49 protein-coding genes and 1 tRNA gene (1 of these 50 running past the window's edge) are annotated in these 56,510 nt (G+C 67.5%); 23 read left to right on the forward strand and 27 right to left on the reverse strand.

Translation table 11 applies throughout. The features are described from left to right. Positions 1-78 precede the first annotated feature (78 nt). Positions 79-155 (forward strand) — tRNA-Met (locus ACVJ6E_RS18265). A 510-nt stretch (positions 156-665) separates the two neighbouring features. Here ACVJ6E_RS18265 and ACVJ6E_RS18270 read toward each other — a convergent pair. The 6 genes from ACVJ6E_RS18270 to ACVJ6E_RS18295 form a co-directional block, all read right to left on the reverse strand. Beyond that, positions 666-2,840: a hypothetical protein gene (locus tag ACVJ6E_RS18270; protein ID WP_147421915.1), complete on the reverse strand. Its 2,175-nt coding sequence runs from the start codon at positions 2,838-2,840 to the stop codon at positions 666-668. Between the two features lie 100 nt (positions 2,841-2,940). Continuing rightward, positions 2,941-3,927: a helix-turn-helix domain-containing protein gene (locus ACVJ6E_RS18275; protein WP_120270716.1), complete on the reverse strand. Its 987-nt coding sequence runs from the start codon at positions 3,925-3,927 to the stop codon at positions 2,941-2,943. Between the two features lie 303 nt (positions 3,928-4,230). Continuing rightward, on the reverse strand, positions 4,231-7,287 hold the full coding sequence (locus tag ACVJ6E_RS18280; protein ID WP_158592757.1) for an autotransporter domain-containing protein: 3,057 nt from the start codon (positions 7,285-7,287) through the stop codon (positions 4,231-4,233). Positions 7,288-7,593: 306 nt separating this feature from the next. Next, entirely contained in the window at positions 7,594-8,046 is a 453-nt protein-coding gene (locus ACVJ6E_RS18285) for a GNAT family N-acetyltransferase (RefSeq protein WP_120270714.1), read from the reverse strand. 174 nt (positions 8,047-8,220) lie between these two features. Then, positions 8,221-8,832 (reverse strand): NAD(P)H-dependent oxidoreductase, encoded by a 612-nt coding sequence (locus ACVJ6E_RS18290; protein ID WP_120270713.1) that lies wholly within the window; start codon positions 8,830-8,832, stop codon positions 8,221-8,223. Positions 8,833-8,872: 40 nt separating this feature from the next. Further along, positions 8,873-9,433: a DMT family transporter gene (locus tag ACVJ6E_RS18295; protein WP_491676507.1), complete on the reverse strand. Its 561-nt coding sequence runs from the start codon at positions 9,431-9,433 to the stop codon at positions 8,873-8,875. Here ACVJ6E_RS18295 and ACVJ6E_RS18300 point away from each other — a divergent pair. Next, positions 9,428-10,342 (forward strand): LysR substrate-binding domain-containing protein, encoded by a 915-nt coding sequence (locus ACVJ6E_RS18300; protein ID WP_120270711.1) that lies wholly within the window; start codon positions 9,428-9,430, stop codon positions 10,340-10,342. The genes ACVJ6E_RS18295 and ACVJ6E_RS18300 overlap by 6 nt on opposite strands. A gap of 40 nt (positions 10,343-10,382) precedes the next feature. Here the strand turns inward: ACVJ6E_RS18300 and pdxY are convergent, their stop codons facing one another. Next, positions 10,383-11,231 carry a pyridoxal kinase gene (gene pdxY, locus ACVJ6E_RS18305; RefSeq protein WP_120270710.1) on the reverse strand — a complete coding sequence of 283 codons (849 nt, stop codon included), beginning with the start codon at positions 11,229-11,231 and terminating at the stop codon, positions 10,383-10,385. After that, on the reverse strand, positions 11,228-11,926 hold the full coding sequence (locus tag ACVJ6E_RS18310; protein ID WP_120270709.1) for a glutamine amidotransferase: 699 nt from the start codon (positions 11,924-11,926) through the stop codon (positions 11,228-11,230). Before ACVJ6E_RS18310 ends, pdxY begins: the two co-directional genes overlap by 4 nt. Before the next feature lie 89 nt (positions 11,927-12,015). Between ACVJ6E_RS18310 and pdxR the strand changes: the two genes are divergently transcribed. After that, positions 12,016-13,464 (forward strand): MocR-like pyridoxine biosynthesis transcription factor PdxR, encoded by a 1,449-nt coding sequence (gene pdxR / locus ACVJ6E_RS18315; RefSeq protein WP_120270708.1) that lies wholly within the window; start codon positions 12,016-12,018, stop codon positions 13,462-13,464. Here the strand turns inward: pdxR and bioB are convergent. From bioB to ACVJ6E_RS18335, 4 genes are all read right to left on the reverse strand, one after another. After that, a complete protein-coding gene (bioB, locus tag ACVJ6E_RS18320) occupies positions 13,383-14,420 on the reverse strand; it encodes a biotin synthase BioB (RefSeq protein WP_120270707.1) in 1,038 nt (345 codons plus the stop codon). The two genes, pdxR and bioB, sit on opposite strands and share 82 nt — an antisense overlap. Continuing rightward, positions 14,417-14,974: a biotin transporter BioY gene (locus ACVJ6E_RS18325; RefSeq protein WP_120270706.1), complete on the reverse strand. Its 558-nt coding sequence runs from the start codon at positions 14,972-14,974 to the stop codon at positions 14,417-14,419. Before ACVJ6E_RS18325 ends, bioB begins: the two co-directional genes overlap by 4 nt. Before the next feature lie 82 nt (positions 14,975-15,056). Continuing rightward, positions 15,057-15,725 (reverse strand): GntR family transcriptional regulator, encoded by a 669-nt coding sequence (locus ACVJ6E_RS18330; RefSeq protein WP_067222837.1) that lies wholly within the window; start codon positions 15,723-15,725, stop codon positions 15,057-15,059. A gap of 72 nt (positions 15,726-15,797) precedes the next feature. Continuing rightward, positions 15,798-16,799 carry a LacI family DNA-binding transcriptional regulator gene (locus tag ACVJ6E_RS18335; RefSeq protein ID WP_158592756.1) on the reverse strand — a complete coding sequence of 334 codons (1,002 nt, stop codon included), beginning with the start codon at positions 16,797-16,799 and terminating at the stop codon, positions 15,798-15,800. Positions 16,800-16,953: 154 nt separating this feature from the next. On the opposite strand from ACVJ6E_RS18335, the gene ACVJ6E_RS18340 reads away from it, so the two are divergent. Genes ACVJ6E_RS18340 through ACVJ6E_RS18375 form a run of 8 tightly spaced genes read left to right on the forward strand, consistent with a single transcriptional unit; the run spans position 16,954 to position 25,683 of the window. Continuing rightward, positions 16,954-18,228 (forward strand): M20/M25/M40 family metallo-hydrolase, encoded by a 1,275-nt coding sequence (locus ACVJ6E_RS18340; protein WP_120270704.1) that lies wholly within the window; start codon positions 16,954-16,956, stop codon positions 18,226-18,228. A 20-nt stretch (positions 18,229-18,248) separates the two neighbouring features. Continuing rightward, on the forward strand, positions 18,249-19,826 hold the full coding sequence (locus ACVJ6E_RS18345) for an ABC transporter substrate-binding protein (RefSeq protein ID WP_120270703.1): 1,578 nt from the start codon (positions 18,249-18,251) through the stop codon (positions 19,824-19,826). Next, the gene (locus ACVJ6E_RS18350; RefSeq protein WP_120270702.1) at positions 19,823-21,127 is read left to right on the forward strand and encodes an NAD(P)/FAD-dependent oxidoreductase; all 1,305 of its coding nucleotides are present in this window, start codon (positions 19,823-19,825) and stop codon (positions 21,125-21,127) included. Before ACVJ6E_RS18345 ends, ACVJ6E_RS18350 begins: the two co-directional genes overlap by 4 nt. A gap of 24 nt (positions 21,128-21,151) precedes the next feature. Further along, on the forward strand, positions 21,152-21,829 hold the full coding sequence (locus ACVJ6E_RS18355) for a DUF1028 domain-containing protein (RefSeq protein ID WP_120270701.1): 678 nt from the start codon (positions 21,152-21,154) through the stop codon (positions 21,827-21,829). 38 nt (positions 21,830-21,867) lie between these two features. Beyond that, positions 21,868-22,809, forward strand: coding sequence for an ABC transporter permease (locus tag ACVJ6E_RS18360; protein WP_067222848.1), 942 nt, complete (start codon positions 21,868-21,870; stop codon positions 22,807-22,809). Further along, positions 22,806-23,675 (forward strand): ABC transporter permease, encoded by an 870-nt coding sequence (locus ACVJ6E_RS18365; RefSeq protein WP_067222851.1) that lies wholly within the window; start codon positions 22,806-22,808, stop codon positions 23,673-23,675. The genes ACVJ6E_RS18360 and ACVJ6E_RS18365 overlap by 4 nt, the downstream gene beginning before the upstream one ends. Positions 23,676-23,683: 8 nt before the next feature. Then, complete coding sequence (locus ACVJ6E_RS18370) at positions 23,684-24,697, forward strand: ABC transporter ATP-binding protein (protein WP_067222854.1); 1,014 nt, start codon at positions 23,684-23,686, stop codon at positions 24,695-24,697. After that, positions 24,694-25,683, forward strand: coding sequence for an ABC transporter ATP-binding protein (locus ACVJ6E_RS18375; protein WP_097175424.1), 990 nt, complete (start codon positions 24,694-24,696; stop codon positions 25,681-25,683). Before ACVJ6E_RS18370 ends, ACVJ6E_RS18375 begins: the two co-directional genes overlap by 4 nt. 219 nt (positions 25,684-25,902) lie before the next feature. Here the strand turns inward: ACVJ6E_RS18375 and ACVJ6E_RS18380 are convergent, their stop codons facing one another. The 13 genes from ACVJ6E_RS18380 to ACVJ6E_RS18440 form a co-directional block, all read right to left on the reverse strand. Then, positions 25,903-28,440: a VWA domain-containing protein gene (locus ACVJ6E_RS18380; RefSeq protein WP_158592755.1), complete on the reverse strand. Its 2,538-nt coding sequence runs from the start codon at positions 28,438-28,440 to the stop codon at positions 25,903-25,905. A 23-nt stretch (positions 28,441-28,463) separates the two neighbouring features. Then, positions 28,464-29,150, reverse strand: a complete 687-nt coding sequence (locus ACVJ6E_RS18385; protein ID WP_120270699.1) for a hypothetical protein — start codon at positions 29,148-29,150, stop codon at positions 28,464-28,466. A gap of 141 nt (positions 29,151-29,291) precedes the next feature. Next, positions 29,292-30,290, reverse strand: coding sequence for a hypothetical protein (locus tag ACVJ6E_RS18390; protein ID WP_208996879.1), 999 nt, complete (start codon positions 30,288-30,290; stop codon positions 29,292-29,294). A gap of 150 nt (positions 30,291-30,440) precedes the next feature. Then, the gene (locus ACVJ6E_RS18395; RefSeq protein ID WP_120270698.1) at positions 30,441-31,415 is read right to left on the reverse strand and encodes a helix-turn-helix domain-containing protein; all 975 of its coding nucleotides are present in this window, start codon (positions 31,413-31,415) and stop codon (positions 30,441-30,443) included. A gap of 160 nt (positions 31,416-31,575) precedes the next feature. Further along, on the reverse strand, positions 31,576-32,877 hold the full coding sequence (locus ACVJ6E_RS18400; RefSeq protein ID WP_120270697.1) for a TRAP transporter large permease: 1,302 nt from the start codon (positions 32,875-32,877) through the stop codon (positions 31,576-31,578). 6 nt (positions 32,878-32,883) lie between these two features. After that, a complete protein-coding gene (locus ACVJ6E_RS18405; protein WP_120270696.1) occupies positions 32,884-33,402 on the reverse strand; it encodes a TRAP transporter small permease in 519 nt (172 codons plus the stop codon). A 33-nt stretch (positions 33,403-33,435) separates the two neighbouring features. Further along, the gene (locus ACVJ6E_RS18410; RefSeq protein WP_120270695.1) at positions 33,436-34,425 is read right to left on the reverse strand and encodes a TRAP transporter substrate-binding protein; all 990 of its coding nucleotides are present in this window, start codon (positions 34,423-34,425) and stop codon (positions 33,436-33,438) included. 307 nt (positions 34,426-34,732) lie between these two features. After that, positions 34,733-35,425 (reverse strand): FadR/GntR family transcriptional regulator, encoded by a 693-nt coding sequence (locus tag ACVJ6E_RS18415; RefSeq protein WP_158592754.1) that lies wholly within the window; start codon positions 35,423-35,425, stop codon positions 34,733-34,735. A gap of 96 nt (positions 35,426-35,521) precedes the next feature. Continuing rightward, entirely contained in the window at positions 35,522-35,983 is a 462-nt protein-coding gene (locus tag ACVJ6E_RS18420) for a RidA family protein (RefSeq protein ID WP_120270694.1), read from the reverse strand. Next, positions 35,980-37,191, reverse strand: coding sequence for an aminotransferase class I/II-fold pyridoxal phosphate-dependent enzyme (locus ACVJ6E_RS18425; protein ID WP_120270693.1), 1,212 nt, complete (start codon positions 37,189-37,191; stop codon positions 35,980-35,982). Before ACVJ6E_RS18425 ends, ACVJ6E_RS18420 begins: the two co-directional genes overlap by 4 nt. An 11-nt stretch (positions 37,192-37,202) precedes the next feature. Next, on the reverse strand, positions 37,203-38,840 hold the full coding sequence (locus ACVJ6E_RS18430; protein WP_120270692.1) for a hydantoinase B/oxoprolinase family protein: 1,638 nt from the start codon (positions 38,838-38,840) through the stop codon (positions 37,203-37,205). Between the two features lie 14 nt (positions 38,841-38,854). Further along, positions 38,855-40,939 (reverse strand): hydantoinase/oxoprolinase family protein, encoded by a 2,085-nt coding sequence (locus ACVJ6E_RS18435; RefSeq protein WP_120270691.1) that lies wholly within the window; start codon positions 40,937-40,939, stop codon positions 38,855-38,857. A 116-nt stretch (positions 40,940-41,055) separates the two neighbouring features. Continuing rightward, positions 41,056-42,582 carry an aldehyde dehydrogenase (NADP(+)) gene (locus tag ACVJ6E_RS18440; protein WP_120270690.1) on the reverse strand — a complete coding sequence of 509 codons (1,527 nt, stop codon included), beginning with the start codon at positions 42,580-42,582 and terminating at the stop codon, positions 41,056-41,058. A gap of 138 nt (positions 42,583-42,720) precedes the next feature. Between ACVJ6E_RS18440 and kdgD the strand changes: the two genes are divergently transcribed. Next, on the forward strand, positions 42,721-43,635 hold the full coding sequence (gene kdgD, locus ACVJ6E_RS18445; RefSeq protein WP_120270689.1) for a 5-dehydro-4-deoxyglucarate dehydratase: 915 nt from the start codon (positions 42,721-42,723) through the stop codon (positions 43,633-43,635). Positions 43,636-43,718: 83 nt separating this feature from the next. Here the strand turns inward: kdgD and ACVJ6E_RS18450 are convergent, their stop codons facing one another. Then, positions 43,719-44,402, reverse strand: coding sequence for a GntR family transcriptional regulator (locus tag ACVJ6E_RS18450; protein WP_120270688.1), 684 nt, complete (start codon positions 44,400-44,402; stop codon positions 43,719-43,721). A 170-nt stretch (positions 44,403-44,572) separates the two neighbouring features. Between ACVJ6E_RS18450 and ACVJ6E_RS18455 the strand changes: the two genes are divergently transcribed. The 10 genes from ACVJ6E_RS18455 (at position 44,573) to ACVJ6E_RS18500 (ending at position 54,494) form a co-directional block, all read left to right on the forward strand. Then, a complete protein-coding gene (locus ACVJ6E_RS18455; protein WP_208996877.1) occupies positions 44,573-45,631 on the forward strand; it encodes a glycosylasparaginase in 1,059 nt (352 codons plus the stop codon). Further along, positions 45,628-46,818, forward strand: coding sequence for an aminotransferase class V-fold PLP-dependent enzyme (locus tag ACVJ6E_RS18460; RefSeq protein WP_120270686.1), 1,191 nt, complete (start codon positions 45,628-45,630; stop codon positions 46,816-46,818). Before ACVJ6E_RS18455 ends, ACVJ6E_RS18460 begins: the two co-directional genes overlap by 4 nt. A gap of 42 nt (positions 46,819-46,860) precedes the next feature. Further along, complete coding sequence (locus ACVJ6E_RS18465) at positions 46,861-48,411, forward strand: ABC transporter substrate-binding protein (protein ID WP_120270685.1); 1,551 nt, start codon at positions 46,861-46,863, stop codon at positions 48,409-48,411. Between the two features lie 104 nt (positions 48,412-48,515). Beyond that, positions 48,516-49,469, forward strand: a complete 954-nt coding sequence (locus tag ACVJ6E_RS18470; RefSeq protein ID WP_120270684.1) for an ABC transporter permease — start codon at positions 48,516-48,518, stop codon at positions 49,467-49,469. Continuing rightward, on the forward strand, positions 49,466-50,317 hold the full coding sequence (locus ACVJ6E_RS18475; protein WP_067222899.1) for an ABC transporter permease: 852 nt from the start codon (positions 49,466-49,468) through the stop codon (positions 50,315-50,317). Before ACVJ6E_RS18470 ends, ACVJ6E_RS18475 begins: the two co-directional genes overlap by 4 nt. Next, the gene (locus tag ACVJ6E_RS18480) at positions 50,314-52,068 is read left to right on the forward strand and encodes an ABC transporter ATP-binding protein (RefSeq protein WP_120270683.1); all 1,755 of its coding nucleotides are present in this window, start codon (positions 50,314-50,316) and stop codon (positions 52,066-52,068) included. The genes ACVJ6E_RS18475 and ACVJ6E_RS18480 overlap by 4 nt, the downstream gene beginning before the upstream one ends. 144 nt (positions 52,069-52,212) lie before the next feature. After that, complete coding sequence (locus tag ACVJ6E_RS18485; RefSeq protein ID WP_491676508.1) at positions 52,213-52,812, forward strand: tyrosine-protein phosphatase; 600 nt, start codon at positions 52,213-52,215, stop codon at positions 52,810-52,812. A gap of 132 nt (positions 52,813-52,944) precedes the next feature. Further along, positions 52,945-53,538, forward strand: coding sequence for a LysE family translocator (locus tag ACVJ6E_RS18490; RefSeq protein WP_067222903.1), 594 nt, complete (start codon positions 52,945-52,947; stop codon positions 53,536-53,538). A gap of 12 nt (positions 53,539-53,550) precedes the next feature. After that, positions 53,551-53,985 (forward strand): cupin domain-containing protein, encoded by a 435-nt coding sequence (locus ACVJ6E_RS18495; protein ID WP_120270681.1) that lies wholly within the window; start codon positions 53,551-53,553, stop codon positions 53,983-53,985. Continuing rightward, entirely contained in the window at positions 53,982-54,494 is a 513-nt protein-coding gene (locus ACVJ6E_RS18500) for a cupin domain-containing protein (protein ID WP_120270680.1), read from the forward strand. The genes ACVJ6E_RS18495 and ACVJ6E_RS18500 overlap by 4 nt, the downstream gene beginning before the upstream one ends. Here the strand turns inward: ACVJ6E_RS18500 and ACVJ6E_RS18505 are convergent. Then, positions 54,473-55,432: a LysR substrate-binding domain-containing protein gene (locus tag ACVJ6E_RS18505; RefSeq protein ID WP_491676509.1), complete on the reverse strand. Its 960-nt coding sequence runs from the start codon at positions 55,430-55,432 to the stop codon at positions 54,473-54,475. The two genes, ACVJ6E_RS18500 and ACVJ6E_RS18505, sit on opposite strands and share 22 nt — an antisense overlap. A 107-nt stretch (positions 55,433-55,539) precedes the next feature. On the opposite strand from ACVJ6E_RS18505, the gene ACVJ6E_RS18510 reads away from it, so the two are divergent. Next, positions 55,540-56,510, forward strand: the 5' portion of a protein-coding gene (locus ACVJ6E_RS18510) for an aminotransferase-like domain-containing protein (protein WP_120270678.1). The gene runs 433 nt beyond the window's last position; 971 of the gene's 1,404 nt are visible here — the first part of the coding sequence; its start codon is at positions 55,540-55,542; its stop codon lies off the right edge, out of view.

Here is a 56,510-nt window from a genome sequence, read left to right on the forward strand (position 1 = left end):
GTCTCAAGACGTGGGAGAGTCGGTCGCCGCCAGGCCCGCAAAGCGCAAAAAACAATCCTCTACAAATACAACAAACACCGCGGGGTGGAGCAGCCCGGTAGCTCGTCAGGCTCATAACCTGAAGGTCGCAGGTTCAAATCCTGCCCCCGCAACCAAAATTCCCATATACAGCCTGAACGTTACGAAGCCCGGTCCCAGCCGGGCTTTTTGCGTTTGGGAAATCGATCATCTCTGATGGCCAACGAGACGACGAAACCGTTCGGCCGACTGTCGCAACGGGTCTTCACGTCGCCAAAATCCAGTTCAAGGGACCGGACACGCCTGGCGGCGTTGGGCGCCCAGGTCAGTCGCACCTGCTGGAATGCTGCAACGTCATCCGCCCGGCTTCACGTGTCGGCCGAGCCAGAGCGCCTGTGCCGGCTTCGCCCGGCCTCTCTGTCAGTGCGCACAGGAAGCGATAGTCCCAGTTCAGAAGCATGGGGGCGGATTTTCGGCCGGCCCGGCATCTCGAGCTGATGCCGGACGACCCGATTGCGCGTTGAAACTCCACCAAGGATACCGGCGGCGACGATCCGCCCTTCTGTGAGGTCGCGATCACCACCAGGGTTCGCCCGCAATCCGGTGCCGCGTGGCGGGTCGGAATTGCGGGCGACAGGGACTTTGCCTTAGCCCCGCCGTGCCACACAGGCGAACCTGCGGGCTCCCAGCTTCTTGGCGACCGCTTTCCTGCCGCAGATGCACCTGCCGCCGCGAACCGTGCCGCCCTGGCAGACCACGTTCTGCCTTCTGGGGGCAGGGTTCACCCGGGACGGCGGTCTGGTTTTCGTTTTCGCCCGCGGATCGGTGCGCACGGCCTGCTTCTTCTGACAGGCGAAGGCGGCCTTCCCGATTTTCACAAGGTTGCGGTTGGGCCCGCAGCGGCACTTTCCATTGGCGACCCTGCCGCCCCTGCAGACGATCTCGACCCTTCTGGGGGTGGGGTTGGTCCGGGCAGGCCGCCGCGGTTCGGGCGGCTTGGCGACCGCAATGCACTGATACGACGCGTTTCCGGTCTTCCTGCGGATCTTGTTCTGGCCGCACTGGCAGGTGCCCCTGGCGATCCGGCCACCGACGCAGACGAGCCGTGGTTGCGGCGGCGTTGGGTTGGTGCGGGCCGGCGCCGGCGCCTTGTCGGGAGCCTTAGGGGGCGCGTGCGTGGGATTGGGTTCCGCAGTCAGGACGCCGACACCACCGCCAACGGCGGGGTTCACCCGAGGTTCGGGCTTGGGGAGGTCGTGGCCAGGGTCCCTGCGGCTGCCGGTCAGGTCGCCGATGCCGCTGCTGTGCCCGGCGGCTTTCGCGCATTGGAAGGTACGGGCCGTGAAGGCATGGTCGAGCGGGTCTCCGGGCGACACCGTCCGCAGCGTGCAACCGGCCTCGATCGTGTCGGTAATGTCGAAATTGATCAGCGTTGCGGCGCGATAATGGCTGCTGGCGACCTGCTCGGGCTGGAGAACGCCTGAGAAGTTGCCGAGCGCCCCGCAGTCCAGCGAGTAATGGATGTTGTCCGCCTTGGGCGCGTCGAACCAGACCAGCGCCGTCGCATCGCGCGGGCACGTGTAGCTCTGCGCGAGCGGACCGTTGTCGACAAACTGAAAATTGCCCTGGAACGAGGTTATCTTCGGCGTGTTGTCGTCGTCGTCGGTGCCGCTCGGCGATGCCAGTCCGCCGCCGCCCGCCCCGGTGCAGTGCAGGGTGATGTCTTTCCAGCCGGTCTCCTGGTTGAAGGTCTCGTTGACGAGATCGCGCGCGTTGAACTGGACGCTCGTCGTCCCGTCGACCTCGACCCAGCGCTCATGAACAGCCCTGAAATACCCGCCGTCGTGTTGGGCCTGTGCGTCGATGTCGTCGCTCGCAATGGCGCCGTCGCCGCGCTGTTCCCACAGCCTGAAGGACACCGGGCCTTCCTGGTTTGTCTCCATGGTCACCCGCAGCTTGGCCTTCTTGCAGCGGGTGCCGGGGGTCGGCTCGGTATAGGCGTTGGAGTAGGTGGTCAGCGTCAGGCGGATGTCGTTGACCGTCATCGGGCCCTGGTCGAAGGCGAGATCCTGGTTGTCCGGCGTATTGGGCGTATCGGTGCCGCTCGTCCTTGGAATGCCGCCGGTATCGCTCGGCGGCTTTGAATCGGGGACGGGAGACTTCGAATTCTGGCCGAGGCACTCGATCTTGAGGCCAACGAAGCCGAAGGCGGTGGCCCGGCCGAAGTCGCCATAACCCTCGTATTCGTTCAGATAATAGGGAAAGCGTTTGCGACGCTTTTCCCTGGCATCGGCATGTATGGCCAGCGGCAGCGGGTAGCTGAAGCTGTGCCCTTGCTCGGTTTCGGTCCAATTGGCATTGCAGCGATTGACGATCGCCTGCTCGTCGGTTTGGTTCAGCCTCGTGAATTCGTCGATGAGGATGTTCGCCGGGCCGGAAACCGATGTTCTGGAGTCGATGATGGCTTCTATGGGGTTGGGCTGGTTGCCGTAGGCAGTCTTGATGTAGGTCGAGAAGATATCGCGAACCGCTCCATTGGTCAGATTGCGTCCGACGCGATAGAACTCGATATAGCCGCGTGACATCTCGATGGTGACATGGATGGGGATCGTTCGCGGATGGTCGCTGATCCGGGTCCACATGCCGTTTTCCTGTTCGACGAGGATCGTCTCCACATTGAAACCACCGCTGATCTCGATGTTGTTGAATCGGGGCGGCTCCGCCGCCGCTGGCGTCGCCAGCACGCCTGCCGCGCACACGAACAGTGCCGCGGGCGACATCCTCCGGAGCAAACTTGAGGTCAACGGGCTTTCAGCAGACATAGGCTCGTCCTCGCTATCCAGCGTTGCTGCGCGAGGATATTGCGTTGCGAATGCCCGGGCTTGGGGGATGCGGCAAGGGTGAGAGCCGCACCGCGCACTGTCAGGTGGGTGGAGCCACTGGTCTGGATCTGCGCACATCCGACGGCGTCATCTTGTAGCGACGGCGGAAGGCCTGATTGAACCACGACAGATCGCCGAAGCCGGACTGATAGGCGATGGCGGTGATGCTGTGGTGGTTGAGGCGAGGATCGCAAAGCAGTTCGTGGGCTCGCTCCAGCCTTGCCGCGAGGACGTAGTCCGTGAAATTCGCGCTGGACGCGTAGAACAGGTTGCGAATGGCGCGCGGCGAGAAGCCGTGCCGGGCGGCAATCCACTCCAGCGAGAGATCGGGGTGGGAGAGATTTGCCCAGATGTCGTCCTTGATGCGGGCGAGCCGTGCCGCCCGCGCGCTATCCTTTGTTGCCTCGATGGCATCCCGGGTGGGGTCGACGGCCAGAATGAACAGATCTGTCAGCGTTTTCCTGGCCTGGAGGAGCAGCTCGCCGTCGAGCGGCCCGATATCGCTGGCGAGCGTCCTCGCATAGCCGCACAGGAGGTCGAGCGCGGCAGACTGCGGCACGCCGTGATCGAGCGCATGGTCGAGATCGCCGACGGCCGCGGCAATATGTGCGCGCGAGACGCAAATGACCTGGCTATGGCTCGTCAGCGACCAGGCGCTGTATCTCTCGTCGTTGCCCCTGAGATGCGCCGGCCCTCCCGGCCCCACGGTGACTTCATCGCGTCCATGGCGGCGGTCGTGCAGCCGCATCTGGATCGGGTGTCCCCCGCGATGGACCAGCAGGCACAGGTCGTCGTTTCCGTCGAGTGCGACATGGTTTTTCTGGCGCATGTTCGACATGCCGGACATCGTCTGGAAGCTGGCATAGGCGTTCGGCATGATGCGGAGCGAAAAGTCGAACGCCATTCGCTCGTCTTCATGGCGATCCATGAAAAAGCTGATGCTCGGCTCGAGAGCTTCCAGCAGCTTGGCTATTTCGCACGGGCCAGCTTCCGTGAATGACAGTCGATGAAAGTTGCCTTCGGTCAAATCCGCTCACTCCATTTAGAGTGCTGCCATGCTGACATGGCTGTCACCAGACGAGACGAACCGAGTGAACCGGCGGAGCATGGCCGCTGTCGGCAGAAATGAGGGCGGTTTTGTCGCCTCATGCGTGCCGCGCGGTGCATGCTTCCCCCTTGCGTATCCAGGAGCGTGCACAGGGTAACGCAGGGGCATCCATCGGGGCAATGCTCGCATGAGTTGCCGGGGCGCGCGGTCGCGCGGCCCCGTAACGTCGCTCAGCGGGAGTGGGAAGATCATCGCCTGCCGTCCGGGCAAGGACACCTGCGATCAGAAGCGTATGTTCAGCTTGAGGCTGGCCGTGTGATCCTGAAGCCCGGAGCCGAGGAGCGCCCCGTAGGCAAGGCCCATTGTGGTGTTCTGCGTGAGGTTCACATCCAGGCCCGTGTCGAACACGAACGTGTCCTGCGCCAGCGGAACGCCCGCGATGACGAAGGGAGCGCCGCCCGAAGCGAAGGCGAACTGCGATGTCGGGGTGCTGCCGAACGCATGCCGCCAGCCCACCGTGCCGCGCAAGGTTGCCTGCGTCCCGCCCAGGCTGACATCGGTCTCCGCGCGAAGGCCGACCGTGGTGAAGGTCGCATCGACAGCGCTTGAGGCGGCGGTCAGGGCTGCTGCGCCACCGCTTTCGGTGAACCCGTCGGTAGACAGGTGCACATAGGCGAGATTGGCGAAGGGCTCGAAGCGGGCCGCGCCTGCCTCGAAACGATAGCTCGCCTCGCCCCAGGCTTGCAGGGTTCGCGCGCTGTAGGATGCGCTGAGACTGTCCGTGAATCCGGTGAAGGCTACCGAGCGGGACGTGTCGAGCTGGTGCCAGCTATGGGCAAGACCGCCGGTCAGCGCGAAGGCATTCCATTCGCCGCCGCCATACAGTCCGAGCGTGTAGGTATCGGCCGTTCCGGAGGAGGACCGGTCGTCGACGCTGAAGCTTGATCGCGAGTATCCTCCGAGCACACCGAGGCGCACACCGTCCCAGACCTGCGCGTCGCCGCCCATCAGGAAGCCGCCGATAGTGCGGTCCATTGTGGCGGCATTCCCGTCGCCGTCCCATTGGCTCCAGGAGCCGAAGCCCTGTCCCCAAAGGCCGAAACTCTCGGAGATGCGATCCTCGATCCGGGTGTTCCTGCCGGAGCCGACGCCGCCACGCGCGGAACGCAGGCGGTCCATCGCCGCTTCGCGCGGGAAGCGGCTGTCCTCGAGGAGCGCGGTATGCGCGGAGGCATGCACCTCGCCCGAAAGCAGGTCGAGGGCGATGGGGGCCTCCGCGACGGCCAGTGCCAGGACGGCGTTGAACACGCTGTTTCCCGCACCGAGCGAGTAGGCGCCGCTTCCGGCCGCGCATTGATTGGCGGTCATGCCGGCGAGGCAGAAGCTGGTTGCTGCCGCCGAGGTCAGATAGACGTTGCTTGGGTCGTAGGAGAGCGTGAAACCGAGGAAGGCGTAGGTGTCGGTGACGGCATCGAAAGCGCCGCTGACGCCGGCACCCGTCGTAAGGATGGTGTAGGTGCCCGGCAGGTAGGTCGAGCCGTCGTCGGTACCGTTCTCAGGCGTGACATGCACCGTGCCGCCATTGATGGTTGCCGTCCCGGTGACATTGAGCACGTCGTTGTTGAGGCCGGCAACGAAGCCGGCATCGTCGAGTTCGATCGCGAAGACCGATCCTGTATCGAAACTGGCGGAGGCGGCGGTCATCACGCCGATGGAGTTGCCCGGAGCCAGGGTGCCGCCGGAATTGACGGTGATGGCGCCTGCCGTGCCATCGCCGCCGAAGGTGCCCCCTGTGACCAGCACGTCGCCGACCAGGCCCATGTTGCGCAGCGTCCCGCTGGAGACGGTGGTGCCTCCCGAATAGCTGTTGATGCCGCGCAGGGTCGTCATGCCGGAGCCGATGTGGTTGACCGCGGCGGAGCCGGTGATGGCGACGTTCGCGCCCGCCACCGTGCCGTCGCTGGTGAAGTAATAGTCGGCATCGCTGTGATTGAAATTGATCACCGCCGTGCCGGCCCCGCCATCGACCGTGATGGCGTCGACCACGCCCGCCGCGCCGCCCGTCCCGATGTTGAGCGTGCCGGTGGTGGGAACGACATTGGCCAGCGTCAGTTGGCCGGAGCCGACCACGATACGCCCGCCATTGGAGAGATTGAGCGTGCCGTCGCCTTGCCATCCGACATAGTTTGCGCCGGTGGTGGTCCAACTGGAGCCGGTCCCGTCGATCGTCACCGTGCCGACGCCGCCCGCCGCTGCGGCGACATAGCCTGCCGAGCTGCCTACCGAGCCGCCGCCCGAGATCTCCAGCGTGCCGACGCCGCGATTGCCGACACGCAGATTGCTGGAGTTGTTCCACGTTGCGCCGTTGACGGTGACGGTCCCGACGCCGTCGCTCTCGGAGCCGATCGAGGCCACGGTGCTGTTGACCGTACCGCCGTTGGCGACGTGCACTGCGCCGGTGCCGGACTCGCCGACAACCAGGGTGGCGCTGCTCCAGACGGATCCCAGGTCGTTCACAGTGACCGTGCCGCTGCTCGTGGCGGCGCTCCCGACATTCGCATTGCCATTGGTGACCGCGCCGAGCCCGGAAATATCCAGCCTGCCGGTGCCATCGTTGCCGACATCGAGCGTGTTGGCGATGGTCCAGGTCCCGCGATCCACTGTCACGGTGCCGACGCTGCCGTCTGAAACACCGATCACGCCGGTGTTGCTGCTGACCGTGCCCTGATTGGTGACGTTCAGTGAGCCCTGCCCCTGATCGCCGACATAGAGACTGGCCGAATTCGTCCAGGTGGACCCCGCGCCGTCGACATTCACGTGGCCGATGCTGCCCGCGTTGTCGCCGATGCGCGCCGAGCTGTTGCTCACATCGCCGGTGTTCGTGATGTTCAGCGTGGCTTCGCCGCGGCCTCCGACGATCAAGCCTGCGGCATTGACCCAGGCCGCGTTCGCGCCATTCACGTTGACGACGCCCTCGCTGCCGACCGTGTCGGCCATATAGGCCGATCCGTTCTGCACCACGGCGCCATTGGTGATGTTCAGGTTGCCCGCGCCGGCGCTTCCGACATACAGAGCGGCATTCTGAAGATCCCAGGTCGAACCCAGGTCATCGACCGTTACGGTGCCGGTGCCGCCATTGCCGATTCGCCCGACGTCGCTGCCGACGTCGCCGCCATTGGTGATGGTCAATGTGCCGGAGCCGACTTGGCCGACCGTGAGAGCCGCGCCGATGTTCCACGGATCGGGCTGCGTTCCGCCGCCCCCACCGATGACGGTTTCGCTCGCGCCGCCTTCGATGACCTGCTGCGCATGGACCGGATGGCTGACGAGTACGCTCAAAGTCGTCGAGCTCAGCAGTGCTCCGAGAGCTGTTCCCAGGAGCTTTCCGCTTGCGTTGACAAATGAACTTCCACCGATCATCGGCATTTACCCCTGGCATCTTACTCTGCGGCGCGAGGATAAGTGCATCGCGAAGGCAGGTGCTTGGGGAATCAGGCAGGGGCGAGAGCCGTTTTCGGGGTGGCAGACGCTATTTCGGTGCCGAAGTGCGTGAGGTCGGTGCCGGCTTCGTCCTTCGCCAATGACCCGTGTGCTCTGCTCGCCGGGAGCTCTGGCCGGGCGGGATTTTACCCGCCCGGCCGTCCGCTAGCCGATCAGGCGAAGGCGGGCGTTTTCGAACGCGTTCCCGTCGTCGTCGACGGGGCGGCGGGAAATCTCCTGGAACCCCAGGCGCTTGTAGAAGGCCATCGCCTGCCGGTTACCGGTGTAGACCTCAAGCGTCAGCTCGCCCTTGAGCGTCAGGGCGTGGGCGATCAGCTGACGTCCAAGCCCGGACCCCTGCCGGTCGGGCGACACGAAAATTGCCCCGGCAAACGTGCCGAGCAGGCTGATGAAGCCGCAGGGATGACCGCCCATGCAGGCGACCCAGGTCTCGGATTGCGGGAGATATCGGTCTTCGATAAGCGCTTTTTGCTCGCGCAAGCGCTGCTCCCCGACAAAGGGATGGGCCAGCAGCGAGGCTTCGAGCCAGATGTGCGACAGCTTTTTCGTATCCGTGGCCGGGTCATAGGGCCGGATGACGGCGTCATGGGTTTTCATGACAACTCCGAAGGATGGTTATGCCGAGAGGTGCGGCGACTTTTCCAAGTGCCGTTCGAGACCGCCGGGAGCGGTTGCGTTAGCTGCCTCTGCGCATAAATCTCCTTCTGCTGCTGCGCTTTTTCTAGGCTTGCCGGAATCTGCCGTCAATGTCTGGAAAGGGGCGCTCTTCCGTCAGGCGGCGCCGTGGTGCCCGTAGCACGGGGCCAGCGCAGATATGGCCTCGAAAGCCGCCTGCTTGCCGCTTTGCTTTCGGGCTTCGCCGAGGGAGAGACCTTCCGCCACGACCGCCTCGATTCGTGTCACGCCGATGAATGCGAACATCGACCGAAGATAGGCTTCCGCATGCTCGCACGGGGCCAGGGAACCGCCTTGCCGGTACTGTCCGCCGCGCGCCACGGCAAGGATGATCCGCTTGTCCCGCGCCAGCCCTTCGACGCCCGTCTCGGTATAGCGGAAGGTCTTTCCCGCGATGACGATCCGGTCGATCCATGCCTTGAGCTGGCTCGAAATGGTCAGGTTGTAGAATGCGACGCCGATGACGATGACGTCGGCGTTCATGAACTCGTCCAGGATTTCTTCGCCGAGCGCGATCTCCTGCGCCACCGCCGGGGAGGCCGCGAGGTGATCGCCGGTCAGATGCGGAACGGGAGCGGCGACCAGATCGCGATAGGTGACGTCGGTCTCCGGATTAAGGTCTTGCAGCCTTTGAACGGTCGCCCGGGACAGCTCCCGGCTCACCGAGTGCGCGCCGAGAATGCTGGAATCGACATGAAGCAGTTTCATGGGGGATCTTTCTTGAAACGTCTGGACCGGTGTTGCGCTGTCAGGAGCTCGCAAGCGGCTTCAGGCCGAGCGCCTGCAGTTGCATCACGATCAGTCCGAGGAAGATCAGGCCGATGCCGACCAGGCGGGAGAGCGTGACGGGCTTTTGAGGCAGGCCGACAAGGCCCCACTGGTCGATGATGATCGACGCCAGCATCTGGCCGGCGATGACCGCCATCATGAAGCCGGCGGCGCCGAGCTTCGGCGCAAGCATGAGCGCGCCGGTTATGTAGACGACGCCGACAATGCCGCCGATCCATATCCAGCGCGGCGCCTGCGCCAGGCCGGACAGGGTTGGCGCTCCCACCTTCGCGAGCGCCATGACGGGCACGATGCAGGCGAAGCTGACGCAAAGGGAGATGAGCGTGCCCCAAAGCGGATGGCCGAGCGACCGCCCGAGGGCGGCATTCGCCCCGGCCTGAAACGGCACAACGGCACCTGTGATGATGGCCGCGAGAATGAGAAGCAGTGAGTTGGTGTGCATGGATGAACCTCCGATGCGCACCAGATGCGGTATTTGATTTTTGGATGGAAATTCCGATAAAATATCCACAACATGCATGCGATGAATACTCTTAGAGGCATCGACCTCAACCTGCTGGTGGTTCTCGACGCGCTGCTGGCCGAGCGGCATGTGTCGCGCACGGCCGTTCGGCTGAACATGAGCCAGCCGGCCGTGAGCCACGCGCTCGCACGCCTGCGTCATCTCTTCGACGATCCCCTACTGATCCGCCGCTCCGGGCGGCTCGTGCCGAGCGCCAGGGCGCGCGAAATCGCGCCCGTCCTGACCGAGGCCCTGCGACAGGTGCGGGAGGTGCTGGGACCGGGCGGCTTCGATCCCGCCAGGGAGAAGCGGGCATTCCGTCTGGCGATGTCGGATTATGGCTCTGCGGTCGTTCTTCCCGATCTTTTGAAAAAACTGCGCCGCGAAGCGCCGGGGATCGATCTGGCGATAACCCAGTCGAGCCGCGAGGCGATGGTTCAGCTGGTTCTGGACGGCGAGTGTGATCTGGCACTGGGCGTCTTTCCCGATCTTCCCGAACGGATCGAGGCCGAGCAGCTTTTCCTGGAGCACTTCGCGTGCCTCGCGGACCGGGAGGGGCTGGCGGGGAGCGGCCGTCTCGATCTGGAGGCTTATCTCGCCCGGCCCCATATGCTCGTGGCGCTGAAGGACGAAGCGAATACCGAGATCGAGATGGCCTTGCGCGCCATCGGCCATGTGCGCCGCATCGCTGTCACGCTGCCGCATTGGGGAAATGCGCCGCGGCTGATCCAGGGCACGGATCTTGTCCTGACCGTCGCGCGGAAGGCCCTGGGGCGCTATGAGCGCGACCCGGCGCTCGTCATCTTCGAGCCGCCGTTTTCGATCCCGTCCTTTCCGTTCGTTCAGGTCTGGCATGAACGGCGTGGCGGCGATCCCGCGCATCTGTGGCTGCGCAATGCCGTCGCGCGCGTCTCGAGGTCCCTCTAGCGTCCGGCCGTTCGACCGCCCCGCGCCCCGCCCCGCCCCGCTACAACGGAGCGAGCATCAAAAGCGCACGGCGGAAGTCCGGCTCGCTGAGGACCACCTCGCCGGCGCCGAGCGTGCGGGCGTGGTTCAGGGCGCGGGAGGTGAGGTGCTGGGCGGTCTCGACCGCCTGCGGCAGGGGCAACCCGCGCGCCATCCCCGCGACGACCAATCCGGAAAACAGGTCCCCCGTTCCGGGAAGGGCGATGGGCAGATGCGCCACCGGATGGCGGCTTGCGCCCCCTGCACCGAGAACGACGCTCTCGATATGGCCTGCGGGGCTGTCTTCCAGCGCGCAGCCTGTCGCGATCAGATGGGCGCCGGGCGCCATGCGCAGGCGGGTTTGGGCCGCTTCGAGGTCGGTCAGGGTCGCGATTTCCTGCCCGGTCAGCCAGCTCAGCTCGAACGGGTTCGGGGTTGCGATGTCGGCCAGCGGCAGCAAGCGGTCGCGCATCACGTCCGCGATGGTTTCCGGCACATAGAGGCCGGGACCGGCATCACCCATGACCGGGTCGCAGACATATCTGAGGCGAGGGTTGATCGCCTTGGCTTCCGCCACGAAATCCGCCGCCATCAGCGCCACATCGAGCGAGCCGATATAGCCGGTCAGGATAAAGTCCGCCCGCTCAGGCAGGCCGCGCTCGCGTGCGCCCTGCAACAGGTCGCAGAAGAAGTCCGGCGGCAGCGCCCGGCCGCGCAGCGTCGGATAATCGGGCGTGTTGGAGAAGATCACGGTCGGGATTGCCGCCACTTCCAGCCCCGCGGCCTGCATCGGGAACAGGGCTGCGGAATTGCCCACATGGCCGAAGACGACCTGGCTCTGGATCGAGATCACGAAAGGCGGCCGGGTCATGCCGGCAGCTCCTGCAGCCAGGCGCGGAGCATGGATTGGCCGGCGCGTCTCAGCGCCGGTCCGTGCGTTCCGGCATCGCGGCGCAGGCCGGCCGGATCGATGGCGGCCTGGGCCAGCTCCACACTATGGCCGATCAGCCAACGCTCGAAGGCAGGCAGTTCGCCGGCTTCGGGGTGGAATTGCAGGCCCAGAAGCGCCGGCCCCATCGCAAAGGCCTGGGCCGGGCAGGCCGCAGTGCTGGCGAGATTGTCCGCACCGGCAGGCGTTTCGAACGCCTCGCCGTGCCAGTGCAGCACCGGCACGCCCTCAAGGGCAGAGAGTGGCCCGTTGGCACCGGCCTGCGTCAAGCTCAGCGCGGAAAAGCCGATTTCCTTGCGCGGCATCGCGGCAACCCTTGCACCGAGCGCCGCCGCCATCAGCTGTGCTCCCAGGCAGATGCCGAGCGTCGGGCGCCGGGCGGCAAGGCGCGGGACCAGCCAGTCGCGCTCCGCCGTCATGGACGGATAGGCATCGCCGTCGTTCACGCCGATCGGGCCGCCGAGCACCACCACGAGATCGGCACCGAGCGGATCCGGCAAGGGATCGATGCCGGCCTCCGCATGAACGAGATTGTAGTCTTGGTCCTCGAGCACGGCGCCGAAGCTGCCGAGGTCCTCGAAGGCAAGATGGCGCAGGATCAGGGCTGTTTTCGACATGCGGCTCCCCTTGCATTTGCAAGCCTGTCTCGCGAATATCCGGCCTGTACAAAAGTGCCAGTTTCTCAAAATCAGATAGGCCGGTTGGCGTGGCATCCGATCCGCTTGCCCTGGAGATCGACAAAGACCTGCACGGCCCGCTGTTCCTGGCGATTGCCGAGGCGATCACCCGCGACATCATGCGCGGGCGGCTGCGACCCGGCGCCCGCCTGCCGGGAACGCGGGCGCTGGCGCGCGAACTCGGCGTTCATCGCAACACGGTCGATGCCGCCTATCAGGATCTGTTGACGCAGGGTTGGCTGCACGCAGAGCCCGCGCGAGGAACCTTCGTCGCACAGGATCTGCCCGAGGGCATGGCAGAGCCGGTGGCCGTCCCCATTCCCGCACACGCGCCCGCCCGCCGGCCGCCGCTTGCCTTCACCGACGGGGCACCTGATCCCAAGCTGGTGCCCGACAAGGCTCTGGCGCGCGCCTTCCGCCGCGCCCTGCTTTCGCCGGCCTTTCGCAGTGGGGCAGATTATGGCGATGCGCGCGGCACGCCGGTCTTGCGCCAGACGCTTGCCTCCCACCTTGCCTCGGATCGGGGCGTGGTCGCCGACCCGGCTCGGCTGCTGATCACGCGCGGTAGCCAGATGGCCCTGTTCCTTGCGGCGAAGGCGGCCTTGAACCCGGGCGAGGTCATCGCCGTGGAGGAGCCCGGCTACCCGCTTGCCTGGGAGGCGTTCCGGGCCGCAGGCGTTGTCGTCGAGGGCGTTCCCATCGATGCGGGCGGCCTGTCGGTTGCCGCATTGGAGGCGGCGGTCGCCCGAGATCCGCGCATCAAGGCGGTCTATGTCACGCCCCATCACCAGTATCCGACGACGGTGACCATGGGCGCGGCGCGGCGACTGCAGCTTCTGGAGCTGGTCGAGCGGCACGGGCTCACGCTGATCGAGGACGACTACGACCACGAATATCGCTTCGAGGGCCGCCCGGTGCTGCCGCTTGCCGCCCGCGCTCCGGCGGATCTGCCGCTGATCTATGTGGGCTCGCTGTCCAAGCTGCTCTCGCCGGGCATCCGGCTGGGCTATGCCGTGGCCCCGGAACCCTTGCTTGGCCGCATGGCGGCCGCGCGTGCAGCAATCGACCGGCAGGGCGATGCGCCGCTGGAAGCGGCCTTGGCGGAGCTGATCCGCGACGGCGATCTCGGGCGCCATGCGCGAAAGGCGCGCCGCATCTATCGCGCTCGCCGCGATGTCCTGGCATCGGCGCTCTCGGAACGGTTCGGGACACGGATCGACTTCGACGTGCCGGCGGGCGGACTGGCGTTATGGCTGCGTTGCCGGGATGTGTCGGCGGAAAGCTGGGCGGGGCGGGCCGGAGAGGCCGGGCTGGCCCTGCTTCCCGGGACCCGCTTCGCCCTGGAGCGCTCGGCGCCGCAAGCCTTTCGTCTCGGCTATGCGGCGCTGGGCGAGGCTCAGATCGCCCGGGCGGTGGAGATCCTTGCCCGCAGCTGGCCCGGCGCTGCCGCGTCCGCCGGGACCGCCGGGCGGGAGTGAGCCGGCGCGACATGCATTCCAAGCCGTGCCAGCAGCTCCTGGTCCTTCCACGCGGCCGGGTTGCCGGTGGTCAGCAGCTGGTCGCCGACGAAGATGGAGTTCGCCCCGGCAAGGAAGCACAGCGCCTGTAGCTCGTCGCTCATTCCCGTGCGGCCGGCCGACAGGCGCACAACGGAGGCCGGCATCAGGATGCGTGCCAGCGCCACGAGACGGACGAGCGCAAACGGGTCGACCGGCTGAGCCGTGTCCTGCACCGGCACGCCTTCGATCTCGTTCCACAGATTGATCGGCACGCTGTCGGGATGCGCGGGCAAGGTGGCCAGCGTCACCAGCATGGCGATGCGATCCTCCTGTGTCTCGCCCATTCCGACGATGCCGCCGCAACAGACCCTGATCCCGCCCTCGCGGACGTGGCCGACGGTTTCCAGCCGGTCGTCCATCGTCCGTGTCGAGGCGATCTTCCGATAGTAGTCGGGCGAGGTATCGATGTTGTGGTTGTAGAAATCGAGCCCGGCCGCCTTCAGCCGCGCCACCTGGTCGGGCTTCAGCATTCCCAGCGTCATGCAGGTTTCCAGCCCCAGCTCCGAGACGCCTCGCACCATGTCGCACAGCGTGTCCATGTCGCGATCCTTGGGGCTGCGCCAGGCGGCCCCCATGCAGAAGCGCTGGGCGCCCGCGGCCTTGGCGCGGCGGGCGGCCGCCAGCACCTCGTCGGTCTCCATCAGCTTCGTCGCCTTCACCCCTGTCCGGTGATGGGCCGATTGCGAGCAATAGCCGCAATCCTCGGGGCAGCCACCGGTCTTGATGCTGAGGAGGCTCGCCGTCTCGATCGCCGCAGGGTCGAAATGCGCCCGGTGCAGGGCCTGCGCCCGGTAGATCAGGTCGGGGAAGGGCAGGCGATGGATCGCTCGCGCGTCTTCCATCGACCAGTCGGTCCTGATCTCTGGGTGGGTCATTCCACGCGTCCTTTCAGGCGACCGAGGCCGGTTGCCAGCGTGGCGGCGAGGGCGATCTTGACCAGGTCGCCGAGGATGAACGGGGCGAAGCCGGCGGCGATCAGGCCGGATACGGGAACGAAAAGGGCGAGCCAGATCAGGCCGAACGCATAGACCACGGCAAGGCCGGCGAGCATCGCCAGGAGCCGACCCGCAAGGCCGCGCCCTTCGGCCAGCCGCCCGGCCACGAGGGTCGCCAGCAGGTAGCCGGCGAGATAGCCGCCGGTCGGTCCCGCCATGTAGGCAAGCCCGATCCCGCGTTCCGGCGAGCCGGAAAACACCGGCAGGCCCATCGCCCCGGCGCCGAGATAGGCGGCCATGGCGGCAAAGCCGAGCCGGGGGCCGAGAGCTGCCGCCAGGAAAAACACGGCCAACGTATGCAGCGTCATCGGCACGGGCCAGAACGGGATCTGCACCTTGGCGCCGAGGGTGATCAGCGCCGCGCCGCAAAGCGAAATCACGACACCGCGCCAAAGCGATGCCGAGCGCGTCAAGGAGGGGATCAGCAATGCCATGAGAGCGTCCTCGGAAGATAGGTTCAGGTCCTATCTATAATTCTGGAGGCGTTCTCGTCTGATCAACTCAGATTATAGATAATCATCCGGGAATTTCATAAGTCTCTCTGGCGTCGGTGTTTTTTGATGTCGGCTTGCGCTTGCCGATCCAGCCGACATGGCGCGCCAGCGTCGAGCAGGCGAACTCCGTGCGCCCGTCCCTCAAGGCAGTCAGGATGGTGCGGTGGTCGTGGTCCGTGCGCGCTTCCCAGTCGCTGCGCCAGGCCGCGAACAGGAACCTTGCGCTGGCGGCGTGCAGGCCGTCGATGGTCTGCAGCAGGCGCGGCATGCGGCATGGGGCGAGGATCAGCCGGTGGAACCTGCGGTTCGCGGCCTCCCAGTCGCGGACGTTGCCGGCGCGGTCCCCATGCCGGGTAACCTCTTCTGCTTCCGCAAGAATCGCGCGCGTCAGGTTCGGTGCGGCGTGCCGCAAGGCCAGCGATTCGAGACTGGCCCGCATTTCGGCGACCTCGCGCAATTCGGCGACGTCGAAGTCCGTGACGCGAAAGCCCCGCCAGGGCTCGCTCTCCGCCAGACCCTGGGTCTGCAGGGCGCGAAACGCCTCGCGCACCGGCACATGGCTGGTGCCGAACTCCGTCGCGACATGGTCCTGTCGCAATCGTGCCCCGGGTTGGATCTCGCCGGAGATGATCCGGTCCGCAAGGATGCGTGCGATGCGCTCGGAAATGGGGTCTTCTGTCGCTGCGGTCATGGATTATAGATAATCTGCGACGCGCATCGTGTCGATCCCGATGTCCGCCACGGGGCGACCCGAGGGGTCGTCTCAGGTGCTGCCGCGGGTGACGAGCTCATAGCCGACATCCCGCAGCGGGATGTCGGCATCCGGCTGCAGGATCCTCTGCACAAGCATTTCCGCCGCATTCCAGCCGATCTGGTAGCCGTTCGTGCGAATCGTGGTCAGTCCGGGATGTACCTCAGCCGCGATCTCGAAATCGCCGAAACCCGCCACGGCCATCTGTCGGGGCACGGCGATCCCCTGCCGCTGGCATTCGAACAGCGCCCCCACCGCCAGAATGTCCGAAGCGCAAAGGACGGCGTCGATATCGTATTTGCCTTGAAGCATCTGCAGGCCGACGGCCCCGCCCCGGAAGCTGGAGGCATCCTGATAGAGGTCCTGCGCCTCGAGCGGCGACACGATCTGGCCGCTCGGCAGTCCGGCGGCCTTGAGCTCGTCCTTCAGGCCGGCCAGGCGCTCGACGTAGCGCGTCAGGCCGATGGCCGGGTAGTCGATATAGCCGATTTTGCGATAGCCGCGCTCAATGAGGTGCGCGGTAATTTCCCGAGCGGCTTCGTAGTTGCGAAACCCCGTCGCCATGTCCAGGAACGGGCCCTTGGTCTCCCAGGTCTCGACGACGGGAACGCCGGCCGCCTTCAGCAGATCCACCGTTTCCTGCCCGTGACGGGTACCCGTCAGCACGATCCCGTCCGGGCGGCGCTGGATGAACGCCTTGACGACGGCGGTCTCGTCCTCGAGCGAATAGCCGGTATTGGCGATCATGAAGTGATAGGAGGCCTGGCGCAGGTAGTCGGCCATGCCCTGAATGCTCGTGGCGTTGTTCGAGTTTCGCAGCGACGGCACGACGATGCCGATCATGTTGGTCTTTCCCGACGCCAGGTTTCCGGCAACGCTGTTGGGCAGGAAACCGAGGCGCGCGCCCGCCTTGAGCACGTTTTCGCGCGTGCGAGGGGAGACCGATTCCGGTCGCTTGTACACCCGCGATACGGTCATGAGAGACACGCCAGCCTCGCGGGCCACGTCGGCCATGGTCGCCCAGCCCATCCCTCTGCGGATTGAATTGTCAGCCATTTGGCCTCCGTCGAATCTTATCGCGCAACCTACTTGACAACGCCGTCGCTTTGAAGGGAAATGTGAACGCTAACGTTAGCGCTAACATAACGACGAAAAGAGAGGGGGCGTGATGCAGACGGCGGATGAGCTGGCGCAGAAGGTCGGCGACTGGGTGGAGCAGGACCGCGACGAGATCGTTGCATTCCTGAGCAGGTTTCTGCAGGCGAAGTCCCCGAACCCGCCGGGCGACACGCGCGAGGCCAGTGCCTGCGTCGAGCAGTTTCTCGCTGCCGCCAGCCTGCCCTATCGGGTTCTGTCCGGCCAGGATCACCTGCCCAACATCGTCGGCACGCTGGACAGTGGCCGGCCGGGCAAGCATCTCGTGCTCAACGGGCACATGGATGTGTTTCCCGCGATCGAGGACATTCCCGGCGAGCGCAGCCAGTGGAGCGGCGAAGTGGTCGACGGCCGCGTGTACGGGCGCGGCGCGGCCGACATGAAGTGCGGAACGACCGCCGCGCTGTTTGCCTATCGGTATGTCGCGCGTCTCCTCGAGCAGCTTTCGGGTCGCCTGACCCTGACCGTCGTGTCCGACGAGGAAACCGGCGGGCGCTGGGGCACGGGCTATCTCATGCAGACCATTCCCGACGAGGTGCTCGGAGATTGCTGCCTCGACGGAGAGCCGAGCGGGCTTGCCACCTTGCGGTTCGGCGAGAAGGGCGCGCTGCGAGCGGTCCTGACGACGAAGACCCGAGGCGGTCACGGCGCCTACCCTCACATGAGCGACAGCGCCATCAAGATCGCGGCCGATCTGGTGCGCGAGCTGGAGACGCTGGCAGACCTGACGCCGGACCTGCCGGAGCACATTCTCGATGTTCTCTCCAGGCCGGAGATCCGGGAGGCGACCGACAAGAGCCTGGGGGCCGGCGCGTGCGATGTCGTCGGCAAGGCGACGGTGAACATCGGCGTCATTCGCGGCGGTCTGAAGGTGAACATGCTGCCGGACGAGTGCGTTCTCGAGGTCGAGATCAGGATGCCGCCGGGCTTGCAGCGTTCGCTCGTCGAGCGGGAGCTGCTGTCGATCGTAGCGAAATATCCGACGACGACCTGCGAGATCCGAGACCATCACAGCTACGATTCAAGCTGGTGCGATCCGCAACACGAGATGGTCGCGATCCTTCAGCAATCGGCCGAGGCGGTCACCGGTCTGCGGCCCCAACCCATCATCAGTCTGGGCGGTTCCGATACCCGGTATTGGCGGCATCGCGGCATCCCGGCCTACCTCTACGGACCCTCGCCAAAGACGATGGGCCGGCGAGACGAGCATGTCACCATCGAAGAGCTGATCACTGTGGTGAAGGTCCACGCCATGAGCGCGGTCCGCTACCTCAATCAGGCGCAATAGTCGAAAAAGAGGGGAACGATATGAAGAAAATCGGCCTGTTTACACTGGGGGTGACCGCCTCGGTCCTTGCACTGGCGACCGGTGCTCTCGCGGAAAATTCGGTCACGGTGCTCGTTCGCAACGACTCCGTCGGCTTCGATCCTCACAAGGTCACCGGGCGAGGGGCCGCGGAAGTCCTGTTCATGATGACCGACACGCTGGTGTCGGTGGAAGACGACCAGCAAACGCTGCACCCGCTGCTCGCCAAGTCGTGGGACGTGTCGGAAGACGGGCTCGAATACACCTTTCACCTGCGCGACGATGTTGCCTTCTGCAACGGCAAGAAGCTGACCGCTGCCGACGTCGTCTATTCCTTCAACCGCCTGCTCGACCCCGCGACGCGTTCTCCCACGGCCTGGCGCCTCGGCGAGGTCAAGGAGATCGTGGCGGCCGACGACCACACGGTGCGCTACACGCTCGAGCGCCCGCACAATGAGCTGCTGCTTCATCTTGCGCAGAGCTTCGGTGCGATCATCGACAAGGACGACGTCGAAAAGCTCGGTGCCGACTTCGGCGTCAAGGGCCTGAACGGCACGGGGCCGTTCTGCTGGTCGGCATGGATGCCGCGCGATCACTTCAAGCTGACGCGGCACGATGCCTATACCTGGGGGCCGGAATTCTACGACAATACCGGGCCTGCGCTGGTCGCCTCCGTGATCTGGAAGGTCGTTCCGGAAGAAGGCGCGATCCTGGCCTCCCTGCAGACGGGCGCCGGCGACATCTCCTATGTGATGCCCGAATGGGCCATCGAGCAGTTGCGGGCCGCGCCCAACCTAACGATCGCCGAGCCGCGCGTTTCCAACTACTCCGCCTATCTCGGTCTGCGTCCGTTCCGCGAGATGACCAGCGACCGCCGCGTTCGCCAGGCCATGAACCACGCCGTCGACCGGGAAGCGCTGGCGGCCAGCATGTGGTTCGGCCAGGCAACGCCGGCAACGACGCTGATCAGCCCGAAGACGATCGACTATTCGGGCGAGTACCAGGCCTCCTACGATCCCGACAAGGCCCGTGCGCTGCTGGACGAAGCCGGCTGGAAACTGGCGGATGATGGCTTCCGCTACAAGGACGGCAAGCGTCTGGCTCCCGGCATTCTTGCGGCCGGAACATCGGGCTGGCGCTCGCGCCTCGAGGCCATCCAGGGCTACATGAAGCAGGTCGGCATCGATCTGCAGCTCCAGCTGGTCGAGCCGGCCGCGGCCATGGCGCAGATCAACAGTTCCCCGGACTTCGACGGATATGCGCTCTTTGCGCCCTATGCGACGGCCGGCGAGGCGCTGATGGTCTTCCAGTCCGACAATATCCCCGCTCCGAACCGGTTCCACTGGGACAGCGCGGAAACCGACGCTCAGCTGGAAAAGGGCCAGACCGCTCTGTCGGCCGAAGAAAAAAGCGCTGCCTACGCCGCGATCCAGAAGACCATCGTCGAGGAAGCCCTGGTGATCCCTCTGGTTCACGAGAAGCTGTTCCTGTTCTCCACCGACAGGGTCAAGGGCGTCCGGGTGCATGGCATCTACAACAGTGCGCTCTACAAGGGCCTCGACATTGAGGTCGTGAAATGAGCGATGCGCTGTCGGCTGATTTCAAGCCGGAGCCATACTGGTGGGAGGATGCTCCGCGGCGCGGTGCCGCGGAGCATCCCCTTCCCGACGAAACCGATGTCGTCGTTGTCGGGTCTGGTTATGCCGGCCTGTCCTGCGCCATCGAGCTTGCGCGACAGGGGCGCTCGGTAACCGTCCTGGAGGCCAGAAGTCTCGGCTTCGGCGCCAGCAGCCGCAGCGTCGGCATGATCGGCGGCCGCTTGCGCCAGTCCTTCCCGGTGCTGTCGCGCCGCTTCGGACCTGCAAAGGCGCGCGAGCTTCTCGAGGAGACGTCCGGGGCCTATAGCTGGTTCTTGAACTTCGTCCCGGACGAAGGCGTCGAATGCGACCTCAGGCAGTCGGGGCGTCTGATCTGCGCCTGGACCGAAAAGGACCTGGCCGGCATCCGCCGGCAGAGCGAAACCCTGGCGACATTCGACATCCGTTCGCAGGTGCTCGAAAAGGACCAGCTGCAATCACACGTCCGCACGCCGCTCTACCACGGCGCGCTTCTTCTGCCCGATGACGGCGGCGTCCATCCGGCCCGCTATCATGAAGGGCTGCTGGCCGGCGCCGCCCGGCGAGGGGTGGCGCTGGTGGCGCACACGCCGGTGGTCGGGGTCGACAGGGCCGGCCCGGGTTTCGTTGTCCGCACGGCGCGAGGGCACATCAAGGCCGCGACCGTCGTTCTGGCGACGAACGCCTATACCGATACCGCGTTTTCATGGTTTCGCCGGCGGGTGATCCCGGTCGGCAGCCATATGGTTGCGACGGAACCGCTCGAGGCCTCCGTCATCGACGCCCTGCTGCCGACCGAAAGCCTGGTGAACGATACGCGCAGCCTCGCCTATGCGATCCGCAAGAGCCCCGACGGGCGCCGGCTTCTGGTCGGCGGCAGGGCCCTGTCGAGAAACAATTTCGACGCGCGGCACATCGCGACGCGGCTCATGGCCGTTCTCCGCCAGGTTCTGCCCGATCTGCCGCCCTTGAAGGCGAGCCACGCATGGGAAGGAAACGTCGCCTTCACCATGGATCGCGTCCCGCATATCGGCGTGCATGACGGCGTTCACTACGTGACCGGCTGCAATGGCTCGGGCGTCGTCATGGCCTCGTATCTGGGGATGCGGATTGCCAGGCTCGCCAACGGCGACGACGCGCCATGCGCCTTCAACGGCAACGCTTTCAAGGCGCCACCCTTCTACCGCGGCAATGCCTGGTTCATGCCCGTGATCGCCACCGCGATGGGGATCGACGACCGGCTGCGCGCACTGCTCAACAGATAGACCGACCACACAGGAAGCGACGAAATGACTTTTTCTCTCATCGCCCGCGACGAAGCGACAGGCATGTTCGGGATCGGGATCACCACATCCTCGATCGCGGTTGGCAATCGTTGCCCGTGGGCGCGCGCCAAGGTGGGGGCCGTCACCTCCCAGCACCGCAGCGACATCCGGCTCGGGCCCAAGGGGCTGGACCTGCTCGAACAGGGCCTGAGCGCCGAGGAGACCGTCAAGCGCCTCATCGACGAAAGCGAGTTCCCCGACCAGCGCCAGGTCGCAGCCATCGACAGGAACGGCGGAACGGCCTTTTATTGCGGCCCGAAAATCCCGTCCATCAATTCGGGCTATCAGGGCCGGAACTGCGTCTCGACGGGGAATGTCATCGCCAATGCGGACGTGCCGAAGGCCATGGTAAAGGCCTATGAGGCATCGCTGGATCTGGAGTTTGCGGAGCGACTTCTGGCGGCCATCGATGCGGGGCTTGCCGCCGGCGGCGAGACGCAGCCGCTGTATTCGGCAGCGCTTCTCATCGTCGACGAGCAGGACTGGCCGCTTGTCGACCTGCGCGTCGACTACGCGCCGAGCCCTGAAAAGAAGCTGCGCGCGCTGTGGGAGACCTACAAGCCGCAGACCCAGCATTTCATCACCCAGGTGCTGCGTCCCAACGACGTGAAGCCGTCGGTCCGCGCCACCGAGCCGACCTGAGCGCTTGGTCGCCATAGAGTGTCCGGGAGACCACACGCATGCTGAGATACGCTTTTCAACGCCTGGTGCTGGCTGTTCCGGTCACTCTCGGGGTGTTGGTGATCGGGTTCACATTGCTGAACCTCGTGCCTTCCGACCCGGCGACGGTGCGCGCTGGGCCGGCGGCAAGTGCCGAGGTCATCGCCCAGATCCGAACGGAAATGGGGCTCGACCGACCCTTGTGGGAGCAATTCCTGCGCTATGTCGGGAACGTCCTGACGGGCGACCTCGGCACGTCGCTCGTCAACAACATGTCCGTCGCGGACGAGCTGTCGCGGGCCTTCGGCGCCACGCTTGAACTCGTCGTGCTTTGCCTGGTCTGGGCTCTTCCGACGGCGATCCTGCTCGGTGTTCTGGCGGCCTCGCGGCGCGGAACGATCTGGGACCGGGTGATCATGGGCGGATCGGTCGCCGGCGTTTCGCTGCCGGTCTTCCTGATCGGCATGATCCTGCTGTGGGTGTTCGGCTACAAGCTGCAGTTGCTGCCCTTCACCGGGCGCGGCGGCCCGTTGTGGACGCTGGACGGCTTTCGGCACGCGGTCCTTCCCTCCGTCTGCCTCGGGCTGATCTTCATCGGGCCCGTGGCGCGCATGACCCGCACGTCGATGCTGGAAACGCTGAAGGCCGACCATGTGCGAACGGCCCGGGCCAAGGGCTTGAGCGAACGCGTCGTGACGTTTCGCCATGGGTTGCGCAACGCGCTGATCCCCGTGACGACGCTTGTCGGCCTGCAGATCGGCTATCTGCTCGGCGGGGCCATCGTCACCGAGACGATTTTCTCCTGGCCAGGCGTCGGACGGCTTGCCGTAGGAGCCATCGTCGCCAACGACATACCCGTCGCGCAGGGCGCAATCATTGCGCTTTCCCTCGGCTTTATCGCCATGAACCTTATCGTTGATCTGCTCTACGCAGTGCTCGACCCAAGGGTGCAAGCGAAATGACGTCTCCCATCTCTTCCGAAACTGCGGCGGGCTTTCCAGGGCGCCACCTGCTGGTGTCGCTCGGCCGCGACCCGGTATCGTGCATTGCCCTTGCCACGCTGTCGGCGCTGTTTCTCGGGGCTGTCCTGGCGCACTGGATCGCGCCGTACGATCCCCTCGCAATCGACATGATGAAGGTGCTCAAGGCACCGTCCCTTGAGCACCTGTTCGGCACCGACGGCCAGGGGCGCGACATCTTCAGCCGCAGCCTCTACGGCCTCAGGGTGACGATCCTGCTGGGTTTCTCGGCGATTTTCGTCGGCGGAACCGTCGGTACGGTGATCGGCCTGGTGGCCGGCTTCTACCCGAAGGCGGACACCATCCTGATGCGGTTGATGGATGTGATCCTCTCGTTTCCGGCAATCCTGTTCGGCCTCGCCATCGCCGCGATCATCGGTTCGGGAACCACTGCCGTCATCATCGCCCTGTCTGTGTCGACGACGCCGCTGGTCGCGCGCATTGCACGCGGTGCCGCGCTGATGGCGCTGGCCCACGACTACGTCAGCAGCGGCCGCGCCATCGGGCTGAACGACTGGGCCCTGCTCTGGCGCTACGTCCTGCCCAACTGCATCTCCACGATCGTGGTGTTCCTGACCCTGCGGCTCGGCCAGGCGATCCTGCTGGGCGCCTCGCTCAGCTTTCTCGGCCTTGGAACGCAGCCTCCCGCCCCGGAGCTCGGCACCATGGCGGCGCAGGGCATCGGCTTTTTCTTCTTTGCCCCCCATGTGACGCTGATCCCGAGCTTCGTGATCTTCTTCCTTGTCCTGTCGATGAACATTCTCGGGGATTCATTGCGCGACATTCTCGACCCGCGCCTGCGAAGCTGAGGACGACCATGACCAACCATGCAGATAGTCCCGGTGCCGCGGCCGCGCCCGTTCTCGACATCCGGGATTTCACCATCGAGCTCGTGACGGGCAAGATGGTATCCCCGATCGTCGACGGGGCCAGCTTCCAGGTCCATGAAGGCAGGACGCTCGGCATCGTCGGCGAGTCCGGCTGCGGAAAAAGCATGCTGTCGCTCGGGATCATGAAGCTTATCCCCACCCCGCCGGCCAAGATCGCCGAGGGGCAGGTCCTGCTCGACGGAAGCGATCTGGTTCCGCTGTCCGACAAGCAGATGGAGCAGGTGCGCGGCAACCGCATCTCGATGATCTTTCAGGAGCCGATGACCAGCCTGAACCCGGTCTACACGGTCGGCTACCAGATCGGCGAAGCGCTGCGGGCCCATTCCTCGCTCAGCTCGGCCGCGGCGCGCCAGAAAGCCATCGAGCTGCTGCGGAAGGTCGGCATCCCGAACCCGGAAAAGCGGGTCGACGAGTACCCGCACAGCCTTTCGGGAGGCATGCGGCAGCGGGTGATGATCGCGATCGCGCTCGCCTGCGAGCCGCGTGTCCTCATCGCCGACGAGCCGACCACGGCGCTCGACGTGACGATCCAGGCCCAGATCCTCGACCTGATGCGCTCGCTGAAGACGGAGTCGGGCACCGCGATCATGTTGATTTCCCACGATCTCGGCGTCATCGCCGAGATGGCCGACGACGTGATCGTCATGTATGCGGGGCGCATCATCGAGCAGGCGCCGGTTCACAGCCTGTTTGCCGCGCCGTCCCACCCCTACACCCAGGGCCTTCTCGCATCGATACCGGCTGTTGAGGGCGAGCAGCACCGGCTTCAGCCGGTTCCCGGCACCGTGCCGCCGCCGCACGACCGGCCGAAGGGATGTGCCTTCCATCCGCGCTGCAGCTTCAGCGACGAAAAATGCCGTGCGGAAAGGCCGCCGCTCGAAGAAAAGCTGGCAGGACACAGGGTTGCGTGCTGGCACGCCGGACCGGGAGCGAGCGCATGACCGCACAAAACGAAACGCCCTTGCTTGAAGTCCGCAACCTGACCAAGCACTTCAATGTCGGCGGGGGCGGCCTGTTCCGCCGCGACACGCAGACGGTCAAGGCCCTCGACGATGTCAGCTTCACGGTCGGCAAGGGCAAGACCTTTGCCATCGTCGGAGAAAGCGGTTGCGGCAAGTCCACGCTCGGGCGCAGCCTGCTGCGGCTGGAGCAGCCCACCGGCGGCCAGGTTCGCCTCGACGGGACCGACGTCACCACGGCGTCGGCGGCAACATTGCGCGCCATGCGGCGCAAGATGCAGATCGTCTTCCAGGACCCGTTTTCCTCGCTGCATCCCAAGATGACCGCCGGGCAGCTGGTCGCCGAACCGATGCTGCTCCACAGGATCGCGACCCGAAAGGACGTGCGCGAGCGCGTTGCGCGGCTGTTCGAACTGGTCGGGCTGGCGCCCTATCAGATGGACCGTTATCCCCACCAGTTCAGCGGCGGGCAGCGCCAGCGCATCGCCATTGCCCGGGCGCTTGCCGTGGACCCGAGCCTGATCGTGTGCGACGAGCCGGTTTCGGCGCTCGACGTCTCGATCCAGGCGCAGATCATCAACCTTCTGACCGACCTTCAGGAAAAGCTCGGGGTCAGCTACGTCTTCATTTCCCATGACCTCGGCGTGGTGCGCTACATCAGCCATGAGATCGCGGTGATGTATCTCGGCAGGATTGTCGAGCAGGGACCGAAGGACGAGCTTTTTTCCTCGCCCAAGCACCCCTACACGAAGGCGCTGCTGTCCGCCGTGCCGCGGCCCGATCCCACGTATCGCTCGCGCCGGATCGTGCTCAAGGGCGACCTGCCGAACCCGCTCGACCCGCCGCCGGGTTGCAGCTTTTCCAGCCGCTGCGCCCATGTTCGCGCAACGTGCCGCGAGGTCGAACCCCAGCTGGATGCGGTCTCCCCGCAGCACCGCGCGGCGTGCCATTTCTGGCGCGAGGTGTAGTCTGTCCCCGCGCCGGAAGCCTTGGGAAAATCGAGACGGATTTTGCAAAATTCCGTCTCGAAATCGCGAAATTTCGAGAACGGTCTCTCAATCCCGGCGGATCGGAGCGTTCCTTGCAAAAACTCCGGCCCCTGTTGCCAGGGACCGGAGGAGGCGAGCGGAAGAAGAGCCCGGGAAACGGGGCCGGTGAAACGGGGATAGAGCGGGGATAAGCCGGGCTCAGCCCTGCCAGGTCCACGTCATCCCGGTGCGCGAGGTGCAGGCGCCGCTGCCGCCGCCGCCGAGCGCGGCCATCAACGGGGCCGGAAGCTGGATCGAGAAATGGCTGACCTCGTGCAGCTCGGTCTCCGAGACGACGGTCAGTTCCAGGCGCACGTCGACCTGGCCGGTCGGCCCCATCGGCTGACCGACCAGGGTCGCCTGCCAGGTACCCGGTCCGGTGCGCGACCAGTCGATCTGCCTTGGCGCCTCGGCCATCAGCGGGCCGGGATGGAACGGATCGGAGAAGGTCATCTCGCGGGTGCCGGAGCGGCGCTCGAACCCGGCGCCGCGGATCTGCTCGGCGATCATCGCCGGACAGCCCTCCACGGCGGTCTGGCCGACCGTCACCGTCCAGCGGCCGTTGCGCGGCTGGATATCCCCGCCCCGGCTGGAACCTGTCCCCGCACCTGCGCTTGCACCGGCGCCGGCAGCCGCGCCTGCGCCTGCCACCGAGGCGGTGCTGCGCGGCACGGCGGGCGTGTCCGGGGCGGCGCTTGCCGTCGCGATCCGCAGCGAGGAGCGCACCACCTCGAAGGCGCCGAGATAGGCAACGTCCGTGCTGGTCACCCGGCACAGCCCGCCGGCCGGCGTGTCGGTGCAGGGGCCGCTGGCGGCCATCCACTGGCGCGGGTTCAGCATGATCTGCTGCAGCTCGGTGCCGGCGTTCCGCAACAGGGTGGCGGAGGGAAGACGGGCCTTCGCCCCTGCGGCGGTCTCGTAGAAGAAAGGTGGCTCGATCTGCCAGCCCTGCGGCAGGATCAGCGCCAGTCCGGTCACCGGGTCGTGATAGGCGCAGCCCGACGGGGCCTGGCAGGTCATGCCCTGGCTCTCCTGCGCCAGGGTGCCGGCGCCCGAAGGGCCGGCATCGCCGCGCTGTCCCGGCGGGTTCTGCTCAGCCTCGCCGCCGCCGACCAGCGGGATCACGAAGTCGTTGGGCTGCCCCGGCACGATCTCGACCACGCCGCGGAACTCGGTCTCGCCCGGTCCCATGGTCGAAACCTCGTAGCGGCCCGGCTCGAACTCGCCCTCGCCGACCACCATGTCCGACTGCGGCGCCCAGGCTTCCGGGCTCATGTCGGGATCGAGCGGCACGGCCGACCAGGACAGCGGCGTCGGCGGGAAGCCGTCCGGCAGGCGGAAGGTGGCGCGCACCATCGGCAGCGCGTCCTGTCCGGGCGCCGCCTGCGTTGCCGCGAAGGCGCGCTCCGCCAGCTCCGTGCTGGTCGTGCGGTCGGCGTCCTCGTACGGCACCCCGACGCCGAAGGTCCGGGAGAACAGGATCTCCTTCTGGTTGGCGGAGAGGTAGCGCAGTTCGTAAAGGCCGGGCTCGGCCGGAGCCTTCAGGCCCATGCGCCCGTTCTTGCTGAGCGAATAGCCCCAGTCGCCTTGGTAAGTGCCGGCAGGATCGCCCGGCCGCGCGATGACGACGCGCTGCTGGACCTGGTCCGGACCGCGCCAGGTGAAGGGAAACCGCTTGCCCGGCTCCACCGAGCCGATGGGGTCGAACCCGTTCGACGCGGCAACCACCTCGACCGGCTGGCGGGCGATGATGCCCTGGCCGGTGACGAAGAGGATCAGGTCGTAGTCGCCGGGCTCCGCCGGGGCCTGCCTGGTGAACGGGTTATTGCCGGTGTTGCCGCTGCCGCCGATCACACCGAAGGACGGGCTGACATCGGGCTCTGCCGCACCGCGCCGGGTGAAGCCCGCATAGTCGACGGGCCGCGCCGTGCCCTTGTACGAAATCCGGTAAGTGTGTCCGGCCTCGGCCTTCGGGCCGATGTCGAAGAACGCCTCCTGAACGGCCGGCTCTGGCTCTGGTTCCGGCATCGGTTCGGCCGCGGCGATCTGGTTGAGCGCGTCGGTGAGCTCGGCGCCGGACTGCGGGCGAAGCAGCTGCCCGCCGGTCTGGTCGGGCACGCAGGCCAGCGCATCGGCCTCCTGCTCGCTCAGGCCGAAGCCGACCACATGGGCGCGGATCTTGATGCCTTCCTGCGCCAGCTGGGCGGCGACCGCGCAAGGATCGGCTTCGCAGGTCTCCAGCCCGTCGGTGACCAGAATGATGTCGGCCTCCTCGGCCGTCGGCGGGATCTCTCGGGCAGCGATCCGCAGGCTTTCGGAAATCGGCGTCATGCCGCGCGGGTTGATGCGGTTGAGCCGCTGCGACAGGGCGCGGGCGTCCTGGCTCCCCGGCCGGGCGATGATCTCGATGTCGGAGCAGTCGCCGCGCCGGTTGTGGCCATAGGCGATGACGCCGAGCGGGATGGACGCATCGCGCGTGGCGAAGAATTGCCCCATCACGTCGCGCGCCACCTCGATCTTGGTGATGCCGCCGTCGAGCTGGCCCCACATCGAGCCGGAGGCATCGAGAATGAGGATGGCCGCCTTGCCGGATTGCCCGGGTTGCGATGAAGACGATTGGGCGTTCGCTGCCTGCGTGATGGCAAGCGCACCGAGCGTTGCGGCGGCGAGTGCCGCCCGGATGCCGGACTGTGTCATGATCTTCCTCCTCATGGGGCCGCTCAGTCGCGGGCGAGCCTCAGGGCCGGACGCAGCACGTTCTCGGCGCGCGGGATGGCGATGCGGGCCGAAAAGGGTACGGCCTCGTCGGTGGGCAGCTGCCGATAGCTGCCCTCGACGGTGACCGATCCGTCGACGAGAAGCCCGTCGCGCAGGTCGAAGGAGACAGAGCCGCCGTCCACCGTGCCGGTGGCCAGCGTGACGGGCACGTCCGCGTCGTTGCGCTGGACCAGCTTGAAGACGCCGAGGAAGGCGCCGTCGGGCGCATCCGCCATCCCCGCCTCGCCGACAATGGCGCCGGATGTGGCGTCGCTGTCGCCGAGGCGGACCAGCACCATGCAGAGCATGGTCAGGGCCGGCGCGTCGTCGAACACCATGCCCTGGACGCCGACGACGAGGCCGCCGCCTGCGTCCGTGCCGTAGAGCCCGCCGCCCGCAAAGCCGGCAGCGAGCCCGCCGGAAATCTCGCCCCTGGTGACCGGAGCGTCGGGCTTGGTCTCCACAAAGTTGCGGAACTGCGAGATGTCGAAGCCGGGCGGCGGCATTTCGCAGGCGGCTGGCCCGAGCGTGTCGAACACGAAGTCGGCCTGCGGCGCGACCTGGGGGGCGGACTGTGCCTGGGCGGCGGTCGCCGCAAGCAGGGCGAGGGCTGCGATGCCGCCGCAGGCAAGACGTGATCTGGAAATCATTTCATGGATCCTTCGGGTGGGATGGTACGCCCCCGTTTGCGGTCCGGTTCCGACAGTTGCGTCCCTGCTTTGCCAACCTAAAAGGCAAATGCCGGATTGAGCCGGACCAAAAGCGATGTTCGTATGCGGTTGCTGCCGCGCTCAGGCCTGCGGCTGTGCCGGTCCCGGCTCGGCGGGCGGGGCGGAGGACGGTGCCGGCGACCACAACCCGCTCTTCTGCTTGATGGCGTCGAACTTCTTCGACACCTGCGACAGCTTGGCGTCCCAGGCGGGATCGGGCGTCTGGCCGGCGGTGACCTTGAAGAAGACCTGCATCATGCAGGCGATGGCGAAGGGCTCGATCAGGGCGGCCTTGACCGCCCAGGCGAAGATCAGCGCGAAGACGATGCCGCCCGCCGACCAGGCGCCGGGGATCATGTAGACGACCGCCGCGGCCGGGGCGAGCATGACCAGGAACACCAGGAACGACAGGCCGTAGACGATGAAGGTCAGCACGGCGGCGTTCTTCATCATCCGCCCGGCATTCTGGCCGTAGAGCACCAGGGCGGTGCGGGCGGAGGCCCAGGGATTGTCGCTGCGGGTGCGGATCGCATGGGCCAGGATCACCTCGTCGACGAGGCCGATGGCGATGCGCAGGAAGGCGCGCACCAGCCCCATGATCTGCTGGACGCCGGGAATGGGCAGGAAGGAGGCGATGCCCTGGATCAATCCGGTCACGGCGGCGAGCACGCCCTTGACCAGCTGGTCGATGGCGAAAAGCACGCTCGCCTCGGCGAAGCGGGCGGTCACCACCTGCCGGGCATGGGCGATCTGGCCCTGGCCGTCCGGCATCTGCTTGCCGTCGATGAGCTCGACCAGCACGGCGATGTGCCCGGCCTTGACCACATAGAGAATGTATTCGCGCAGGAGATAGAGGATGCCGGCCGTCAGGCCGAACCCGGCGACGCCGCCCCACAGGGTCGAGCTGGCGCGGAACTCCTCGTCACCGAAGCCGCCGATGCCCCAGCCGATGCCGGCGCCCGTGCCGGTGACGATCACATAGGCGCAGGCGATGCCGAAATAGACCACCATCCGCAAGATGATGAAGGGCGCGGTCTTCGCCATCAGGCCGAGCGACCGGCCAATACTGAAATCCCACATTCAAGGGTCTCCCGCAGCTGATGTGGTCGTGAATCGCAGCGCTCGCGTGCCGGGCGCGAAGCGAAGGTAGCCGCTTCGCAGGCCGCGCTCTTGGGGCCGGCGGTAGCGGATGCGGGCCAGGCGGCACAGCACCGGTCGCCGGCGATGGCCTCAATTCGCGGCGAAGGCGGCGGCGAGCGCGGCGGCGCGGACCTCTTTCGGCGTCTGGCCGAAGGCGCGGCGGAAGCTGGCGTTGAACCAGGACAGGTCGCTGAAGCCGGAGGACAGCGCGATCTCGCTGATGCCGAGCATGCTCTGGGCCGGATCGCACAGGCGCCGATGGGCCAGCAGCAGCCGGCGCTGGGCGACATAGTCGCGAAAGCTCGTTCCTTCGCCGGCAAACAGAGAGCGGATGTAGCGCGGCGAGATGGAATGGCGCGCGGCGATCCACTCGCTGCCGAGGCGCGGCGAGACGAGGTTCTGCTCGATGTCGGCCTTGATCGCCTTGAGCCGGGCGGCGCGCACGCCGCGCCCCTTGGCGATCTCCTCGGCCTCGCGCGAGGCGCCCATCGCCATGATCGTCAGGTCGTGGATGTGGCTGGAGCAGGTGGCGACCTCTTCGGCCGGCAGGAGCGCCAGTTCCTCGTGCAGCGAGCGGGCGTAGCGCAGCAGCAGCCGCCATTGCGGCGTCACCGGCTGCACCTCCCGCAGGGCACCGTTGAGACTGGTGCCGGCGGAGGCGAGAAAGGCGCGCGGGATCGACAGGTAGAAGGCGTCGTTGCGCTCGCCGTGGAACTCGGCCGAGCCCGGCAGCTCGTTGGGGTCGAGATAGACGGAGCCGGGCGTGCACACGACATTGCTGCCGCCCTGCTGGTACATGGAAAAGCCGCCGGACAGCGGCACATGCACCATGACGTTGTCGCCGGTTTCCGCCGCCAGCGCCTTGGTGCGCACCACGCCGCAGCGCGAATGCATGGTCTGGCCGGTCATCAGGCCGGGCAGCAGGCCGATGGTCGTGTGCGAGTGGAAGGCGGTGTCGTCGGCCGGGGTGATCTGGAGCCGGCACATGGAAGCAACGGCGTCCTGGAAGGCTGCCACCCTGACATCCGGATCGAAATCGCTGGCGGAGAGGGTGAGGACCGACATGCTCTACCAATAGGTGTGCCCGACCGCCCTGTCCAGCGTCTGGCTTCCGTAGGGGAGCGCGACGGCGGGGGCTGCGAAAAAAAGGCAGGCGCCCGCGATCTGCAGGCGCCTGCCAGTCCGAGGGAGGCGGCGGGAGGACAGGTGGGAGGCTGCCGCGCCCTCAGTTCATCAGCCGGGGTAGCCAGAGCACGATGTCCGGCCACAGGGTGATCAGCGTCAGCAGCCCCATCAGCAGCAGGAAGAACGGGAAGGTCGCCTTCGCCACGGTGAGGATGTTGGCGCCCGTCACGCTCTGCATCACGAACAGGTTGAAGCCGACCGGCGGGGTGATCTGCGCCGCCTCGATCAGGATCGTGATGAAGATGCCGAACCAGATCAGATCGACGCCCGCCGTCTGCACCATCGGCAGCATCACCGAGGAGGTGAGCACGATGATGGAGATCCCTTCCAGGAAGCAGCCGAGGACGAGGATCAGCAGGCCGAGCACCGCCAGCAGCGCGTAGGGCGACAGGTTCAGCGCATCGACCCAGCCGGCGAGCTGGCGCGGCAGGTCGACGAAGGCGACGGCGATGGACAGGCACGCGGCGCAGGCGATGATGAAAGAGATCATGCAGGACGTGCGCACGGCCGCCATGACGCCGTCCATGAAGGTGGCCCGTGTCAAGGTGCCGCTCAGCGCCGACAGGGCGAGGGCGCCGATCACGCCGATCACCGCCGCTTCCGTCGGGGTGGCGAAACCGCCGTAGATCGAGCCGATCACCAGCGCGATGAGGCCGACGGCAGGGGCCAGGTTGCGCAGGCCCGCCAGCTTGGCGCGCCAGCTCGGCGCGGTCTCCGGCTCCGGCATCTTGTCGCGGTTGATGAGGCTCCAGATCGCCGTGTAGCCCATGAACAGGGCGATCAGCAGCAGGCCGGGCACCACCCCGGCGATGAACAGGCGGCCGATCGACTGTTCCGCCGTCACGCCGTAGACGATCATGATGATCGAGGGCGGGATCAGCAGGCCGAGCGTGCCGGAGCCCGCCAGCGTGCCGATGGTCATGTTGGCGGGATATTCGCGCTTCGACAGTTCGGGAACCGTCATGCGGCCGATGGTGGCGCAGGTGACCGCCGAGGAACCGGTGATCGCCGCCAGCACGCCGCAGCCCAGGATGTTGACGTGGAGCAGGCCGCCGGGCAGGCGCCCGACCAGCGGGGCTAGGCCGCGGAACATCCTGACCGACAGGTTCGAGCGGAAGAGGATCTCTCCCATCCACACGAACAGCGGCAGCGAGGTCAGCGCCCAGCCCCAGCTGCTGTCCCAAAGGGTCGAGGCGATCAGCGAACCGGTGGGCGCGGAGGTGAACAGCGCCATCATCGCCATGCCGACGGCCAGCAGCGTGACGGAGACCCACACGCCGGCGGCCAGCAGCCCGAAGATGAGGACCGCCAGGGTGATGGCGGAGACGAAGATCATGTCCATGATGGCCTACTCCGCGTGGCTGTCTTCGGGATGGGTGTCGCTGTCGTAGCTCGGCACGTTGCCGCGCAGCACCTGCACCAGGTCGTCGAGGATCGCGACGGCGAAGAGCACGACGCCGACCGAAACGCCGGCCTGCGGGATCCAGAAGGGCATGGCCAGCAGGCCCGGGCTGACATCGTTGTAGCTGTAGGACTGAAAGGTCAGCTCGATGACGTGCCAGGCGAGAAAGCACACCGCGGCGCCGGCGACGAGGCAGTTGAAGACCTCGAAGACCCGCTTCGGCCCGGCCGGCAGGTGGCTGACCACCAGCGTGATGCGCACATGGGCGCCATGCCGGAACGTGTGCGCCAGACCGAAGAAGGTGGCGGCGGCCAGACACAGTCCGGCCGCCTCGGTGGAATCGACGGTGACCGACATGGTGCGGGCCACCACCTGCACGACGATCGTCACGCCGATGCCGATCAGGAACAAGGCTGCCAGATAGCCGGCCGCCTCATAGAGGCTGTCGAGGACGCGTCGGATCATGAGCCGATTCCTCCCTCCTTGGCTGTGGCCGGATCAGTCGAGCGATGCCTGGTAGGCCTCGTAGACCGCCTTTTCCGCGTCGGAGGCGCGGGTCATCCAGTCGGCGACCATCTCCTTGCCGATCTCGTCGATGCGGTCGAGCACGTCCTGCGGCGCCTGGTTGATGGTGATGCCGTGCTCCTTGAGGACGTTCTCGCGCTCCTCGCTGGCGGCCTTGGCCAGTTCCCAGCCGCGTGCGGTCGCCGCCTCGCCCTCTTCCAGGACGATCTTGCGGATGTCATCGGGAAGGGCGCGCAGGGCCCGCTCGTTGACGATCACGGCGTTCTTGTTGTGCATCGTGCCGGTATAGGTGAACACGTCGAGGTAATCCCAGACCTGCACGTCGGTGCCCGACTGCGCACTGGTCCAAAGCGCCTCGATCATGCCGGTGGCGAAGGCCTGCGGCACCTCGGCAAAGGGCAGGATGATCGCCTGGGTGCCGAGCTTCTCGCCCATGACCTGGGTCTGCTGGGAGTAGATGCGCAGCTTCACGCCGTTCAGGTCGTCGAGCGAGTTGATCGGCTCGGCGGTGAAGAAGCCCTGGCCCGGCCAGGCGACATAGGTGATGACGCGCATGCCGTTGCGGCCGAACCACTCGTCGTAGAACGGCTTCTGGGCCTCCATCAGCTTCCACGACTTGTCGAAGGTCGGCACGACGCCGGGAATGTTGTCGAGATTGAACATCTCCTGCTCGTTGCCGTAGACGCCCATGCGGATCTCGCCGATCTGCACCTGGCCCGACTGCACCGCGCGCTTGATGTTGTCGAGCTTGATGAGGCTGTCATGGGAGCGCAGGTCGATCTTCAGCTCGCCCTTGGTCCTCTCCTCCACCGCCGCGATGAACTGGCGGATGTTCTTGGTGAAAAAGCTGGTTTCCGGATAGCCCGAGGCCATCGTCCACTGGGTTGCCGCAAGGGCGGGGCCGGCGAGGGCGAGCGTGGCCGAAGCCAGGGCGGCCGCGCGAAGCAGGGACTTCAGGGACATTCTTGTTCTCCGTCTGTTGGGGTGATGGGCGCCTGCGGGCACTGCCCGGCGCGTGGGCAATTGGCTTGCCTCTCGCTTTACGTATGCAGACTGTCATATGTTGTCATATGTGTCAAAACCGTAAAACGCGGTTTTGGCGATTCCTGCGATTTTGTCGATGGATCGAGCGATGGAGCGCAGACGCGCAGCCGGCATCGGCCGGCCGCAGGCGGCCGGAGGCGTCAGGCGCAGGAAAGGGCAGGCGAAACGGTCTTTCCGGGAACGGGCGCGCGCTGGCGGGCGATGCCGCCGCGCGCCGGTCCGCGCGTCAGACGGCGGACTGGCGGTAGCGCATCAGGCTGCCCGACAGGTGGCGGCGCATGGCATCGCGTGCGGCGGCCGGGTCCTGGGCCTCGATCGCCTCGAGAATGGCGCGGTGCTCGTCCTGCAGCTTTTCGGTATAGGCGCCGGTTCGCGCCTTGCCGCCGATGGCATTGACGCGCAGGCGCGGGATGATCTGCGGCCCGAGAAAGGTCAGGAACTTCTCGAAATACGGGTTGTTGGTGGCCCGGGCGATGGCCAGGTGGAACTCGAAATCCATCGGTCCGCTCTGGCCGGTGTCGTCGGCGGACAGGCTATCCAGCGCGTCGCGGATCCGGGTCAGTTGCTCCTCGCTGCGCCGCTCCGCCGCCATGGCGGCTGCCTCCAGCTCGACGCTGAGGCGCAGCTCCAGGATCTGCAGGATCTCCTGCACCGCCGCATCGGGAAGCGGCGAGATCTCGAAAGGCTGCAGGCGCGGGGCGTCGTCGACGAAGACGCCGATGCCCTGGCGCGACTTGAGCACCCCATCGGCGCGCAGCGAGGCGACCGCCTCGCGCACCACCGTGCGGCTGACGCCGAACTCGGCGCACAGGTCGCTTTCGGAGGGGATGCGCTCGCCGGGAAGATAAACCTTGTCGTCGATCTTCTGCAGGATCTGCTTCTTCAGCTGCGATGAAAGGCTTTCCCGTCTCCCGAGCATTCTTATTCCTTTTTGCGTCGCGCTATGCCTGTTGGGCATCATATAACAGACCACATGGCCGTGCTAGCAATTGCAACCTGCTTTGGCGGTTTCCCCTCAGTCATCCACCAGCAGGATGGCCTCCACCTCGACGCTCATGTCGTGCGGCAGCGAGGCGACGCCGACCGCACTGCGCGCATGGCGCCCCGCCTCGCCCAGCACCTGCAGGAAGAGGTCGGAGCAGCCGTCGATCACCTTGGGGTGGTCGCGGTAGCCGGGAACGGCGTTGACCATCCCCAGCAGCTTGACCACGGTGCGGATGCGGCCGAGATCGCCCAGCTCCGCCTGTGCGGCGGCAAGCAGCTGCAACCCGGCCGAGCGGGCATGGTCGTGCGCCTCGGCCGTCGTCACGCTCTCGCCGACACGGCCCGAGGCGACCTGCCCGTCGGCGCCGGCTCCGCCCCGTCCCGACAGGAACAGGAGGGGGCCTGCCCGCCGGGCGGGACTATAGGAGCCGGCAGCCTCGCGCACCGGCGGCAGCTCCAGCCCGAGGTCGCGCAGCCGCTCCAGCGGGTTCACGCCTCGTCTCCGAGCGCTGCGACCGCCTCGCGGATGCGCGTGCAGGCGCTGGCGAGCAGCGGGCGCGCGGCGGCGAAGGACAGACGCACATAGGGCGACAGCCCGAAGGCGGAGCCCGGCACGGTGGCAACGCCGGCGGCCTCCAGCAGGTACTCGGAAACGTCCGCGTCGCCGGCAAGCCGCCTCCCGTCCGGCCGCAGCCGGCCGATCAGGCCCTTGCACTCGAGGAAGGCGTAGAAGGCGCCTTCCGGCTTGCGGAGCCTGAGGCCGGGAATGCCGGACAGACCGTCGATCACCAGATCGCGCCGGGCGGTGTATTCGCGGCCCGCCTCGGCCACGAAGCCCTGCGGCCCGTTCAGTGCGGCGACGGCGGCCGCCTGGGCGACCGAGCACGGGTTGGACGTGCTCTGCGACTGGATCTTGGCCATCACCTTGATCAGGCCGGCAGGCCCGGCCGCGTAGCCGATCCGCCAGCCGGTCATCGCATAGGCCTTGGAGACGCCGTTGACCGTCACCGTGCGATCGCGCAAGCGCGGGCAGGCGGCAAGGAAGGGCGTCGCCTCGGCCCCGTCATGCAGGATGTGCTCGTAGATCTCGTCCGACAGGATCAACACCCGCGGGTGCCGCTCGAGCATCGCCCCCAGCGCCTCCAGCTCGGAGCGGGAGAAGGCGGCGCCCGACGGATTGCCCGGCGAGTTGAGGAACAGCCAGCGCGTCTTCGGGGTGATCGCCGCTTCCAGCTGCTCCGGGGTCGGCTTGAAATCCGCCTCGATCGGGCATTCGACCACCTTCGGCACGCCGCCCAGCAGCAGCGCCATGTCGGTATACGAGACCCAGTAGGGCGCCGGCACCAGCACCTCGTCGCCGGGCTCCAGCGTTGCCATCAGGGCATTGAAGATGACCTGCTTGGCGCCGTTGCCGGCCGAGATTTCCTGGCGGGAGAAGAGCAGGCCGTTCTCGCGCGCGAATTTGCCGATGATCGCGTCCTTGAGCTCCGCCGTGCCGTCGGCGGCGGTGTAGCGGGTCGCGCCCGCCCGCATCGCCGCCTCCGCCGCGTCCAGGATATGGGCGGGCGTGTCGAAGTCCGGCTCGCCGACGCTGAGGTCGACGACATCGGCCCCGCCGGCGCGCAGTTCCCGCGCCCGCACCGAGATGGCCATGGCCGGCGACAGCTTGATCAGGCTGGCGCGTTCGGCCTCATAGGTCATGGCGACCCCGCTCATTTGCTCGCCACGTATTCGAACGCCTCGTCGCGGGCCGCCGCATCCGGGTCCCGCTTGTCCGGGGCACCGAAGCCGCCGCCGCCGGGAAGCGAGAGGATCAGCCGCCGGTCGGCCGGCACGTGCTGGCGTCCCTTGGAGGCAAGGCGGGTGCCGTCGTCCAGCGTCACCGAGCCCGGCTCGCCGTCATGGCCGCCGTCGCGTCCGCGCGCGGGATGGTCGATGCGGTCGAACATGGCGTTGAAGTGGAACTCGTGCCCGGCCGCCGCGCCGATCTCGACAACCTGGCCGAGGCCGCCGCGATACTGGCCGGCGCCGCCCGACCCGTCGCGCAGCTCCTTGCGCCAGAAGATCACCGGGCCGACATGCTCGGTCGCCTCGATCGACATGGAGTGCACGCCGCTGGGGAAGGCGGTGGCGCTGAGTCCGTCGAGGCTGGCCCGGGCGCCGGCGCCGCCGCTGTTGAACAGCAGCACCTCGGCCCGCCGGCCGCCGTCGGCGGGGGCCTCAGCGCCCTGCAGCGGACGCGCGCTGACATGCAGGTTCCACAGCGCGCCGGAGCCTTCCGCCGGCACGCGGCCGGGCAGCATCTTGTGCACCGCGCCGAGCACCGCGTCGGGAATGAAATGCCCGAGCACGTGGCGCACCGCCACCGGGGCGGGATGCTGCGCGTTGAGGATGCAGCCCTTCGGCGCGGCGAAGTGGAACGGGGCGAGCGAGCCGTGATTGTTGGGAATGTCCGGGGCCAGCGCGCATTTCAGCCCGTAGCAGGCATAGGCCTTGGAGTAGATCATCGGCACGTTGATGCCGAGGGGGCTGGGACCGGAGGTGCCGTCGAAATCGGCAAGGATGTGGTCGTCATGCACGTCGATGCGCACGGCCAGATCGACCGGGCTGCCGTAGCCGTCGACGCGCATCACATTGTCGTAGGAGCCCTTCGGCAGCGCCGCGATCCGCTCCAGCGTCGCGTTGTAGCTGCGGTCGAAGACGAAGTCGGCGAGCTCTTCCAGATCGGCAAGGCCGAACTCGCCCATCATGTCCATCAGCCGCCGGTGGCCGGTCTCGTTGCAGGCCGCCAGCGAGAAGATGTCGCCGACCACCTGGTCCGCCTCGCGCACGTTGTGGCGCAGGATGTTGACGAGGTCGCGGTTGACGGTGCCGCGTTCGACGAACTTCATGATCGGGATGAAGATGCCTTCCTCGTAGACCTCGTTGGCATCCGGGCCGAAGCCGCGTCCGCCCACGTCCACCACATGCGCGGTGCAGGCGAAGAAGCCGACCAGCGCGCCACCGCGGAAGGACGGGGTCACCATGGTGATGTCGAGGAGGTGGCCGGTGCCCTTCCACGGATCGTTGGTGATGTAGACATCGCCTTCGAAGATGTTGTCCGGGCCGATGTCATTGATGAAATGCCCGACGGCCTCGGCCATCGCGTTGACGTGGCCCGGCGTGCCGGTGACCGCCTGGGCGATCATCTTGCCGCCGCGGTTGAAGACGCCGGCGGACAGGTCGCCGGACTCGCGCACGCTGGTGCTGAAGGCGGTGCGGATGAGCGTGACGGCCTGTTCCTCGACCACCGAGATGAGGCGGTTCCACATGACCTGCATGCGGACGTCGGAGAGCGAATTTCCGGTCATGGCTTGTGTTTCCTTCACGCTTTCGAGCGGACGAGCAGACATCCGTCCGCCTGGAAGACCGCTTCCTGTCCGTCCGTGATGATCGTGGTGGTCTCGTTTTCGGTGATGACGGCGGGGCCGGCGATGCAGTCGCCCGGCGCCAGCTCGGCACGGGCGACGACGGCGGCGGTGACGAAGCCGGCGGTGCGGGCCTCGAACATCTGCCGCGTCGCGGCCGCCTCCAGCCGCCGCTTCGCCTCCAGGCGCGGAACGCGCGGGGCCGGATAGGCCTCGGAGCTCGCCCGCAGCGACCAGCTGACGATCTCGATGTCGAGCTTGTCGATCAGCCGGCCGAACAGCTGCTCGTAGACCTCCTCGAAGCCCTTGCGGAATACGTCGACCTCGCCGGCGGCATAGTCGCGCACATCCACCGCAACCGGCACTTCCCAGCCCTGGCCGGCGTAGCGCATGTAGGCGGTGCATTCGAGGCTCGGCACCGCGTCGGGCGCGCCGGAGCGCACGAAGGCGGTCGCCTCCTCGGCGAGGTCCTTCAGCACGGCGTTGACCTTGCCGGCATCGAAGGCGCTGAGGCGCAGGAAGGCGCTGCGCACGGATTCGAAGCCGAAGGGCGCGCGCAGGAAGCCGATGGCCGAGCCGACGCCCGCTCCCGGCGGCACCAGCAACTCGCTGATGCCGAGCTTCTCGCAGAGCCGGCCGGCATGCAGGGGCGCGGCGCCGCCGAAGGCGATCATCGTGTAGTCGGCGAGCTCCATGCCGTTTTCCACCGCATGCATGCGTGCCGCGTTGCTCATGTTCTCGTCGACCACCTCGCACAGGCCAAAGGCGGCCGTGGTGCCGTCGATGTCGAGCGGGCGGGCGAGATCGCGCTCGATGGCGCCGGTTGCCGCGCCCGTGTCCAGCGTCATCGAACCGCCGGCGAACCCGTCCGCCGCCAGCTTGCCGAGCAGCAGGTCGGCATCGGTGACCGTCGGCTTGTCGCCGCCGCGGCCGTAGCAGGCCGGGCCGGGCTCGGAACCGGCGCTGTGCGGGCCGACGCGGATCTGGCGCATGGCATCGACGGCGGCGATGGAGCCGCCGCCCGCGCCGATCTCGACCATCTCGATCACCGGGATCGAGATCGGCATGCCGCTGCCCTTCTTGAAGCGGTAGGTGCGGGCCACCTCGAAGGTCTTCGCGGTCTTCGGCACCTGGTTGTCGATCAGGCAGATCTTGGCGGTGGTGCCGCCCATGTCGTAGGAGAGCACGCGCTCCAGCCCGTGCTGGCGGGCGATATGGGCTGCGAAGATCGCGCCGCCCGCCGGTCCCGATTCCAGCAGGCGGACGGGGAACTCGATGGCGCTTTCCACGCTGATGATGCCGCCGCCCGAATGGATCATGAAGACCGGGCAGGTGGTGCCGGCGGCCTTGAGGCTGTCGGTCAGCCGGCGCAGGTAGGAGGCCATCAGCGGCTTCACATAGGCATTGGCGCAGACCGTGTTGAAGCGCTGGAACTCGCGCATCTGCGGCGAGACCTCGCTCGAGATCGAGACGAAGAGGTCCGGCTGGCGGGCCAGCAGCGCGTCGCGGATGCGCCGCTCGTGCGCGCCGTTGACATAGGAGTGGATCAGGCCGACGGCGATGCTCTCGAAGCCGCCTGCCAGCACAGTCTCGACCAGGGCGTCGAGCTCGGCCTCGTCGATCTCCTTCAGCACGTTGCCGTGGGCGTCGATGCGCTCGTCGAGGACGAAGCGCTCGTTGCGCGGCACCAGGGGCGCCGGCAGCACGATGTCGAGGTCGTACTGCTCGAAGCGGTTCTCGGTCCGCATCTCGATGACGTCCCGGAAGCCCTTGGTGGTGATGAAGGCGGTGCGCGCGCCGCGCCGCTCGATCAGGGCGTTGGTTGCCAGCGTCGTGCCGTGGATGAGCGTGTCGATCTGGTCGAGCGCGATGCCGGCGCGTTCGGCGACCAGCCGCACGCCGTCGACGATGCCCTGTTCCGGTGCCGTGTAGTTGGTCAGCACCTTGGCAGAGTGCATGGCATCGCCAACTTCCATGGCAACATCGGTGAAGGTTCCGCCGATGTCGGCCCCTACCCGGATCTGCTTGCCGTCCTTCGTCATGTTCGCCGCGTCTCCCGCTTGCCTTGGGCTGGACCGGCCCCTCCCCGGAGCCGGTCGTGTTACTTGTATGACAACATACTACATGGAAATGTCAAGACGTCTGATGTGTGATTACATCAGTTTTGCGCCCCCGCCCGCGCGTCGACCGGCAGCAGGTCGGCCGGCATGTTCTGGTAGCAGACCGGGCGCAGGAACCGCCGGATCGCCATCGAGCCGACGCTGGTTGCGCCGAAATTCGTCGAGGCCGGATAGGGGCCGCCATGCACCATCGCGTCGCAGACCTCGACGCCGGTCGGATAGCCGTTGACCAGCAGCCGGCCGGCCTTGCGCTCCAGCACCGGCACCAGCGCGCGTGCCTGCGCATGATCGCCCGGCTCCAGCTGCAGCGTGCAGGTGAGCTGGCCGGCGAGGCTGCCTGCCACCTGCGCCATTTCCTCGGCCGAGGAGACGGTCACCACCAGTCCGAGCGGGCCGAACACTTCCTCGGCAAGATGCGGTTCAGTGAGGAAGCGGGTGCCTTGGGTGCGCAGCAGGGCCGGCGAGGCCTCGCGCGGCCCGCAGGACGCCCCGAGATGGACGGGCTTGCCGCCGGCCGCCTCCAGTTCGCCCGCGCCCCGGCGGAAGGAGGCGGCGATCTCGGCCGTCAGCATCGGCTGCGGCGCCACCAGCGACAGGGCCCGCGCCGCTTCGGCGATCAGGGCCTCGGCCGCCTCTCCCTCGCGCAGCACCAGGACGCCCGGATTGGTGCAGAACTGGCCGACGCCCATCACCAGCGAGGCGGTCCATTCGCGGGCGATGCTCTCGCCGCGGGTCCGCAGCGCCTCGTCCAGCACGAAGACCGGGTTGACCGAGCCGAGCTCGCCGAAGAACGGGATCGGCTCCGCGCGCTGCGCGCAAAGGTCGAACAAGGCCCGCCCGCCGGCAAGGCTGCCGGTGAAGCCGACCGCCCGGATCAGCGGATGGGTGACGAGCGTTTCTCCGGCCGCCCGGTCGGCGCTCTGCACCAGCGAGAAGGTGCCGGCCGGCATCTCGCAGGCGATGCGCGCCGCCTCGATGGCCTCTGCCACGATCTCGCCGGTCGCCGGATGGGCCGGATGGCCCTTCACCACCACCGGGCAGCCGGCGGCAAGGGCCGCGGCCGTGTCGCCGCCGGCGGTGGAAAAGGCGAGGGGGAAGTTCGAGGCGCCGAACACGGCGACGGGGCCGAGCGGGCGCATGCACAGGCGCAGCTCCGGGCGCGGCGGCGTGCGGTCGGGCAAGGCCTCGTCGACGCGCAGGTCGAGATGGCGCCCGGCGCGGATATGGCCGGCGAACATGCGCAGCTGGCCGGTGGTGCGGCCGCGCTCGCCCTCGACCCGCGCCTGCGGCAGGCCGGTCTCGGCCATCACCGTCGGCGTCAGGTCGTCGGCGCGCGCCTCGATGGCATCGGCAATCGCCTCCAGGAAGGCCGCCCGCTGCGCGCGCGAGGTCTGGTCATAGCCGGCGAAGGCAGCCTCCGCAGCGCGAACCGCCGTGTCGATCTCGGCCGCTCCGCCATTGGCGAAGCCGTGGGAGGGACCGCTGACCGGCCGGCTGTCGAAGCGCGCGCTGCTGTCGACGCGCGCGCCGGCGATGAGATGCGTGCCGTGGGGGCGATAGGCCATGTCGGAATGCTCCTTGCCTCATGTGAAAATTCGGTCCGCGCAACCCATCATAAAATAAGACATCATACAACTGTTGACTTTCATCTGATGGCGGGTAGAAGCTTTGCGGAACCAAACAAGCCAATGAGGAGCGCTTCCATGGACCCGATCGAACTGAAGGAAAGGCTTGCATCCAGCCTCCTGTCGTTCCCCGTCACGCATTTCACGGCCGATGGCGGCTTCAACGCCGAGAGCTATCGCCGGCATGTGGAGTGGTTGTCCGGCTTCGACGCCGCGGGCCTGTTCGCCGCCGGCGGCACGGGCGAGTTCTTCTCGCTGGCCCCGGACGAGATCCCGCATGTGGTGCGCGCGGCCAAGGAAGCCGCCGGCAGCACCCCCATCGTCGCCGGTTGCGGCTACGGCACGGCGCTTGCCGTCTCCATCGCCAGGCAGGCCGAAGCCGCTGGCGCGGACGGGCTGCTGCTGCTGCCGCATTATCTGATCGACGCATCGCAGGAAGGGCTCTACGCCCATGCGAAGGCCGTGTGCGATGCCGTCGGCATCGGCGTGATGATCTACAATCGCGACAACGCCATCTACAAGGCGGACACGGTCGCGCGCCTGTGCGAGGCCTGCCCGAACCTGATCGGCTTCAAGGACGGCAGCGGTGAAATGGGCCTGGTGCGCCAGGTCACGGCCACGGTCGGCGACCGGCTCACCTATCTGGGCGGCATGCCGACGGCCGAGCTTTTTGCCGAGGCCTATCTCGCCGCCGGCTTCACCACCTATTCCTCGGCCGTCTTCAACTTCGTGCCGGGCATGGCGGTGGAGTTTTACAAGGCGCTGCGCGCCGGCGAGACCGCCACATGCGAGACCCTGCTGAAGGGCTTCTTCTTCCCCTTCATGAAGCTGCGCGAGCGCGCGCCCGGCTATGCCGTGTCGCTGGTGAAGGCGGGCGTGCGCCTCAAGGGCTTCGAGGCCGGCCCGGTGCGCCCGCCGCTGACCGACCCGACGGCGGAAGAAGAGCGTCTGCTCGGCGAGCTGATCTCCTTCGCGGAAAGCCGCGCACGCTGAAACGCGCTGCCCGACAGGTACCCGAAACGAAAAGGCCCGCGGGAGACGCTCTCCCGCGGGCCTTTTTCGTGCGCGCTGCGGCGTCAGTCGTCCCGGCTTGCGGGCTGGGGCTCGGCGCGCTGCAGCCGCTCCACCAGCGAGACCGAGCCGCGCATGATATGGTCCTTCAGGAAGGTCTGCGCCTCGGCGATGTTCCCCTCGCGGCACAGTTTCAGGATGCGGCGGTGCTCGGCATCCATCGCCTCGCTGCCGATGGTGAAGCGCATCGGCACGGGAAAGTGGCGATAGGTGTTCATGTAGAGCTTTTCGAGAATGTCCAGGCTCTGCGGCCGGTCCGCCGCCGTGTAGAGCGCGCGGTGGAACGCCCAGTTCATCCGCGTCCAGTGGGTCTGGGTGGACTTGTCGAGCATCTGGTCGAGGATCTCCTCGGCCGCGGCGAGATCCTCCGGCCGCATCGCCGGGATCGCGATGCCGATCAGCCAGGGCTCGAGCAGCGCCCGCAGCTCGTACATCTCGCTCAAGGCCTCGATCGACACGCCGCTGACCACCGCGCCCTTGTGCGCCTCGACCTTCACCAGGCCTTCCGCCTCGAGCTGGTTCAGCGCCTCGCGCACCGGCACCCGGCTCACCCCCAGCCGCGCGGCGAGCTTTTCCTGCTTCAGCTTCTCGCCGCTCGCCAGCTCGCCGGAAAGGATCATCGAGCGTATCCGCTCGGTGACCTGCATGGTGACGGTCTTGCGGGCGATCACGTGTGTCGCGTCATCCATGAACGGGCTCCAGACTCTTCTCACCTGCACCAATATCCCAAGCCGGTCCGTTTCGCACCAGCCGCAGGCCGGATCGGGCAGCTTTGATATGGGACTTTATTTTGTATCCAATATTCATTATACACATGACGCGAGCATGTCGGGAACCCCGGATCGGAGGGCGCTGGGTCTTGTGCACCGTCTTGAGCAACAACGAGGGAGCCTGCGGCATAGGCGCCTCGGCGGATCTGCTGGCGGCCGGCGCCCCCACCCTCGATGCACTGGAAGTCGGTGTGCGCCTGGTCGAGGCCGATCCGTCCGTGTGGACCGTCGGGCGCGGCGGCTGGCCCAATCTCCTCGGTATCGTCGAGCTGGACGCCTCGGTGATGGACGGCGATACGCTGCGCAGCGGCGCGGTCGGCGCCATCACCGGCTTCCTGCATCCGGTCTCCATCGCCCGCCGCCTGCTGGAGGAGCTGCCCCATGAGTTTCTCGTCGGCGAGGGCGCCATGCGCTTCGCCCGCGAGATCGGCGCCGAACGCGGCGAATTGCTGGCCGACCATGCCCGCGTCGCCTGGCGCTCCTGGTTCGAGGAGAGCTTGCGCGAGGACGAGCGCGCGGCCTGGCCGGCGACGGACCTGCGCAAGCTGTGCTGGCAGTCGATGGACCCGGAGATCGGCAAGGACACCACGGTCTTTCTCGGCCTCGACGGCCGCGGGAGCATCGCCACCGCCACCAGCACCTCCGGCTGGGGCTGGAAATATCCCGGCCGCCTCGGCGACAGCCCGGTGATCGGCGCCGGCTCCTATGCCGACAGCCGCTACGGCGCCTGCGCCTGCACCGGCGTCGGCGAGATGACCATCCGCTGCGGCACCGCGCGGGCCGTCGTCCTCTACATGAAGATGGGATTGACCGTCGCGCAGGCGGTGGATGCCGCCGTCGACGACATGCGCGCCCTCAAGGGCGGCCTGGTCGGGCGCGTCACCATCCATGCCATCGACAAGGCCGGCGAACACGCCGTCGTCGCCGTCAACGGCGAGCCCGGCAACCACTACTGGCTCTGGCGCGAGGGGTTTGCCGCCCCGCAGCGGCACGAGGCCCGCATCGTCACCCTTCATCCCCACACCGGCTCGGCGGCGACCACCCATGCCCGCGCCGAGCGGCATGCGCGCGCCGCCGCCGCCGCCCTCAAGGCGCTGGGCGGGACGGCCGCGTCCGCCGACCCGCAATTCTCAGGAGACCCCGAATGACTGTCATCGACCAGGCGCCCGTCAACCCGCTGTTCGCCGAGGATCCGGACGGGATCGCCGGCACCACGCTGGCCGATGTCGGCCGCCTGTTCCCGATCAAGCAGAAGCGCACCTATCTCAACAACGCCTCCATCGGCGCGCTGAGCCTGCCGGTGGTCGCCGCCGTCGAGCGCTTCCTCGGCAATTGCCGCGACAATGGCCGCAACGACTATCCCCGCTGGTGCAGCCATGCGGACGAGGTGATCAAGTCGCGGGTGGGCCAGCTGATCGGCGCCCGCCACAGCGAGATCGCCTTCGTCAAGAACACCACGGAAGGCCTCGTCAACGTCGCCAATGGCCTGGCCTGGCGGGAGGGCGACAATGTCGTCCTGCCGGATATCGAATATCCCTCCAACGTCTATTGCTGGATGAAGCTGGCGACCCGGGGCGTCAACATCCGCTGGGTGAAGAACCGCGGCGGGCGGATCCTGGTCGACGACATCCGCGAGGCGATGGACGCGCGCACGCGCCTCGTCTCGCTGAGCTCGGTGCAGTTCTCCAACGGCTTCCGCCAGGACCTGGAGGCGACCGCGACGCTGTGCCGGGAAAAGGGCGTGCTGCTCAACCTCGACGCCATCCAGTGGGTCGGCGCGCTGGAGATGGATGTGGAGCGCTACGGCATCGACTTCATGTCCTTCGGCGGCCACAAGTGGATGCTGGCCCCCGTCGGCACCGGCATCTTCTACTGCCGCGATACGGTTCTCGACCAGCTGGAGCCGACCTCGGTCGGCTACCACACGGTCGACCGCGGCGAGGCGCATATGGACTACGTGCTGGACTATCGTCCCGGCGCCGGGCGCTTCGAGGAGGCCTTGGTCAACTTCCCCGGCATCTGGGGCCTGGATGCGGCCGTGCGCATGCAGCTCGCGCTGACGCCGCGCGCCATCGAGGCGCATATCCTGTCGCTCACCGCCCGCGCCGCCGAAGGCCTGCGGGCCAAGGGCTACGAGATCCACAGCCCGTTCGGCGAGGGCGAGCGCTCGGGAAATCTCTCCTTCAGCCATCCGGCCTTCGCGCCGGAAGAGCTCGACAAGCGACTGGGCGGGGCCGGTGTCGACCTTGCCCAGCGGGGCGGCCGCCTGCGGATCTCGCCCAGCTACTACAACGACGCCGACGAGATCGACCGTCTCGTCGACGTGTTGCCGTGACCCCATCAAGATAAAAAGAACCAGCCAGAAGGAAGCCTCATCATGGAAATGACACGTCGCAGCTTCGCCCTGACGGGCCTGACAGCCCTGACGGGCCTTGCCCTCGGCGGCACCTCGCTCAGCGCCTTTGCCGCAGGCAAGGCCGGGACCCTGCGCTACGGCACGGTGACCGAGGTCACCAACATCGATCCGCACATCTATGCGGGCAACTCCTGGAAGGTGCTTATCGGTGTTCTCTACTCGCCCCTCGTCACCTTCGACACCAAGGGCGAGATCGTGCCGGCGGTGGCCGAAAGCTGGGAGCAGCCGGATGCGGCGACCATCGTCTTCCGCCTGCGCGAGGGCGTGACCTTCCATGACGGCAGCGCGCTGACCGCGGACGACGCCGTCTTCTCGCTGGAGCGCATCCGCGACGAGGCGACCGGCGCGACGCTGCGCGGCTATCTGGTCGATTGCACCATCGCCAAGGTCGACGAGCGCACGGTCGAGGTGAAGAAGTCGGAGCCCGACGCCTCGCTCCTGTCCGTCCTGGCGCTGCCCGAGGCGGCGATGGTGTCGAAGGCCTGGGTCGAGTCCGGCGTCAACATCAAGTCGCAGGCCAACGGCACCGGCCCCTTCACGCTGGCCGAATACGAGTCCGGCGTGCGCGCCCGCCTTGCCGCCAACCCCTCCTACTTCATCGAGGGCGAGCCGAAGCTCGAGACGGTCGACTTCCGCATGATCAAGAGCGACGACGCGCGCGTCTCCGCCCTGCGGTCCGGCCAGCTCGACATGATCGACTTCGTGCCGTGGAAGGACATCGACATGCTGGCGCGCATGCCGAACTTCGAGGTGGACTCCGCCTCCGGCGCCTTCATGAGCGTGTGGTTCAATGCCACCCGCGCGCCGTTCGACGACCCGCGGGTGCGCCGGGCGATGGCCTTTGCCGTCGACCGCGAGGCGATCTCGCGCGCGGCCTTCTTCGGCCATGGCACGCCGATCTTCTCGGTGCCGACGCCGCCGGACTCGCCCTATTTCAATGCCGACCTGAAGGGCGCCGTCTCCCTCGACCTCGAAAAGGCGAAGGCGCTGCTGGCCGAGGCCGGCCACGGCGAGGGCCTCGACATGGAGCTGATCGTCTACCAGGGCCTCGGCATCTACACCACGACCGCCCAGATCCTGCAGGCCAATCTCAAGGAGATCGGCGTCAACGTCTCGATCCGCCTGGTGGAATGGTCCGACCTCGTCTCGCGCAAGAACGGCGCGGACTACGACGCGATGATCTACGGCGTCTCCATGAAGCTGAACGACCCGGACGCCTACAGCTACTATCTCGGATCGGAATCCGCCTACTGGGCCAAGCCCATCGGCTACCGGGACGAGACGCTGGAGGCGCTGCTCGACGAGGGCCGCCAGCTCACCGATCAGGGCGCGCGCAAGGCCGTCTACGCCAAGGCGGAGGAGCGGATCCTCGAGACGATGCCGTGGATCTTCATCAACTACCGCGAACAGGCCCAGGCCTATACGCGCAAGGTGAAGGGTTACGTGCATCTCGGCGGTGCGCTGAGCGAGGCGGCCCCGGCCATCTCGCTGCCGAAGATCTCCCTCGACTGAGGCCCGTCCTCGCCTGACCGGCTCGTCCGGCATCGCAGACCCGCCCGCCGCGCCCTCGCCCTTGTCCGGCTGACGCGGCGGGCTCCGTTCAACGGGAGCGTTCCATGCTGAGGTTCCTCGGCCACCGGCTTTCCTCCGCCCTGCTGACGCTGGCCATCGCCGCCGTGGCGGTGTTCCTCGTCGCCCGCATGATCCCCGGCGATCCGGTGATGATCATGCTGGGCGAGGCCACCGGCGGCGATCCGGCGGCGGTTGCGCGCATGCGCAACGAACTGGGCCTCGACCGGTCCCTCTTCGTCCAGTTCGGCAACTGGGCGATGCGCCTGCTGCAGGGCGACTTCGGCGTCTCCATCCGCTCCGGCGAGCCGGTGCTCGACGACCTGCTGCTGCGCATCCCCCGCAGCCTGGAACTCATCGCCGGCGGCTTGCTGGTCGCCGTCCTGCTCGGCCTGCCGCTCGGCATCCTGTCGGCGCGCAACCGCGGCCGCCTGTCCGGCGCGATCAGCTCCATCGTCTCGGTGATCGGCTTTTCCGCCCCCGTCTTCGTCTCGGGCGTCATCCTCGTGGTCGTCTTCGGCGTCTGGCTGCAGCTGCTGCCCTCCTCGGGCTACGTGCCCTTCGCCGACGATCCGCTGCTGCACCTGTCCTGTCTCGTCCTGCCCTCGCTGGCCATCGGGCTCAACTTCATGGGCGTCGTCGCCCGCGTCACCCGCGCCAGCCTGATCGACACGATGGACAACGACTATGTGGCGCTCGCCCGCGCCAAGGGCCTGTCGCGGGGGCGGGCGATGATCCGCCACGCGCTGCCCAATGCCATGGTGCCGGTGATCGCCATCATCGGCATCCGCGCCGGCAACCTGCTCGGCGGCACGGTCATCGTCGAGGCGCTGTTCGACTGGCCGGGCCTCAGCTCGCTGCTGGTCAGCGCCTCCTTCTCGCGCGACTACCCGGTGATCCAGGGCAGCCTGATCGCCATCTTCGCGATCTTCATCCTCATCAGCCTGCTGATCGACCTCGCCCAGAGCTTCTTCGACCCGCGCGTGAGGGCCACCGCATGACGACCACCTTCCTCTCGACCTTCCTGCGCGAGCTGGGCAGCCGGCGGAACCTGGCCGCCTCCGCCGCCCTGCTGTTCCTGCTCGTCGTCGCGGTGCTGTCAGCTGCCGCGCCCCTGCTGCCGATCCAGGATCCGCTGGCCATCGACACGCTCAACATCCTCTCCGGCCCCTCGCAGGCGCATTGGCTGGGCACCGACGAGCTCGGCCGCGACATCCTTTCGCGCATCATCCATGGCGGGCGCATCTCGCTCGGCGTCGCCCTGTCGGCGGTGCTGCTCGCCGGCGTGCTCGGCACGTTGCTCGGCGTGCTGATCGGCTTTTGCGGCCCACGCGTCGAGGCGGTCGCCATGCGGCTGATCGATGTCTTCGTGTCGCTGCCGGAAATCTTCGTCGCGCTGATCGCGCTGGCGCTGCTCGGCGGGGGGCTTGGCACGCTGATCGGCACGATCGGGCTGATCTACTGCCCGCAATTCGCCCGCGTCGTCTACAACATGACCCGCTCGATCCGCGCCCGCGAGCATGTGCTGGCGGCGCGCTCGCTCGGCGCCGGCCGGCTCTGGCTGATCCGCCACGAGGCGCTGCCGAACCTTTATTCGATCATCGCCGTGCAGGCCTCGGTCACCTTCTCTTTCGCGCTGCTGATGGAGGCGGGCCTCAGCTTCCTCGGTCTCGGCGTGCAGCCGCCCACCCCGTCCTGGGGCCAGATGGTCGGCATTCTCAAGAACTACATCTACATCAACCCCTGGTCGGCCGTGTTCCCGGGCCTTGCCCTGTTCTTCGTGGTGCTGGCGGTCAATCTCGTCGGCGACCTGCTGCAGGACGTGCTCAATCCGGAGCTGCGCAAATGACCGCCGCCCCGCTTCTGTCCGTCCGCGACCTGTCCGTCCGCTTCGGCGATTTCCTGGCGGTCGACGGTGTCGGCTTCGACGTGGCGCCCGGCGAGGTCGTGTGCATCGTCGGCGAATCCGGGTCCGGCAAGTCGGTCACCGGCCGTGCGATCATGGGCCTGCTCGACGGTTCGGTCCGCCGCAGCGGCGAGATCCTGCTGCGCGGCGAAGCGCTGCAGGAGGCGTCCGAAAAGCGCATGAACGCGGTGCGCGGCAAGGAGATCTCGATGATCTTCCAGGAGCCGATGACCGCGCTCAATCCGGGCATGCGGGTCGGTGCCCAGATCGCCGAGGTCCTGCTGCTGCATTTCCCCGTCACCCGGGCCGAGGCCATGCGCCGGGCGGTGGCGCTGCTCGAGCGGGTCGGCATCCGCGATGCGAAGACGCGCGCCCGCGCCTTCCCGCACGAGCTGTCCGGCGGCATGCGCCAGCGGGTGATGATCGCCATCGCCTGCGCCGCCGATCCGGCGCTGATCATCGCCGACGAGCCCACCACCGCGCTGGACGTCACCGTGCAGGCGCAGGTGCTGGAGCTGCTGTTCAAGATGCAGCGCGAGCTCGGTTCGGCCGTCGTCTTCGTCACCCATGACCTCGGCGTCGTCGCCGGCATCGCCGACCGCGTCGTGGTGCTCTATCGCGGCAAGGTGGTGGAACAGGGCACGGTCACGGAGATCTTCACGCGGGCGCAGCATCCTTACACCCGCGCGCTGATCGCGGCCGCGCCCGATGTCGAGCTGCCGCGCACGCCGGGCCTGCGTTTTCCGACCGTCGACACGGATGCGATCTTCGGCCGGGCCGATGGCGCGCCCGCTCCTGTGGCCTCTTCCGCGCCCTCCGCCCCGGTTCCCGCCGCGCCCGCCTCTTTGGCCGAGAGCAAGGAGGATGCGGCAGTGCCGGCGCTGGAGCTGCGCGACCTGCACCGCACGTTCCGCCTCAGTGGCGGCATTCTGCCCTTCGGCGGCAAGTCCCTGCACGCGGTCAACGGCGTCAGCCTGACCATCGCGCCGGGCACCACCACGGCGCTGATCGGCGAATCCGGCTCGGGCAAGAGCACGCTCGGGCGCTGCGTCGCCCGGCTCGACCGGCCGACCTCCGGCGACATCCTCTATCGCGGCCGCGATGTGGTCTCCCTGCGCGGCGACGAGCTGATGGCCTTCCGCCGCCAGGTGCAGACGATCTTCCAGGACCCGTTCGCCTCGCTCAATCCGCGCCGCACCGTCGGCGATGCGGTGACCGACGGGCTCGCCATCCACGGCCTTGCCGGGCCGGCCGAGCGGCACGAGCGGGCGCGGGCGCTGCTTGCCCGCGTCGGCCTCGACCCGGATTATGTCTCGCGCTATCCGCACCAGTTCTCCGGCGGCCAGCGCCAGCGCATCGCCATCGCCCGGGCGCTGGCCCTCGACCCGCGCTTCATCGTCGCCGACGAGGCGGTGTCGGCGCTGGACGTCTCCGTGCGGGCGCAGGTGCTGAACCTGCTCTCCGACCTGCAGGACGAGCACCGCCTGTCCTTCCTCTTCATCACCCACGACCTGTCGACCGTGCGCCAGTTCGCCGACCGGGTGGCGATCATGCGCGCCGGCGAGATCGTCGAGGAAGGCGAGACCGAGGAGATCTTCACCGACCCGCAGCATGAGTACACGCGCAGCCTGCTCGCCGCCGTGCCGCGCATCCATCTGGAGAGCGCCCACCGCCTGCGGCCCCTGCCGGCCTGAGCGGGCGGGCCTTCCCTCGCGCGACATTCGGGCGCAAGCCGTGGCGTCCGCCGGCGCTCGACGGGCGGGCCGGCTTGCGCGATGATCTCGCGCATTGGACGACTTGTGCCGCGGGCGCACTGCCCGCCCTGCCGGGATCTGCGTGTGACCAAGACGAAACGGCCGGCCCGTGCGGGTCTCTGGCGATGGCTGCGGCGCGGGGCGTTGACCCTTGCCGCCGTCCTTGTCCTGTGCGTCGGCCATGCGGTCCTGCTGCAGCTCACCGGCAATCTCCACACGGTCGTTGCCGGCGAGCTCTACCGCTCGGCCCAGCCCTCGGGCGCGGACATCGCCAGCCAGCGCGAGCGCTTCGGCATCCGCACCATCCTCAACCTGCGCGGCGCCAGCCCCGGCGCCCCCTGGTACGAGGGCGAGCGCGCAGCGGCGGAGCAACTCGGCATCGGGCATCTCGACTTCGCCATGTCCGAAAGCCTTGTCCTGTCGCGGGCCGAAGCGGAGCAGCTCGTGACCCTGATGCGCGAGGCGCCCAAGCCCTTGCTCATCCATTGCCGCGCCGGGTCGGACCGCACCGGCCTTGCCGCCTCCCTCTACATGGCCGCCATCGCGGGGGCGGACGAGGAGGAGGCAGAGGCGCAGCTGTCCTTCCGCTTCGGCCATGTGCCGCTGCCCTGGCTGTCGCGGGCCTGGCCGATGGACGAGAGCTTCGAGCAGCTGGAGCACTGGCTCGGCTTCACCGCCTCCTGAGCCGTTGGCCGGCCGCGTTAGCCCGGCTCATCTTTCCCTGACGAAAACTCAGCAGCCGACGGCCTTCGTCCGTGCTCAACTGTCCCCGGCGGTCCGCATCCAGGCGGGCCGTCGACAAGGACGATTGCGCACATGGATCCCACCTCGCTGATGGCGCTTGCCATCTATGCCTTCGTGATGTCGATCACGCCGGGCCCCAACAACCTGATGCTGACGACCTCCGGCCTCGTTTTCGGCATGGCCCGCACCTGGCCGCATATCTTGGGCATTCCCTTCGGCGTCGCGGTGCAGCTGAGCGCGGTCGGTGCCGGTCTCGGCGCCATCTTCGCGCTGGAGCCGCGGCTGCAGGTGGCGCTGAAGGTCATCGGCACGCTCTATCTGCTGTGGCTGGCGGCAAAGCTCTGGCGCGCGGGCGAATTGCGGGATGCCTCCATGGCCCGCCCCATCGGCTTCTTCCAGGCTGCCGCTTTCCAGTTCGTCAATCCGAAGGCCTGGCTGATCGCCGGCACGGTGATCGCCGCCTTCGTCGCGCCCGGCGAGGGCTATGCCGGCCGGCTGGCGATGGTCTGCCTCGTCTTCACCGTGATCGGCATTCCCTGCATGTCGGTCTGGGCGGCCTTCGGCGCAGGGCTGCGGCAAGTGCTCAAGGATCGGCGCAAGCTGCTGCTGGTCAACCGGACGATGGCCGCGCTCGCCGCCCTCACCGCCGTCCTGTTCTGGCTGTGAGGCAAGACGCCGATGACCCGCGAAACCGCACCCGTTGTCGCTTCCGCCGTCTCGCTCACCGAGGCGGGGGCCGACAATCTCTACGCCTGGGGCGAGGGCTGCCTCGGCTGGCGCCTGCTGGATCAGGAGGGCCTGCAGCTGCGCCAGGAGCTGATGCAGCCGGGCACCAGCGAGACGCCGCACCTGCACCGCCGTGCCCGCCAGGTCTTTTACGTGCTGGAGGGTGAGATGACCCTGCGCATGCCGGAAGGGGCGCTGCGCGCCCGCCCGCGCCAGGCGATCCACGTTCCGCCCGGCCGGCCGCATTGGGTGCGCAACGATGGCGCTGGCGATCTGGTCTTCGTCCTCGTCTCCTCGCCTTCGACCGCCGGCGACCGCATCGAGGTCGAGACGGACGGCTGGGCGCCCCTTCCTCCCGATAACGCAAACGACAAAGGTGACCTATGACCTCCCCGATCGTGCGGCCCCCGATTGTGCGGCCCGATGCCCTGCCGCTCCAGACCCAGCGCCATGGCGAGACCTTCGAGGCCGGCACGGCCGCCATCGCCGCGCCGCTTGGTGCCCGCCATCTCGGCGCGCGCTATGTGGAGGTGCCGGCCGGAAAGAAGGCCTGGCCGTTCCACTGCCATCACGCCAATGACGAGATGTTCGTGATCCTCGCCGGCTCCGGCCGGCTGCGCTACGGGGGCGATGAACACCCGGTCACCGCGGGCGATGTCGTCGTCTGCCCGGCCGGCGGGCCTGCGGCCGCGCACCAGCTGATCGCCGGACCGGACGCGCCGCTGCGCTATCTCGCCATCAGCAGCATGCGCGAGCCGGACGTGATGGAATATCCCGATAGCGGCAAGCTGGTGGTCTTTGCCGGCTCCGCCCCCGGCGGCGACAAGGCGGCGCGGCGGCTGGACCTAGTGCTGCGCGGCGATGCGACCGCCGGTTACTGGGACGGCGAGGCCTGACCCGCCTCGGCCAGCAGCCAGGCGCGCACGTTGCGGATCCGCCGGTCGCGTTCCAGCGCCGGCGGATAGCACAGATAGTAGCCGGCATTGGCCGGCACCTTGTGGGCGAACAGCGGCGTGAGCCGCCCGGCGGCGATGTCCTGTCCGGCGATCTCGATCCCGGCCAGGGTCACGCCGGCCCCGTCGATGGCGGCCTTGAGGCCGAGCCCGGCGGAATCGACGATGGTCACCGCCGCCGGCTGCAACGGCCCGCCCGGCAGCGACGCGTTCCAGCGGGCGAAATTTTCCCGCCGGTTCTGCGACAGGAAGAGGTTCGTGCGGTCGACACGGGCGCGTAACTCGTCCTCCCCGCCCGTCGCCATGCCGGGCGCGCCGAGCAGCCCCACCGTCTCCTCGAACAATCGCTCCGCGACGACGCCCGGCCATTGGCCGTCGCCATGCCGCACGGCCGCATCCGCCGCCCCGGCCGAAAGGTCCACCCGGTCCTGCCCGGTCGAGATCAGCAACTCGAACCCGGCACGGGCGAAGGGATAGCGGGTCAGCCGCGGCGACAGCCAGTGCGCGGCGAAGGTCGGCAGCATCGACAGGCGCAACGGGCCGAGCGTGCGCTCGCTCTTCAGCAGCCCCACCGCCCCGGCGATCCGGCCGAAGCCCGCCGTCAGCTCCGGCGACAGCATGCGTCCGGTCTCGGTCAGCTCCAGCCGCGGCCCGACGCGGCGCATCAGCTCCACGCCCAGCACCGATTCCAGCACGCGCAGCTGGTGGCTCACCGCCGACGGCGTGACGCCGATTTCGCCCGCCGCCTCCTTGATCGACAGATGGCGCGCCGCCGCCTCGAAGGCGCGCAGCGCCGTCAGCGGCACGCCGAGCCGCATGGGGCGGCCTGCCTCCTGCGGCGGCGAGAGGGCAGGCGAGGGAGAGGGGGCATGCTGGAGCATCTGGGGTCCGATCCGGTCAGGCGGGACTTTCACGAGCCGGGATGCTATTGGCTGTGACACTTCGATAAAACAGCAAAAGTGTCACGTTACACTTGAGGAGATTTCGCATGCGCCTGCGCTCTCCCTGGCGGCCCCGCCTGGCGGAAGGGTCCGGTTCGCCCGGAGAGCGGCTCGCGGCCGCCCTGTCGCAGGACATCCTGTCGGGCGCGCTTGAGGTCGGCGCGCGCCTTCCCGCGCAGCGCGATCTCGCCTGGCGCCTCGGCATCGGGCTCGGCACCGTGACCAAGGCCTATGCCGTGCTGGAACGGCGCGGCTTGCTGCGCTCGGTGCGCGGCTCGGGCAGCTTCGTCGCCGCCACCGAGGCGCGCAAGGGCCCGCTCATCGACCTGTCGCGCAACGCCCCGCCCTCCGGCGTCAGCGAGCGGCTGCTTGCCCGCACCCTGGCCGCCGTTTCCCGCAGGCTCGATGCGGATGTGTTCAACACCTATCCGCCGGTCGCCGGCCATGCCCGCTACCGCAACGAGATGGCCCGCTGGTTCCGCCGCCTCGGCATGGAGGCCGACCCGCAGTGCCTGTTGCTGGCGGGCGGCGCCCAGCATGCGCTCGCCGTCGCGCTCTCCACCCTTTGCGGCCCCGGCGGCACGCTGCTGGTCGAGGCGCAGACCTATCCCGGCGTCCTCGCCCTTGCCCGGCATATGGGCCTGCGCATCGTCGGCGTCGCCATGGACGGCGAAGGCATGCTGCCCGATGCACTGGACGAGGCACTACACGATCTTCGAGAGGAGGCGGGCGGCATCGCGGTCTACCTGACCCCGACCATGCAGAACCCGACCACCGGCTCGATGGGGCGCGGCCGGCGCGAGGCCATCGTCGCGGTCTGCCGGGCGCGCGACGTGATGCTGGTGGAGGACGATGTCTACACGCTGGCGCCGGAGGCGGAGTTTCCCCCGCTCGCCGGTCTTGCGCCCGAGCGCGTCGTCTACATCAACAGCCTGTCGAAGACCTTGAACCCCTCCTTGCGCGTCGGCGCGCTCGTCGTTCCCCCGGCCCTTGTCGCCCGCACGGAAGCTGCGCTCCA

It is taken from the genome of Stappia sp. G46H5W, from assembly GCF_058448995.1.

Excerpts from the sequence above, each read along its gene's own strand:
- ACVJ6E_RS18495 (WP_120270681.1), top strand. The coding sequence starts at position 53,551 with ATGACCCGCGAAACCGCACCCGTTGTCGCTTCCGCCGTCTCGCTCACC.
- ACVJ6E_RS18370 (WP_067222854.1), top strand. The coding sequence starts at position 23,684 with ATGACCAACCATGCAGATAGTCCCGGTGCCGCGGCCGCGCCCGTTCTC.
- ACVJ6E_RS18355 (WP_120270701.1), top strand. The coding sequence starts at position 21,152 with ATGACTTTTTCTCTCATCGCCCGCGACGAAGCGACAGGCATGTTCGGG.
- ACVJ6E_RS18365 (WP_067222851.1), top strand. The coding sequence starts at position 22,806 with ATGACGTCTCCCATCTCTTCCGAAACTGCGGCGGGCTTTCCAGGGCGC.
- ACVJ6E_RS18505 (WP_491676509.1), bottom strand. The coding sequence starts at position 55,432 with ATGCTCCAGCATGCCCCCTCTCCCTCGCCTGCCCTCTCGCCGCCGCAG.
- ACVJ6E_RS18285 (WP_120270714.1), bottom strand. The coding sequence starts at position 8,046 with ATGAAAACCCATGACGCCGTCATCCGGCCCTATGACCCGGCCACGGAT.
- bioB (WP_120270707.1), bottom strand. The coding sequence starts at position 14,420 with ATGACCCACCCAGAGATCAGGACCGACTGGTCGATGGAAGACGCGCGA.
- ACVJ6E_RS18435 (WP_120270691.1), bottom strand. The coding sequence starts at position 40,939 with ATGACGAAGGACGGCAAGCAGATCCGGGTAGGGGCCGACATCGGCGGA.
- ACVJ6E_RS18325 (WP_120270706.1), bottom strand. The coding sequence starts at position 14,974 with ATGGCATTGCTGATCCCCTCCTTGACGCGCTCGGCATCGCTTTGGCGC.
- ACVJ6E_RS18290 (WP_120270713.1), bottom strand. The coding sequence starts at position 8,832 with ATGAAACTGCTTCATGTCGATTCCAGCATTCTCGGCGCGCACTCGGTG.
- ACVJ6E_RS18375 (WP_097175424.1), top strand. The coding sequence starts at position 24,694 with ATGACCGCACAAAACGAAACGCCCTTGCTTGAAGTCCGCAACCTGACC.
- ACVJ6E_RS18380 (WP_158592755.1), bottom strand. The coding sequence starts at position 28,440 with ATGACACAGTCCGGCATCCGGGCGGCACTCGCCGCCGCAACGCTCGGT.
- ACVJ6E_RS18490 (WP_067222903.1), top strand. The coding sequence starts at position 52,945 with ATGGATCCCACCTCGCTGATGGCGCTTGCCATCTATGCCTTCGTGATG.
- ACVJ6E_RS18340 (WP_120270704.1), top strand. The coding sequence starts at position 16,954 with ATGCAGACGGCGGATGAGCTGGCGCAGAAGGTCGGCGACTGGGTGGAG.
- ACVJ6E_RS18415 (WP_158592754.1), bottom strand. The coding sequence starts at position 35,425 with ATGCTCGGGAGACGGGAAAGCCTTTCATCGCAGCTGAAGAAGCAGATC.
- ACVJ6E_RS18390 (WP_208996879.1), bottom strand. The coding sequence starts at position 30,290 with ATGTGGGATTTCAGTATTGGCCGGTCGCTCGGCCTGATGGCGAAGACC.
- ACVJ6E_RS18480 (WP_120270683.1), top strand. The coding sequence starts at position 50,314 with ATGACCGCCGCCCCGCTTCTGTCCGTCCGCGACCTGTCCGTCCGCTTC.
- ACVJ6E_RS18430 (WP_120270692.1), bottom strand. The coding sequence starts at position 38,840 with ATGACCGGAAATTCGCTCTCCGACGTCCGCATGCAGGTCATGTGGAAC.
- ACVJ6E_RS18295 (WP_491676507.1), bottom strand. The coding sequence starts at position 9,433 with ATGCATGTTGTGGATATTTTATCGGAATTTCCATCCAAAAATCAAATA.
- ACVJ6E_RS18330 (WP_067222837.1), bottom strand. The coding sequence starts at position 15,725 with ATGACCGCAGCGACAGAAGACCCCATTTCCGAGCGCATCGCACGCATC.
- ACVJ6E_RS18400 (WP_120270697.1), bottom strand. The coding sequence starts at position 32,877 with ATGGACATGATCTTCGTCTCCGCCATCACCCTGGCGGTCCTCATCTTC.
- pdxY (WP_120270710.1), bottom strand. The coding sequence starts at position 11,231 with ATGACCCGGCCGCCTTTCGTGATCTCGATCCAGAGCCAGGTCGTCTTC.
- ACVJ6E_RS18425 (WP_120270693.1), bottom strand. The coding sequence starts at position 37,191 with ATGACCTATGAGGCCGAACGCGCCAGCCTGATCAAGCTGTCGCCGGCC.
- ACVJ6E_RS18450 (WP_120270688.1), bottom strand. The coding sequence starts at position 44,402 with ATGGATGACGCGACACACGTGATCGCCCGCAAGACCGTCACCATGCAG.
- ACVJ6E_RS18270 (WP_147421915.1), bottom strand. The coding sequence starts at position 2,840 with ATGTCTGCTGAAAGCCCGTTGACCTCAAGTTTGCTCCGGAGGATGTCG.
- kdgD (WP_120270689.1), top strand. The coding sequence starts at position 42,721 with ATGGACCCGATCGAACTGAAGGAAAGGCTTGCATCCAGCCTCCTGTCG.
- ACVJ6E_RS18460 (WP_120270686.1), top strand. The coding sequence starts at position 45,628 with ATGACTGTCATCGACCAGGCGCCCGTCAACCCGCTGTTCGCCGAGGAT.
- ACVJ6E_RS18310 (WP_120270709.1), bottom strand. The coding sequence starts at position 11,926 with ATGTCGAAAACAGCCCTGATCCTGCGCCATCTTGCCTTCGAGGACCTC.
- ACVJ6E_RS18470 (WP_120270684.1), top strand. The coding sequence starts at position 48,516 with ATGCTGAGGTTCCTCGGCCACCGGCTTTCCTCCGCCCTGCTGACGCTG.
- ACVJ6E_RS18465 (WP_120270685.1), top strand. The coding sequence starts at position 46,861 with ATGGAAATGACACGTCGCAGCTTCGCCCTGACGGGCCTGACAGCCCTG.
- ACVJ6E_RS18405 (WP_120270696.1), bottom strand. The coding sequence starts at position 33,402 with ATGATCCGACGCGTCCTCGACAGCCTCTATGAGGCGGCCGGCTATCTG.
- ACVJ6E_RS18395 (WP_120270698.1), bottom strand. The coding sequence starts at position 31,415 with ATGTCGGTCCTCACCCTCTCCGCCAGCGATTTCGATCCGGATGTCAGG.
- ACVJ6E_RS18500 (WP_120270680.1), top strand. The coding sequence starts at position 53,982 with ATGACCTCCCCGATCGTGCGGCCCCCGATTGTGCGGCCCGATGCCCTG.
- ACVJ6E_RS18475 (WP_067222899.1), top strand. The coding sequence starts at position 49,466 with ATGACGACCACCTTCCTCTCGACCTTCCTGCGCGAGCTGGGCAGCCGG.
- ACVJ6E_RS18350 (WP_120270702.1), top strand. The coding sequence starts at position 19,823 with ATGAGCGATGCGCTGTCGGCTGATTTCAAGCCGGAGCCATACTGGTGG.
- ACVJ6E_RS18440 (WP_120270690.1), bottom strand. The coding sequence starts at position 42,582 with ATGGCCTATCGCCCCCACGGCACGCATCTCATCGCCGGCGCGCGCGTC.
- ACVJ6E_RS18300 (WP_120270711.1), top strand. The coding sequence starts at position 9,428 with ATGCATGCGATGAATACTCTTAGAGGCATCGACCTCAACCTGCTGGTG.
- ACVJ6E_RS18410 (WP_120270695.1), bottom strand. The coding sequence starts at position 34,425 with ATGTCCCTGAAGTCCCTGCTTCGCGCGGCCGCCCTGGCTTCGGCCACG.
- ACVJ6E_RS18360 (WP_067222848.1), top strand. The coding sequence starts at position 21,868 with ATGCTGAGATACGCTTTTCAACGCCTGGTGCTGGCTGTTCCGGTCACT.
- ACVJ6E_RS18335 (WP_158592756.1), bottom strand. The coding sequence starts at position 16,799 with ATGGCCGACGTGGCCCGCGAGGCTGGCGTGTCTCTCATGACCGTATCG.
- ACVJ6E_RS18345 (WP_120270703.1), top strand. The coding sequence starts at position 18,249 with ATGAAGAAAATCGGCCTGTTTACACTGGGGGTGACCGCCTCGGTCCTT.
- ACVJ6E_RS18385 (WP_120270699.1), bottom strand. The coding sequence starts at position 29,150 with ATGATTTCCAGATCACGTCTTGCCTGCGGCGGCATCGCAGCCCTCGCC.